The organism is Streptomyces sp. NPDC045026 (genome assembly GCF_056432625.1).
In genome coordinates this window covers 1-56,947 of the sequence record NZ_JBWKIS010000031.1, presented here as the reverse complement: position 1 = coordinate 56,947, position 56,947 = coordinate 1, and the positions used below count along the sequence as shown (strand labels likewise).

46 protein-coding genes and 3 pseudogenes (1 of these 49 cut by a window edge) are annotated in these 56,947 nt (G+C 71.3%); 13 read left to right on the top strand and 36 right to left on the bottom strand.

Annotation, left to right across the window (positions count from 1 at the left end; genetic code table 11):
• The 4 genes in view from AC07EJ_RS39175 to AC07EJ_RS39160 are tightly spaced (each overlapping or abutting the next) and all read left to right on the top strand, a layout consistent with a single transcriptional unit that may run on beyond the window.
• On the top strand, window positions 1-522 hold the 3' portion of the coding sequence (locus AC07EJ_RS39175; RefSeq protein WP_389485645.1) for an ABC transporter permease. The gene continues 555 nt to the left of window position 1, outside the view; only the last 522 of its 1,077 coding nucleotides appear in the window; its start codon lies beyond the left edge, outside the window; it ends in the stop codon at window positions 520-522.
• Window positions 519-1,466 (top strand): ABC transporter permease, encoded by a 948-nt coding sequence (locus AC07EJ_RS39170; RefSeq protein WP_389485642.1) that lies wholly within the window; start codon window positions 519-521, stop codon window positions 1,464-1,466. Before AC07EJ_RS39175 ends, AC07EJ_RS39170 begins: the two co-directional genes overlap by 4 nt.
• On the top strand, window positions 1,463-2,464 hold the full coding sequence (locus tag AC07EJ_RS39165; RefSeq protein ID WP_393587017.1) for an ABC transporter ATP-binding protein: 1,002 nt from the start codon (window positions 1,463-1,465) through the stop codon (window positions 2,462-2,464). The genes AC07EJ_RS39170 and AC07EJ_RS39165 overlap by 4 nt, the downstream gene beginning before the upstream one ends.
• Window positions 2,461-3,477, top strand: coding sequence for an oligopeptide/dipeptide ABC transporter ATP-binding protein (locus tag AC07EJ_RS39160; RefSeq protein WP_389485637.1), 1,017 nt, complete (start codon window positions 2,461-2,463; stop codon window positions 3,475-3,477). Before AC07EJ_RS39165 ends, AC07EJ_RS39160 begins: the two co-directional genes overlap by 4 nt.
• A 48-nt stretch (window positions 3,478-3,525) precedes the next feature.
• On the opposite strand, the gene AC07EJ_RS39155 is transcribed toward AC07EJ_RS39160, so the two are convergent.
• The 9 genes from AC07EJ_RS39155 to rimP form a co-directional block, all read right to left on the bottom strand.
• A complete protein-coding gene (locus AC07EJ_RS39155; protein WP_389485635.1) occupies window positions 3,526-4,479 on the bottom strand; it encodes a bifunctional riboflavin kinase/FAD synthetase in 954 nt (317 codons plus the stop codon).
• A 123-nt stretch (window positions 4,480-4,602) separates the two neighbouring features.
• Window positions 4,603-8,064 carry a serine protease gene (locus AC07EJ_RS39150; RefSeq protein WP_389485632.1) on the bottom strand — a complete coding sequence of 1,154 codons (3,462 nt, stop codon included), beginning with the start codon at window positions 8,062-8,064 and terminating at the stop codon, window positions 4,603-4,605.
• Window positions 8,065-8,291: 227 nt separating this feature from the next.
• On the bottom strand, window positions 8,292-9,200 hold the full coding sequence (truB, locus tag AC07EJ_RS39145) for a tRNA pseudouridine(55) synthase TruB (RefSeq protein ID WP_389485629.1): 909 nt from the start codon (window positions 9,198-9,200) through the stop codon (window positions 8,292-8,294).
• Window positions 9,197-9,667 (bottom strand): 30S ribosome-binding factor RbfA, encoded by a 471-nt coding sequence (gene rbfA, locus AC07EJ_RS39140; protein WP_389485626.1) that lies wholly within the window; start codon window positions 9,665-9,667, stop codon window positions 9,197-9,199. The genes truB and rbfA overlap by 4 nt, the downstream gene beginning before the upstream one ends.
• A 33-nt stretch (window positions 9,668-9,700) precedes the next feature.
• Window positions 9,701-9,994 (bottom strand): DUF503 domain-containing protein, encoded by a 294-nt coding sequence (locus AC07EJ_RS39135; RefSeq protein ID WP_362908661.1) that lies wholly within the window; start codon window positions 9,992-9,994, stop codon window positions 9,701-9,703.
• A 141-nt stretch (window positions 9,995-10,135) separates the two neighbouring features.
• Window positions 10,136-13,267 (bottom strand): translation initiation factor IF-2, encoded by a 3,132-nt coding sequence (infB, locus tag AC07EJ_RS39130; RefSeq protein ID WP_389485623.1) that lies wholly within the window; start codon window positions 13,265-13,267, stop codon window positions 10,136-10,138.
• Between the two features lie 146 nt (window positions 13,268-13,413).
• The gene (locus tag AC07EJ_RS39125; protein ID WP_389485620.1) at window positions 13,414-13,692 is read right to left on the bottom strand and encodes a YlxR family protein; all 279 of its coding nucleotides are present in this window, start codon (window positions 13,690-13,692) and stop codon (window positions 13,414-13,416) included.
• A 79-nt stretch (window positions 13,693-13,771) separates the two neighbouring features.
• On the bottom strand, window positions 13,772-14,761 hold the full coding sequence (nusA, locus tag AC07EJ_RS39120; RefSeq protein WP_389485618.1) for a transcription termination factor NusA: 990 nt from the start codon (window positions 14,759-14,761) through the stop codon (window positions 13,772-13,774).
• A gap of 2 nt (window positions 14,762-14,763) precedes the next feature.
• The gene (rimP, locus tag AC07EJ_RS39115) at window positions 14,764-15,276 is read right to left on the bottom strand and encodes a ribosome maturation factor RimP (RefSeq protein ID WP_389485615.1); all 513 of its coding nucleotides are present in this window, start codon (window positions 15,274-15,276) and stop codon (window positions 14,764-14,766) included.
• Between the two features lie 228 nt (window positions 15,277-15,504).
• Between rimP and AC07EJ_RS39110 the strand changes: the two genes are divergently transcribed.
• From AC07EJ_RS39110 to AC07EJ_RS39100, 3 genes are all read left to right on the top strand, one after another.
• Window positions 15,505-15,966: a hypothetical protein gene (locus AC07EJ_RS39110; protein WP_393587008.1), complete on the top strand. Its 462-nt coding sequence runs from the start codon at window positions 15,505-15,507 to the stop codon at window positions 15,964-15,966.
• Between the two features lies 1 nt (window position 15,967).
• Window positions 15,968-16,450 carry a ferritin-like domain-containing protein gene (locus tag AC07EJ_RS39105; RefSeq protein WP_389485611.1) on the top strand — a complete coding sequence of 161 codons (483 nt, stop codon included), beginning with the start codon at window positions 15,968-15,970 and terminating at the stop codon, window positions 16,448-16,450.
• A gap of 65 nt (window positions 16,451-16,515) precedes the next feature.
• Window positions 16,516-17,409, top strand: coding sequence for an aminoglycoside phosphotransferase family protein (locus AC07EJ_RS39100; RefSeq protein WP_389485608.1), 894 nt, complete (start codon window positions 16,516-16,518; stop codon window positions 17,407-17,409).
• 135 nt (window positions 17,410-17,544) lie between these two features.
• Here AC07EJ_RS39100 and AC07EJ_RS39095 read toward each other — a convergent pair whose 3' ends face one another.
• The 17 genes from AC07EJ_RS39095 to AC07EJ_RS39015 form a co-directional block, all read right to left on the bottom strand.
• Entirely contained in the window at window positions 17,545-19,239 is a 1,695-nt protein-coding gene (locus tag AC07EJ_RS39095) for a proline--tRNA ligase (RefSeq protein WP_478886009.1), read from the bottom strand.
• A gap of 79 nt (window positions 19,240-19,318) precedes the next feature.
• Window positions 19,319-19,861, bottom strand: coding sequence for a GNAT family N-acetyltransferase (locus AC07EJ_RS39090; protein WP_389485603.1), 543 nt, complete (start codon window positions 19,859-19,861; stop codon window positions 19,319-19,321).
• 40 nt (window positions 19,862-19,901) lie between these two features.
• A complete protein-coding gene (locus AC07EJ_RS39085) occupies window positions 19,902-20,666 on the bottom strand; it encodes an ABC transporter ATP-binding protein (protein ID WP_389485600.1) in 765 nt (254 codons plus the stop codon).
• The gene (locus AC07EJ_RS39080; protein WP_389485597.1) at window positions 20,663-21,463 is read right to left on the bottom strand and encodes an ATP-binding cassette domain-containing protein; all 801 of its coding nucleotides are present in this window, start codon (window positions 21,461-21,463) and stop codon (window positions 20,663-20,665) included. Before AC07EJ_RS39080 ends, AC07EJ_RS39085 begins: the two co-directional genes overlap by 4 nt.
• Window positions 21,460-22,278, bottom strand: a complete 819-nt coding sequence (locus AC07EJ_RS39075) for an ABC transporter permease (RefSeq protein ID WP_389485595.1) — start codon at window positions 22,276-22,278, stop codon at window positions 21,460-21,462. Before AC07EJ_RS39075 ends, AC07EJ_RS39080 begins: the two co-directional genes overlap by 4 nt.
• Window positions 22,275-23,240, bottom strand: coding sequence for an ABC transporter permease (locus tag AC07EJ_RS39070; protein WP_393587001.1), 966 nt, complete (start codon window positions 23,238-23,240; stop codon window positions 22,275-22,277). Before AC07EJ_RS39070 ends, AC07EJ_RS39075 begins: the two co-directional genes overlap by 4 nt.
• Window positions 23,240-24,760 carry an ABC transporter substrate-binding protein gene (locus tag AC07EJ_RS39065; RefSeq protein WP_389485592.1) on the bottom strand — a complete coding sequence of 507 codons (1,521 nt, stop codon included), beginning with the start codon at window positions 24,758-24,760 and terminating at the stop codon, window positions 23,240-23,242. Before AC07EJ_RS39065 ends, AC07EJ_RS39070 begins: the two co-directional genes overlap by 1 nt.
• A gap of 43 nt (window positions 24,761-24,803) precedes the next feature.
• Complete coding sequence (locus AC07EJ_RS39060) at window positions 24,804-25,526, bottom strand: DUF1684 domain-containing protein (protein WP_389485590.1); 723 nt, start codon at window positions 25,524-25,526, stop codon at window positions 24,804-24,806.
• Between the two features lie 159 nt (window positions 25,527-25,685).
• Window positions 25,686-26,534 carry a GNAT family N-acetyltransferase gene (locus AC07EJ_RS39055; protein ID WP_478886008.1) on the bottom strand — a complete coding sequence of 283 codons (849 nt, stop codon included), beginning with the start codon at window positions 26,532-26,534 and terminating at the stop codon, window positions 25,686-25,688.
• 306 nt (window positions 26,535-26,840) lie between these two features.
• Window positions 26,841-27,998 carry a flavodoxin-dependent (E)-4-hydroxy-3-methylbut-2-enyl-diphosphate synthase gene (ispG, locus tag AC07EJ_RS39050; protein WP_478886007.1) on the bottom strand — a complete coding sequence of 386 codons (1,158 nt, stop codon included), beginning with the start codon at window positions 27,996-27,998 and terminating at the stop codon, window positions 26,841-26,843.
• Window positions 27,999-28,241: 243 nt separating this feature from the next.
• Complete coding sequence (locus tag AC07EJ_RS39045) at window positions 28,242-29,534, bottom strand: M50 family metallopeptidase (protein WP_389485731.1); 1,293 nt, start codon at window positions 29,532-29,534, stop codon at window positions 28,242-28,244.
• An 8-nt stretch (window positions 29,535-29,542) separates the two neighbouring features.
• Window positions 29,543-30,817 carry a 1-deoxy-D-xylulose-5-phosphate reductoisomerase gene (gene dxr / locus AC07EJ_RS39040; protein ID WP_389485586.1) on the bottom strand — a complete coding sequence of 425 codons (1,275 nt, stop codon included), beginning with the start codon at window positions 30,815-30,817 and terminating at the stop codon, window positions 29,543-29,545.
• An 87-nt stretch (window positions 30,818-30,904) separates the two neighbouring features.
• Window positions 30,905-33,631, bottom strand: a complete 2,727-nt coding sequence (gene secA / locus AC07EJ_RS39035) for a preprotein translocase subunit SecA (RefSeq protein WP_478886023.1) — start codon at window positions 33,629-33,631, stop codon at window positions 30,905-30,907.
• A gap of 183 nt (window positions 33,632-33,814) precedes the next feature.
• Window positions 33,815-35,755 (bottom strand): acyl-CoA dehydrogenase family protein, encoded by a 1,941-nt coding sequence (locus AC07EJ_RS39030; protein WP_389485584.1) that lies wholly within the window; start codon window positions 35,753-35,755, stop codon window positions 33,815-33,817.
• A 345-nt stretch (window positions 35,756-36,100) separates the two neighbouring features.
• A complete protein-coding gene (locus AC07EJ_RS39025) occupies window positions 36,101-37,546 on the bottom strand; it encodes an aldehyde dehydrogenase family protein (RefSeq protein WP_389485582.1) in 1,446 nt (481 codons plus the stop codon).
• 171 nt (window positions 37,547-37,717) lie between these two features.
• Window positions 37,718-39,415, bottom strand: coding sequence for a PucR family transcriptional regulator (locus AC07EJ_RS39020; protein ID WP_389485580.1), 1,698 nt, complete (start codon window positions 39,413-39,415; stop codon window positions 37,718-37,720).
• 140 nt (window positions 39,416-39,555) lie between these two features.
• A complete protein-coding gene (locus AC07EJ_RS39015) occupies window positions 39,556-41,949 on the bottom strand; it encodes a type IV secretory system conjugative DNA transfer family protein (protein ID WP_393586993.1) in 2,394 nt (797 codons plus the stop codon).
• A gap of 229 nt (window positions 41,950-42,178) precedes the next feature.
• On the opposite strand from AC07EJ_RS39015, the gene gabT reads away from it, so the two are divergent.
• Both gabT and AC07EJ_RS39005 read left to right on the top strand, forming a co-directional pair.
• A complete protein-coding gene (gene gabT / locus AC07EJ_RS39010; RefSeq protein ID WP_326773881.1) occupies window positions 42,179-43,513 on the top strand; it encodes a 4-aminobutyrate--2-oxoglutarate transaminase in 1,335 nt (444 codons plus the stop codon).
• 271 nt (window positions 43,514-43,784) lie between these two features.
• Window positions 43,785-44,465 (top strand): phosphatase PAP2 family protein, encoded by a 681-nt coding sequence (locus AC07EJ_RS39005; RefSeq protein ID WP_389485574.1) that lies wholly within the window; start codon window positions 43,785-43,787, stop codon window positions 44,463-44,465.
• Window positions 44,466-44,483: 18 nt separating this feature from the next.
• Here AC07EJ_RS39005 and AC07EJ_RS39000 read toward each other — a convergent pair whose 3' ends face one another.
• From AC07EJ_RS39000 to AC07EJ_RS38970, 7 genes are all read right to left on the bottom strand, one after another.
• On the bottom strand, window positions 44,484-44,951 hold the full coding sequence (locus AC07EJ_RS39000; RefSeq protein ID WP_389485571.1) for a hypothetical protein: 468 nt from the start codon (window positions 44,949-44,951) through the stop codon (window positions 44,484-44,486).
• Between the two features lie 116 nt (window positions 44,952-45,067).
• A complete protein-coding gene (locus tag AC07EJ_RS38995; protein ID WP_389485569.1) occupies window positions 45,068-46,495 on the bottom strand; it encodes an NAD(P)/FAD-dependent oxidoreductase in 1,428 nt (475 codons plus the stop codon).
• 13 nt (window positions 46,496-46,508) lie between these two features.
• A complete protein-coding gene (locus AC07EJ_RS38990) occupies window positions 46,509-47,306 on the bottom strand; it encodes an ABC transporter permease (RefSeq protein WP_389485566.1) in 798 nt (265 codons plus the stop codon).
• Entirely contained in the window at window positions 47,306-48,229 is a 924-nt protein-coding gene (locus AC07EJ_RS38985; protein WP_389485563.1) for an ABC transporter permease, read from the bottom strand. Before AC07EJ_RS38985 ends, AC07EJ_RS38990 begins: the two co-directional genes overlap by 1 nt.
• On the bottom strand, window positions 48,226-49,383 hold the full coding sequence (locus AC07EJ_RS38980) for an ABC transporter ATP-binding protein (protein ID WP_389485560.1): 1,158 nt from the start codon (window positions 49,381-49,383) through the stop codon (window positions 48,226-48,228). The genes AC07EJ_RS38985 and AC07EJ_RS38980 overlap by 4 nt, the downstream gene beginning before the upstream one ends.
• A gap of 49 nt (window positions 49,384-49,432) precedes the next feature.
• The gene (locus AC07EJ_RS38975) at window positions 49,433-50,686 is read right to left on the bottom strand and encodes a polyamine ABC transporter substrate-binding protein (RefSeq protein ID WP_478886006.1); all 1,254 of its coding nucleotides are present in this window, start codon (window positions 50,684-50,686) and stop codon (window positions 49,433-49,435) included.
• 88 nt (window positions 50,687-50,774) lie between these two features.
• Window positions 50,775-52,301, bottom strand: a complete 1,527-nt coding sequence (locus AC07EJ_RS38970) for a gamma-aminobutyraldehyde dehydrogenase (protein ID WP_389485555.1) — start codon at window positions 52,299-52,301, stop codon at window positions 50,775-50,777.
• A gap of 206 nt (window positions 52,302-52,507) precedes the next feature.
• On the opposite strand from AC07EJ_RS38970, the gene AC07EJ_RS38965 reads away from it, so the two are divergent.
• Window positions 52,508-53,095 carry an NADAR family protein gene (locus AC07EJ_RS38965; RefSeq protein WP_389485553.1) on the top strand — a complete coding sequence of 196 codons (588 nt, stop codon included), beginning with the start codon at window positions 52,508-52,510 and terminating at the stop codon, window positions 53,093-53,095.
• Between the two features lie 93 nt (window positions 53,096-53,188).
• Here the strand turns inward: AC07EJ_RS38965 and AC07EJ_RS38960 are convergent, their stop codons facing one another.
• Entirely contained in the window at window positions 53,189-53,989 is an 801-nt protein-coding gene (locus tag AC07EJ_RS38960; protein ID WP_478886005.1) for a DUF4190 domain-containing protein, read from the bottom strand.
• 401 nt (window positions 53,990-54,390) lie between these two features.
• Here AC07EJ_RS38960 and AC07EJ_RS38955 point away from each other — a divergent pair.
• From AC07EJ_RS38955 to AC07EJ_RS38945, 3 genes and pseudogenes are all read left to right on the top strand, one after another.
• Window positions 54,391-55,499, top strand: a pseudogene (locus AC07EJ_RS38955) (adenosine deaminase); the annotation flags it as partial.
• Between the two features lie 21 nt (window positions 55,500-55,520).
• Window positions 55,521-56,210: a glycerophosphodiester phosphodiesterase gene (locus AC07EJ_RS38950; protein ID WP_478886004.1), complete on the top strand. Its 690-nt coding sequence runs from the start codon at window positions 55,521-55,523 to the stop codon at window positions 56,208-56,210.
• 27 nt (window positions 56,211-56,237) lie between these two features.
• Window positions 56,238-56,357: pseudogene (locus AC07EJ_RS38945) on the top strand (IS5/IS1182 family transposase); the annotation flags it as partial.
• A gap of 36 nt (window positions 56,358-56,393) precedes the next feature.
• Here the strand turns inward: AC07EJ_RS38945 and AC07EJ_RS38940 are convergent.
• Both AC07EJ_RS38940 and AC07EJ_RS38935 read right to left on the bottom strand, forming a co-directional pair.
• Window positions 56,394-56,744, bottom strand: coding sequence for an antibiotic biosynthesis monooxygenase family protein (locus AC07EJ_RS38940; protein WP_389485546.1), 351 nt, complete (start codon window positions 56,742-56,744; stop codon window positions 56,394-56,396).
• A gap of 124 nt (window positions 56,745-56,868) precedes the next feature.
• Window positions 56,869-56,947 (bottom strand): annotated as a pseudogene (locus AC07EJ_RS38935) (DUF1772 domain-containing protein); the annotation flags it as partial.

Here is a 56,947-nt window from a genome sequence, read left to right as displayed (position 1 = left end):
CTGCTCCTCATCATCGTCTTCTCGGTGGGGCTCGGCCCGATCCCGGGCCTGTTCCCGACGGGCGGTCTGGAGTCGGGCGGCGAGAGCGGGTTCGCGTACGTCCTGGACGTCGCGCACCATCTGGTACTGCCGGTGGTCACGCTGGTGGCGGTCGGCTATGCGCAGACGCTTCTCGTGATGCGCTCCTCGCTGCTCGACGAGATGGGCAGCGACTACCTGACGACAGCGCGCGCGAAGGGCCTGCGCGACGACGTCGTACGCCGCAAGCACGCCGTCCCGAACGCGATGCTGCCCACGTTCACGCTGATGTTCGTGAACCTCGGGCACGTCGTGGCCGGGCAGATCCTCGTCGAGACGGTCTTCTCCTGGCCCGGTCTCGGCGGCTTGTTCTACTCGGCGCTCAGCGTGCCCGACCTGCCGCTCGTCCAAGGGCTGTTCTTCGTCTTCGCCACCGCGGTGATCCTGGCGAACACCCTCGCCGACGTGCTGTATCCGCTGCTCGATCCCCGGGTGGGCCGATGACTGCCGACATGAACACCGACCTCGACACCGCGCAGCTCCCGCCGCCGGCCGAGAAGAGCGCGCGGGCCCTGGCACGCGCCCGCAAGCGCCGTTCCGCCGCCCGTTTCTGGCGTGAGTACCGCGCCCACCGAAGCGGGCTGTGGGGTCTCGCCGGGCTGATCCTCATCGCGCTCATCGCGATCTGCGCGCCGCTGCTCGTCGGCGCGGACTCGCAGAGCGTCACCGACGCTCCCGGCGGCGCACTCGAGGCGCCCAGCGGTGAATTCCCGCTCGGCACCGACCAGTTCGGCCGCAGCGTGCTCGCCCTCCTGGTGTGGGGCGCGCGCGTGTCCCTCACCGTGGGTCTGCTGGCCGCGTTCCTGTGCGTGGCGATCGGCACGGTCGTCGGCATCGTCGCCGGTCACTTCCGTGGCTGGTACTCGACGGTCCTGATGCGGGTCACCGACTGGTTCCTCGTGATGCCGACGCTGGTCCTCGCGATCGCGCTCGCCACCGTGATGTCCCGCTCCATCTGGACGGTCATCCTGGCGATCGGCGTGACGACGTGGCCGACGACGGCCCGGCTGGTCCGCGCCCAGACGCTCGCCGTGGAGTCACGGCCGTACATCGAGCGGTCCCGCGCGCTCGGCGGCGGACACCGGCACATCATGCTGCGCCACGTCCTGCCGAACGTGATGCCGCTCGTCCTAGCGCAGACCACCCTCGTGATCTCCAGCGCGATCCTCACCGAGGCCACGCTCGCCTTCCTCGGCCTCGGCGACCCGACGATCACGTCGTGGGGCGGCATGCTCCAGGACGCGCGCGAGGCGGGCGCGGTCAGCGCGGGCGACTGGTGGTACCTCGCGCCTCCGGGACTCGCCATCGCCCTGGTCGCGCTCGCGTTCACACTGTGCGGCCGCGCCATCGAAGCCGTCCTCAATCCGAAGCTGGGGGTGGCCAGGTGAGCCTTCTCGACGTCAGAAACCTCGAAGTGACGTACGCGGGCGGGGCGCGGGCCGTCCGCGGTGTGAACCTCAGTCTCGACGCGGGCCAGAAGCTCGGCATCGCCGGCGAGTCCGGCTGCGGCAAGTCGACGCTCGCCCTCGCGCTGCTGCGTCTCCTGCCGGCCGGCACGAAGGTCTCCGGCGAGATCCTGCTGAACGGCGAGGACGTCCTCACGATGAAGTGGGGCCAGGTCAGGGCCGTGCGCTGGGCCGGTGCCTCGATCGTGTTCCAGGGCGCGATGCACTCGCTCAACGCCGTGCACCGCATCGGCGACCAGATCGCCGAGCCGATCCTGCTGCACAAGAAGGCGACGCCGGCGGGCGCGAGGAAGAAGGTCGCGGAGCTCCTGGAGCACGTCGGTCTGCCCGCCGCGCGCGCGGACGCGTATCCGCACGAGCTGTCCGGCGGCCAGCGCCAGCGCGTGATGATCGCGATGGCGCTCGCCTGCGACCCGGGCCTGATCATCGCCGACGAGCCGACGACGGCCCTCGACGTGATGATCCAGGCGCAGATCCTGCGTCTGATCGAGCAGCTCGTCTCCGACCAGGACCTCGGCCTCATCATGATCAGCCACGACCTCGCGGTCCTCTCGGACACCTGCGACCGGCTCGCGGTGATGTACGCGGGCCGCGTCGTCGAGGAGGGCCCCGCCTCCGAGGTCTACGAGAACGCGCAACACCCGTACGGGAAGGCCCTGTCGGCGGCGTTCCCGCGGATCGGCGACACCGCGTCCCGGTTCGCGCCGCGCGGCCTGCCCGGCGACCCGCCCGACCCGTCGGCACTGCCCACGGGCTGCACGTTCCACCCGCGCTGCGCGGTGGCGCTCGACAGCTGCATCACCGAGGACCAGGAGCTGCGGGACGCGGGCGCGGCCCGGCGGGCGGCCTGTGTGCACGTGGGCGGCGCCACCGATCCGGACGACGCCGCCGGCGCCGAGGCAAGGAGCACCACAGCATGACCAGTACGTCCCCCCTGCTCACGGCCGGCGCGCTGCACGTCACCTTCCCCGGCCGCCGTGGCGCGGACCCCGCACGGGCCGTGGACGGCGTCGACCTCGACATCGCGCCCGGCGAGATCGTGGCGCTGGTGGGCGAGTCAGGCTGCGGCAAGACGACGCTCGCCCGCTCCCTGCTCGGCCTGGTGCCGCCGACGTCCGGCCGGGTCACGTTCGACGGGAAGCCCCTCGACTACTCCTCGCGCGCCCTCAAGGCGTACCGCAAGCGCGTGCAGCTGGTCCTCCAGGACCCCAGCGGCTCACTGAACCCGCGGCACACGGTGTACGACGCCGTGGCCGAGGGCCTGCGCATCCACGGGTACGCGGGCGACGAGCGCGAGGCGGTGGCGAACGCCCTGTCGCGCGCGGGACTGCGCCCTCCGGAGCGCTTCTTCCTGCGCTACCCGCACGAGCTGTCCGGCGGCCAGCGGCAGCGTGTCGTCATCGCGGGCGCGCTCGTCCTCGACCCCGAACTGATCGTCGCGGACGAGCCCGTGGCGTCCCTCGACGCGTCGGTACGCGGCGAGATCCTCGCCCTGCTGCTCAGGCTGCGCGACGAACTGGGCCTGTCCGCCCTCGTGGTGACGCACGACCTGGGTCTCGCCTGGAACATCGCCGACCGGGTCGCGGTGATGTACCTGGGCCGGATCGTGGAGACGGGAACGGTGGAGGAGGTCCTGACGGCGCCTCAACACCCGTACACGCAGGCCCTGTTGTCGGTTCTGCCCGAGGCGCCGGGTGATCCGGTCGTGCTCACGGGCGAGCCACCGGACCCGTCGCGCATCCCGTCGGGCTGCCGCTTCCACGCCCGCTGCCAGATCCTGGCGTCGGGCGAGGCGGAGCGGTCGGGCGTCGCGGACCGCTGCCGCGGGGAGGACCTGCCGGTGCTGTCGGGCGCGAGCACGACGCAGGTGGCATGTCATTGGGCATCGGCCGCATCCAGCCAGTCCGGCCAAACCAGCCCGTCCGGCGCTTGAGGACCAGGGGTCCGGGGGCAGCGCCCCCGCGACCTCGGCCGATCCCGCCTATTCCCCCTCGTACGCCTCGACCAGTTCCCGAGACCTCTTGACGTCATCCGCGATGGCGACAAGCAGCGCGTCGATCGAGTCGAACTTGGCCATCCCGCGCACATAGGCGAGGAAGTCCACGGCCACGTGCAGGCCGTACAGGTCGAGGCCCACCCGGTCGATGGCGTACGCCTCGACGGTGCGCTCGGTGCCGTCGAACTGCGGGTTGGTGCCCACGGAGATCGCGGCGGGCATCGCCTCGTCCCCGACGTGCAGCCAGCCCGCGTAGACGCCGTCCGCCGGGATCGCGGTGTGCGGGAGCGTCTCGACGTTGGCGGTCGGGAAGCCGAGCTCGCGGCCACGCTGGGCGCCGCGCACGACCACGCCCTCGACGCGGTGCGGGCGGCCGAGGATCTCGCGCGCGCCCTCCATGTCGCCCTCGGCCACGAGCCGCCGGGTCAGCGTGGACGAGAAGGGCTCGCCGCCGCCCGCCGAGCCGCTCACGTAGAGATCGACGACCTCGACCTCGAAGTCGTACGTCGTCCCCTGCTCGGCGAGGAACGCGACATTGCCTGCGGCGCGGTGGCCGAAGCGGAAGTTCGGCCCCTCGACGACGAGGCGCGCGTGCAGCTTGTCGACCAGGACCTTCGCGACGAACTCGGCCGGCGACAGCTTCGAGAACTCGGTGGTGAACGGCAGGATCAGCAGGGCGTCGACGCCGAGCTCGGCCATCAGCTCCGCGCGCCGGTGGTGCGGGGCGAGCAGCGGAGGGTGGCTGCCGGGGCGTACGACCTCGCTGGGGTGCGGGTCGAAGGTGACCACGACGGCGGGCACACCGAGTTCACGGGCCCGTTCGACGGCCCGGCCGATGATCAGCTGATGGCCGCGGTGCACGCCGTCGTAGGAGCCGATGGTGACGACGCTGCGCCCCCAGTCCTGGGGGATGTCCTCCAAGCCACGCCAGCGCTGCACGGTGATTGCTCCTCGCGAACCTGTGTACGACCGTTACGTCTCTTTGCCGAATACGCAGGTCTAAGAGTGCCATGCCGAGTGCCCGCTCCCCGCATCGGGAGGCGCCGCACCGGCCGAGGCAGGTCAGGCGGGCACGCGTACCCCGGCCAGGCCCTCGATCACGCGGCGGGCGCTCGGCCCGACGAGCGCGGCCCACTCGCGCGGCGCCTGCGCCAGCCACTGGACGAGCAGGGCGGCGAACCCGGGTACCGAGTCGGCGAACTCGACGAGCCCGCGGTCGAAGCGTGCGGCTCCCTCCGGGGTGCGGACGAGCCGTTGACCGGCGCGCCGCACCGTGTCGCGGGTGCGGGGCACTCCGGCTCCCTCCGTGCTGTGGACGGCGGTCCGCAGCACGGCGTCGAGCACGTCCGGGTCGTCCTCGTGGGCGAGCAGCACGTCGAGGAGCTCGCTGCGCAGGGCGCGTGAGGCGCCCGTGCCGGGTGCGGCGAGGACGGGCGCGAGCGCGGCCCGTCCGGGCGCCGGACAGGTCCGCAGCAGCCCCGTGACGAGAGGGAAGAGGACAGCTCGCCCGGCCGGCCCGTGCTCCAGGCACCGGTCGACGTACGCGGCGATGTCCTGAACGGCGTCGGGCCGGTCCGCCGAGAGGTCCTCGACGAGGGCGGCCGCCCGCCGCGCGAGCGCGGGCGCCGTCACGTCGGCGAGCGCCCCCAGCACGTCGGCCGCGCCGCCCGGCTCCCGCGCCCGGTCCCTGAAGGCACGGACGACGGGCTCCGGGTGCGTGGCCAGAGCGGCGGCGAGCGCGCTCACGGGCAGCTGCGGATCGCTGTCCGCGAACCGCTCCAGGGCCCGCGCCAGATAAGTGCCGCGGGTCTGCGGGTCGCGTACGAGCAGGGCGAGCGCTGCGCCGTGCGCGGGGCCGTGCGCGGCGCCGTCGGTCGTACGGGCGAGCAGGGCGAGCGCGGCGTAGCGCAGCAGACGGCGATCGGCGTCGGTGGTGACGTGCGGGGCGACCCGCAGGGCGTAGGTGACGGCGGACGCACGGCGGGCGGGGCGTTCGTCGTGCGCCCAGCGGTCGACGGCGCGGCACAGCGCGGACGGCTCCTCGTCGGCGAGCGCGGCGAGGAGTTCTTCGCCGTACGGGTGCGCGCAGTCGACGAGGGCCTCGGTGAGGTCGTCGAGGGCGCGGTGCCGGTGCGTGTGCAGGAGCGCCTGGGCCGCGGTGGCGACGGTCGCGTCGGGCAGGGCGGGAAGTGGCCGCGCGTCGTCGAACCAGTGGGTGAGAAGGACCTGGACGCCGGCCGGGTCCGCGGCGAGCAGGTCGGCGACGGTGTCCAGGTGGCGGGCCTGGCTCCCGGGCGGCGGATCGTGCACGACGAGGCGGCGCAGGAGGCCGAGGCGGTCGGCGTCCGTGACGGGGATGCGGCGCCAGAACGAGGGGTCGAGGCGTCCACGGTCGGCGAGCGGTTCGAGCACCCCGAGATAGGGAGTGGCGTCGGGCACGCGCAGGAGCGCCTCCTCGACGAGGTGGGCCGCCCACCAGGAGGCGTCGGCGTCGCCGGGCGTGAGGGACCTGAGCACCAACTCGGCCAGATACCCGCCGAATTGGGCCGGACCCTGCTGCCGCTCGACGAGCAGGAGGGCCTGGACGACGGGGCCCGCGCGGTGCCGGGGCACGGGCACCGTGGGCGCGGCCCGGCCGGCGGCTCTGCCGGCGTCCCGGTACACGAGCGCCCGCAGGGCCTCGTCCAGGTCCAGATGCATGCCCTGGATCCAGTCGGCGACCTCCTCGTGCGCGAACCGGTAGCCGCGTCCCGCAGGGACGAGTACGCCTTCGGCGAGGACGGCCGGGGCCCACGCCGTGACACCCCCTCCACGGCCCTCCGGCAGCGCGCCCCAGGGGAACACCTCCTCGAACGCCTCCCTGTCCAGCTCGCCCTGCCCCGGGCCCAGGCAGCGCCGCGCCGCCTCGTGGACCTGCCCGGACACTCGGGCGGCGAGCCTGCGCACGGCCGTGCCGCGCAGCCCGTTCACGGCGGCGAGGCGCACCGCCACGCGCAGGCACATGAGGTCGAGATACGCGGCGAAGACGGCGTCCCGGTCGGCGCTGCCCGGCACGGGCCCGGGCAGCGCGGCGCGCACCTCGGCGAGGAGCCGCAGCGCGAGCGGATGCCGCGCGTCACGGCCGGCGAGTGCTTCCCCGGGCAACCCGTACCGCTCCCGCGCGAGGCGGGCCTGGTCGCCGGTCAGCTCCCCCAGCGGGACACAGGCGGGCAGCCGCCCGGTCCGCCCGTACAGCACACGGGCCGGGAACAGCTCGCCCGCGCGCTCCCAGAACTCCCCCCGGCACGCCACGACGAGCCGCACGCCGGTGTCCCGCAGCCAGCGCGCTGTGCCCTCGGTCCACTCCGCAAGGCGGTGCGCCAGGACGGGCGGCATCTCCTCGGGCCCGTCGAGCAGCAGCACGAGGGGCCGGCCGGCAGCGCGGGCGGGCGCCGCGATCCGCTCCGGCGACACATCGCCGACACCGGCGCCGCCGGACTCCCCGCTCTGTCCGGGGACGGCCCCGGGCAGTGACGCCGCGACGATGCGCCCGGCCCTGACCAGCGCCCGCCGGGCGGCGTCCGCCACGCTCAGGTCGTCCCCGTGGAGATCCGCGCCGCGCAGCCAGAGAGTGGGCGCGGGACGGGCACCGCGCCCGCGCCGCGCGGCATACACGGCGAGCTCCGTCGTACGGCCGCTGCCCGGCGCTCCGACGAGGGCGAGGATCGCCGCGCCGGCCGCCTCGAACGCGGCGAACTCCCTTGCCACTTCGGGCCGTTCGACCGGCTCCGGGTCGAGGACCGCACCCGGTCCGTCGGACCCGACCGACGTGGCCGTCAGCTGGAGCACGCCCGCCAGGTTGAGTTCGTCCCCGTACACCGGCACGGTGGCGGCGTTGCGCGCGAGGAGTGCGGCGAGCGGCCCGTCCGGGTCGGTGGCAGCAGCCTCCCGCAGCGGCACGGCGAACCCGGCGGTGCGATGTCCGGCCGCGAGCGCGGTCCCGAGAACGGCGAGGACGGCGCCCGAAGCGGCGTCCACGACGGGTCCCCCGGCCGCCCCTCCCCCGAGCCGCAGCGCGTCGCGGCCGTCCGTGCCGATGGCCAGCTCCATGGCCCCGGGGACGACATGGAAGCGGTCGGTCGCGGTGTAGGTGACATCGACATGTCCGAGGACGCGCGCCTCGCGCCAGCCCCCGGCGGCGATCCGTACATAGGCCCCGGCCGCGGCCGGGGCCCGGACGGCAACCGGCAGCGGGCGCAGGCCGAGACCTTCCGTCCCGTCGGTGCGGATGAGCGCGAGGCCGGATTCGGGCAGCGGGACGACGTCGGCGGCGCCCACGACACAGGTGATCCCGCCGGGCGCGCGCAGCACCACGCGGCCGAGTCCGTCCACGACTTCATGGCTGGTGACGACGGTCCCGTGGTCATCGGCGACGAAGCCGGCGCCGCGCGGGCGCCCTGCCAGATCGAAGACACGGACGAGGGGCGGACCGGTCCCGGGACCCGTCGCGTCCCCGTCTCCGGCCCGGGGGTCCCGTCCCGCCATCGTCGAACCTCCCGCCACGCCCCGTAGGACCGACGGTAGGCGCGCGGTGATCAGCGGAACAGGCGCCGCGGCGAACGCGCCCCCTTCCACTCCCTCGGTTCACTCCGAGCGCCCGCCCGAAGGGGTGAACAGATCGGGGGTGATGGATAGACCCTTGGAGAGGGGGATCGTGGAGCGGCACGCGGCTGACTGCGCGCCGCTCCACGGCGGGGGGGCCGGCGAAGAGATCAGCCGAAGACGGCGAGGCTCTTCGCCTTGCCCTTCGACTCCTCCACGAGCGCGAGGAACACGCCCTTGGGGTCGAACACGGCGACGGGCCCGGCGCCCGCGTACTCGCCGGGCACCTCCAGCCGGACCCCGTTGAGCAGCAGCTGGGCGCGCTTGGCGTCCACGTCCCAGCGGGGGAACGCGGCGGTCGCGGCGTCCGCGACGGGCATCACGGTCAGCTCCTCCTGGAGCTGGTCGAGGGTGCGCGCGGAGTCCAGCTTGTAGGGGCCGACCCGCGTGCGCCGCAGCGCGGTGAGGTGACCGCCGACGCCCAGGTCCGCGCCCAGGTCCCTGGCGAGGGCCCGGATGTACGTCCCGGACGAGCAGACCACCGAGACGACCAGGTCGAGGACCGGGGTGCCGTCCTCGGCTACCGCGTCCCTTATGTCGTAGACGGTGAAGGACGAGACGGTGACCGGCCGCGCCGGGATCTCGAACTCCTCGCCCTCACGGGCCCGCTTGTAGGAACGCACGCCGTTGATCTTGATGGCGCTGACCTTGGACGGGACCTGCATGATGGCGCCGGTCAGCTTGGCGACCCCGTCGTCGATCGCGTCGCGGCGCACGCCGGACGCGTCGGTGGACGACGAGAGGTCGCCCTCGGCGTCGTCCGTCAGCGTGTTCTGGCCGAGCCGGATCGTGCCGAGGTACTCCTTCTCCGTCAGCGCGAGATGGCCGAGCAGCTTGGTCGCCCGCTCCACGCCGAGGACCAGGACACCGGTCGCCATGGGGTCGAGCGTGCCCGCGTGGCCGACGCGGCGGGTCTTCGCGATCCCGCGCATCTTGGCCACCACGTCGTGCGAAGTGAAGCCCGACGGCTTGTCGACAATGACAAGACCGTCGGGCGTCGGGGTGTTCTTCTGCGTCATTCCGAGGCTTCGCCGTCCTCGTCCGTGCCGTCGGCGGCGTCGTCGTCCTCGGGCTTGCGGTACGGGTCCGCGCCCCCGGCGAAATCGGCACCGGCGGACACCTCCCTGACCTTCGCGTCCGAGATCCGGGCCTTGTCGAGGAGGTCCTCGATGGCCCGGGCGTTGTCGGGCAGGGCGTCCGCCACGAAGGCCAGGGTCGGCGTGAACTTCACACCGGCCGCCTGGCCCACCGCCGAACGGAGTACACCCTTGGCGCTCTCGAGGCCGGCCGCTGCTGCGGCACGCTCCTCGTCGTCGCCGTAGACCGTGTAGAAGACGGTCGCCTCCCGCAGGTCACCCGTCACCCGGGTGTCCGTGATGGTCACATGCGTACCGAGCCGCGGGTCCTTGATCCCGCGCTGGAGCTTCTGGGCCACCACCTCTCGGATGAGGTCCGCCAGCCTTTTCGCCCGCGCGTTGTCGGCCACTGCGCCGTCTCCTTCTTCGCCTTGCTCTTAAAGTCAGTCTTCGTCGCCGTGGAGCCTGCGTCGAACGGAGAGCAGCTCCACCTCGGGACGGGCGGCGATCAGACGCTCGCACCGGTCCAGTACGTCGGTGAGGTGCCCCGTGTCCCCGGAGACCAACGCGAGGCCGATCTCGGCCCTGCGGTGAAGTTCCTGGTTCCCGGTCTCCGCCGCACTCACCGCGTACTTGCGCTGGAGTTCGGCGACGATCGGGCGGATCACGGAGCGTTTCTCCTTCAGCGAGTGCACGTCGCCGAGGAGCAGATCAAAGGACAGAGTCCCCACATACATGTGTGTCCGGATGTCCCGCCGGTTCGGGTTCGTGGCCCCGCCAACCACTTGGCAGGGACACTCGAACCGTACACGCAACGGCCGGGGCCGATCGACGGGATTTCGTCCCGCCGACCGGCCCCGACCTTCACCGTGCGCGGATCAGGCGCGCGGCTTCTCGCGCATCTCGTACGTCGCGATGACGTCGTCGATCTTGATGTCGTTGAAGTTTCCGAGGTTGATACCGCCCTCGAAGCCTTCGCGGATCTCAGTGACGTCGTCCTTGAAGCGACGCAGACCGGAGATGTTGAGGTTCTCCGCGATGACCTTGCCATCGCGCAGCAGGCGCGCCTTGGTGTTGCGCTTGACCTCGCCGGACCGGACGAGCACACCGGCGATGTTGCCCAGCTTGGACGAGCGGAAGATCTCGCGGATCTCCGCCGTGCCGAGCTCGACCTCTTCGTACTCCGGCTTGAGCATGCCCTTGAGGGCCGCCTCGATCTCCTCGATGGCCTGGTAGATCACCGAGTAGTAGCGGACGTCGACGCCCTCGCGGTCCGCCATCTGGGCCGCGCGGCCCGCAGCGCGGACGTTGAAGCCGATGACGATCGCGTCGGAGCCGGTCGCCAGGTCGATGTCCGACTCGGTGACGGCACCCACGCCGCGGTGCAGGACGCGGATGTCGACCTCTTCGCCGACGTCGAGCTGGAGCAGCGAGGACTCGAGAGCCTCCACCGAACCGGACGCGTCGCCCTTGATGATGAGGTTGAGTTCCTGCACCAGACCGGCCTTGAGGGCCTCGTCCAGGTTCTCCAGGGAGAACCGGACGCCACGTCGCGCGAAGTTGGCGTTGCGCTCGCGAGCGGCACGCTTCTCGGCGATCTGACGGGCCGTACGGTCCTCGTCGACGACCAGGAAGTTGTCGCCGGCACCCGGGACGTTGGTGAGACCCAGGACCAGGACGGGGGTCGACGGACCCGCTTCCTCGACGTTGTTGCCGTTGTCGTCGAGCATCGCCCGGACACGGCCGTACGCGTCGCCGACCACCATCGTGTCGCCGATGCGCAGCGTGCCGCGCTGGACCAGGACCGTCGAGACGGCACCGCGGCCACGGTCGAGGTGGGACTCGATCGCAATACCCTGCGCGTCCTGCTCCGGGTTGGCCCGCAGGTCGAGCGAGGCGTCCGCGGTCAGGACCACGGCCTCCAGCAGGGAGTCGATGTTCAGACCCTGCTTGGCGGAGATGTCGACGAACATCGTGTCGCCGCCGTACTCCTCGGCCACCAGACCGAACTCGGTGAGCTGACCGCGCACCTTGGTCGGGTCGGCACCCTCGACGTCGATCTTGTTGACCGCGACGACGATCGGGACGCCGGCGGCCTTGGCGTGGTTGAGCGCCTCGATCGTCTGCGGCATGACGCCGTCGTTGGCCGCGACCACGAGGATCGCGATGTCGGTCGACTTGGCACCACGGGCACGCATGGCGGTGAACGCCTCGTGACCGGGGGTGTCGATGAAGGTGATGCGACGCTCTTCGTCGTTGACCTCGGTGGAGACCTGGTACGCACCGATGTGCTGCGTGATACCGCCGGCCTCGCCCGCGACGACGTTCGTCTTGCGGATGGTGTCGAGCAGTCGGGTCTTACCGTGGTCGACGTGACCCATGACGGTCACGACCGGCGGACGCGCGACGAGGAACTCCTCGCCACCCTCGTCCTCGCCGAACTCGATGTCGAAGGACTCGAGCAGCTCGCGGTCCTCCTCCTCGGGGCTGACGATCTCGAGGATGTAGTTCATCTCATCCGCGAGGAGCTTCAGCGTCTCGTCGGAGACGGACTGCGTGGCAGTGACCATCTCGCCGAGGTTCATCATCACGGCGACGAGCGACGCCGGGTTGGCGTTGATCTTCTCCGCGAAGTCGGTGAGGGAGGCACCGCGCGACAGACGGACGGACTGTCCGTTGCCGCGAGGCAGCATGACGCCGCCGACCGACGGGGCCTGCATGGCCTCGTACTCCTGGCGCCTCTGCCGCTTCGACTTGCGGCCACGACGGGCGGGCCCGCCGGGACGGCCGAACGCACCCTGTGTGCCACCACGGGCACCGGGACCGCCGGGACGGCCACCACCGGGACGGCCGGCGAAGCCGCCGCCACCACCGGGACGACCGGCGAAGCCGCCACCGCCACCACCGGGACCTGCCGGACGACCGGCGAAACCGCCGCCGCCACCACCGGGACGACCGGCGAAGCCGCCGCCACCGGGACGACCGCCGCCGCCACCCGGGCGACCGCCGCCGCCGGGACCACGGCCACCGCCGGGGCCACCACCGGGACGCGGAGTGCCCGCGGCGGGACGCTGCGGCATCATGCCCGGGTTCGGACGGTTACCACCGGGGGCACCGCCCGGACGCGGGGCGCCGCCCTGCGGACGAGGCATGCCACCGGGGGTCGGACGGGCGCCGCCCTGACCACCCTGCGGACGCGGGGCGCCACCGGGGCCACCCTGCGGACGCGGGCCGCCGGGGCCACCCTGGCCGCCACCGGGACGCGGGGCGCCGCCGGGACGGGGCGCCTGCGGGCGCGCCATTCCGGTGGAGCCGCCGGACGTGAAGGGGTTGTTACCGGGACGCGGGCCGGCGGGACGACCGCCGGGACGCTGACCCTGGCCCTGACCCTGGCCGCCGGGGCGCGGAGCACCCTGACGGTCGCCACGGTCACCGCGGTCACCGCGGTCACCACGACCCTGACCCTGACCCTGAGCACCCTGGCCCGGACCGGCCGGACGGGCGCCACCGGGCTTGGGGGCACCGGGACGGGCACCCGGACGCGGACCGGCTGCCGGAGAGGCCGCGGGGGCCTGGGCAGCGGGAGCGACCGGAGCCGCGGGCGGCGCCGTGAACTCGGGCGCGGCCGGGGCCGGAGCCGCCGGACGCGGAGCCGGCTTGGGGCCGGGCGTCGGACGCTGACCGGCGGCCGGGGTCACCGGGGCGGCGGCAGCGGGCTTCTCCTCGGCGGCAGGCTTGGGAGCCGGCGGGCGCGGAGCAGCAGGCTTGGCGGCCTGCGCCGGAGACGGGGCCGGACGGGCCGGCGAGGGCTTCGCGGGCGAAGCCTTGCGCGCGGCGGGCTTGCCGCCGCTGCCCTGCTGGAGGGCGTCAGTCAGCTTGCGTACAACAGGCGCCTCGATCGTCGAGGACGCCGAACGGACAAATTCACCGAGTTCTTGGAGCTTGGCCATGACGACCTTGCTCTCCACCCCGAACTCCTTGGCGAGTTCGTATACCCGGACCTTAGCCACTTCGCTCCTTTTAGGTCCGGGTTACGCCGGACCGTCGCTACTTCATGGGCGTACTCATCGCGTGCTCATCGAGTGCTCATCGCAATCTCGACCTACTTCCAACTCGCGGGGGTACCAGGACCGCACGGGGTCCCGTACGGCACGTTCTACGGTGTTACCTGCTCGACGCGGTGGCGCAGGGCCTCCGTGTCGAACGGTCCAGGGGCTTTGAACGCCCGCTGGAACGCCCGGCGGCGGACCGCCAGGTCGAGACAGACCAGGGCGGGGTGCACATACGCACCCCGGCCGGGCAGCGTACCGCGCCGATCGGGGACACATTCACCCTCGATCACCACGATGCGCAGCAGATCGCTCTTGGCCGCTCGCTCCCGGCATCCCACACACGTGCGCTCTGGGCATGCACGGTCGTGCGTCCGGCCAGACACGCTTAAGTCTACCTCCCCGCACCGACCTCACCCCTTTGGGGCAAAAATCGAACGGTTGTTGTCGTGATCTTTGTGGTGGCTACTCCGCCGACTGCTGCTCGGTGTCCGGACGGATGTCGATCCGCCAGCCGGTGAGCCGCGCGGCGAGGCGGGCGTTCTGACCCTCCTTGCCGATGGCGAGCGACAGCTGGTAGTCCGGCACGATCACCCGCGCGGAGCGGGCGGACATGTCCACGACCTCGACCTTGGACACGCGCGCCGGGGACAGGGCGTTGGCCACCATGTCCGCCGGGTCGTCGGACCAGTCGACGATGTCGATCTTCTCGCCGTTGAGCTCGGCCATGACATTGCGCACACGGCCGCCCATCGGGCCGATGCAGGCGCCCTTGGCGTTCAGGCCCGAGCGGGTCGAGCGGACCGCGATCTTCGTGCGGTGCCCGGCCTCGCGCGCGATGGCGCAGATCTCCACGGAACCGTCGGCGATCTCGGGGACCTCGAGCGCGAACAGCTTCTTCACCAGGTTCGGGTGCGTGCGCGACAGGGTCACGGAAGGACCGCGCACACCCTTCGCCACGCGCACCACGTACGAGCGAAGGCGCATGCCGTGCTGGTACTCCTCGCCCGGGACCTGCTCCTGCACCGGCAGGATGGCCTCGAGCTTGCCGATGTCGACGAGCACGTTCTTCGGGTCGCGGCCCTGCTGGACCACGCCCGTCACGATGTCGCCCTCGCGGCCGGCGTACTCGCCGAGCGTCGCGTCGTCCTCGGCGTCGCGCAGGCGCTGCAGGATGACCTGCTTCGCGGTCGTCGCGGCGATGCGGCCGAAGTCGGACGGGGTGTCGTCGAACTCCCGGGCCTCCTGGCCCTCTTCGAGGTCCGCCGGGTCCTCCTTCGCCCACACCGTCACATGTCCGCTCTCACGGTCGAGGTGCACGCGCGCGTGGCGACGGCTTCCCTCGGTGCGGTGGTAGGCGATGAGGAGGGCCGACTCGATCGCCTCGACAAGGAGACCGAAGGAGATCTCCTTCTCCCGCACCAGACCCCGCAGGGCACTCATGTCGATGTCCACGGCTACGCCTCCTCTGCATTCTCTTCGTTCTTGTTCTTACGGTTGAACTCGACCTGCACGCGCGCCTTGGCGATGTCGTCGAAGGTGAGCCTGCGGGCGGTGGGCTTGCGCCCCTTCACGCCGGGCACCTCGAGGTCCAGGCCTTCGTCGTCGACCTTCAGGATCCGCGCGACGAGCTCGGTGTCGGCACCGTCGGCCAGCTGGAACTTCACCAGGCGGTCGACCGCGCGCACGTAGTGCCGGTGCTCGGTCAGCGGCCGCTCGGCGCCGGGGGTGCCGACCTCGAGGTCGTACTCGCCCTCGCCCATGGCGTCCGTCTCGTCGAGCTTCGCCGAGAGCGCGCGGCTCACATCGGCGATCTGGTCCAGATCTGCTCCGGCATCGGAGTCGACGACGACTCGCAGCACTCGCTTACGTCCGACCGATGCCACTTCGATCTCTTCGAGATCGAGGCCCTGGGAGCTCACGAGCGGTTCCAGTAGTGACCGCAGCCTCTCGCTCTGGGTGGTGCTCATCCGGGTGACTCCTCGGCCGCGTGTGCTGTTGTGGTCTCGTCGTGTGTCAGGTCAAAGGGTATCCGGTCCAGGGGGGTGTTGCCGTCCACCCGGCGGGGGCCGAAGGTACGGTGATCATTGGGCCTGCCGCCCGCCACTCCTGCTGAATCCTTCCTGCCATCCTTCCTGCCGAGGACGTCTGCCGTGCCGTTGACCACTGGGGCCCCCGCGGGGCCGCGTAGAAGGAGCGTGCTGGCCTCGGTGGCCGGGGCCGCGCTCCTGACCGGCTGTTCCGATGGCGAGGACTCCGCGTCCGACGGTGCCAGGGGCGCGCGCAGCGTGTCCGCCGCTCAGCGGATCAAGGCGCGCGCGGCCCGGGACAGCGGCGACCTGCTCGACCGGTACGAGGCCGCGCTCGCGGCCCATCCGGCCCTGGCCGCGCGGCTCGGCCCGCTGCGGGACGAGGTGGCCCGGCACGCGAAGAGTTTCGGTGCGCCGGCCCGCCCGGCAGCACCGGCCTCGGCCTCCCCGTCGCCGTCCGCCGCACCGGCCTCCGAGAAGGACATGGTGCGGGCACTGGCGGCGAACGAACGGGAACTCGCCGACCGTCGTGCGGCCGCCCTGGTCGACGCCCCCGCCGAACTGGCGCGGCTGCTCGCCTCGGTGGCCGCCGCGGGCGCCGGCCACGCGTATCTGCTGACGAAGGACTGACATGGCCGACAAGCGCGACAAGGACGACAGCGACAAGCAGCTCCTCACCGCGGTCCAGGCGGCACTGGCCGCCGAGCACGCGGCTGTTTACGGGTACGGCGTCGTCGGCGGCCGGATCGGCGAGAGCCGCAGGCCCGAGGCGCGCACCGCGTACGACGCGCACCGCGCGCGCCGTGACGACCTGCGGCGCACGGTCCGTGACCTCGGCGGCGAGCCCGAGCCGTCCGCCGGCGCCTACGCGCTGCCCTTCCCCGTGCCGGACTCGGCGGCGGCGGCGCGGCTCGCGGCGGACATCGAGGACCGCGTCGCCGGGGTCTACTCGGACCTGGTGCGGGCTTCCGAGGGCGCGCGGCGCCGCGGGGCGGCGGACGCGCTGCGGGAGGCGGCGGTGCGGGCGGTGCGGTGGCGGGGCGGCAGCGTAGCCTTCCCTGGTCTCGCCGAGCGGTCCGCGGCGCCCGAAGCGTCCGCGACACCGCAGGCGTAGCCGGCACGGTCACACGTACGGTCCGCGGTCACGGGGACGGTCACGGGAAAGGGAGTTACTCGCGCATGTCTTTCGAACCGCCGAAGCGGCTGGTCAACGCGCTCGGTGAGGTGCGGGACGACGGGGCGTCCGCGTGGCTGGCGAGGCTGCCGGGGATTCTTCAAGAGGCCGTGGAGCGGCTTGAGTTGACGGTCGAGCGGGTGCATGTGCCGGGCGGGCGCAGCAGTCTCGTCGTCCTGGTGCGGCGGGCCGACGGATCACCCGCCGTCCTCAAACTGGCGCCGGAGCGCTTCCGCCCGGAGGCCGAGCACGCGGCGCTCACGCACTGGAACGGCTTCGGAGCGGTGCAGCTTCTCGGCGACGGCGGCGACCTGCTCCTGGAGCGCCTGCACCCCGAGGTGTCGGTGCGTTCGCTGCCCGAGGCGAAGGCCCTCCTCGAGGCGGCCGGCACGCTGCGCAGGCTGTGGGTGGAACCGCCGTCCTGGCGTTCCTGCGAGACGGTCGCCCACCGGACGGGCCGTCAGGCCGAGGCGATGCGGGCCACCGCCGCCGCGGAGCCGGACGTCGCGCCCCTGGTCGACGCGGCGCTCACCGCTCGGGACGAGCTGCTCGTGGCGCCGCCGGAGGTGCGGCTGCTGCACGGGACGTTCCGGCAGAGCAAGGTGCTGGCCGGGGAGCGGACGCCGTGGCTCGCGGTGGGACCCGACCCGGTGGTCGGTGAGTGCGCCTTCGATCTCGCTCGGCTCGTGAGGGACCGGGTGGAGGACCTGATCGCGTCGCCGTCCGGTGCGGCGACGACGCGGCGGCGCGTGAAGCGGCTCGCGGAGTCCCTCGACGTGGACCAGGAGCGGCTGCGCGGCTGGACGCTGTTCCGCGCGGTGGAGTCCGGTGTACGGGCACTGCGCGTGGGGCGTTCGCGGGATGCGGAGCTGCTGCTGGAGTTCGCGGGGTGGCTCTGACGGGCTTCGCGTGCGGGCCATACGTGGCTGTTCGCGCCCACCCGGCGGAGCCGCACATGTCACAGCCCCGCGCCCCTTACGGGGCGCGACTGAGGGCCGGAACTCAGCAGAGTCCCGGCCCTCAGTGCGTACCGATCAGGCAGTCAGACGAGCGATGGCCTCCTCGACCGTCAGCTCCTCGCGCTCACCGGTCTTGCGGTCCTTCAGCTCCACGACGCCCTCGGCCGAACGGCGGCCCGCGACGAGGATCTGCGGGACACCGATCAGCTCGGCGTCGGTGAACTTCACGCCCGGCGAGACACCGGCGCGGTCGTCGACCAGCACGCGGACACCGGCGGCGCCCAGCTTCTGGGAGACGTCGAGCGCCAGCTCCGTCTGGAGGGCCTTGCCGGCGGCGACGACGTGGACGTCGGCCGGGGCGATCTCCTTGGGCCAGCACAGGCCCTTGTCGTCCGCGGTCTGCTCGGCGAGGGCGGCCACGGCGCGGGAGACGCCGATGCCGTACGAGCCCATGGTCACGCGGACCGGCTTGCCCTGGTTGCCGAGGACGTCGAGCTGGAAGGCGTCGGCGTACTTGCGGCCGAGCTGGAAGATGTGGCCGATCTCGATGGCGCGGTCCAGGCGCAGGCCGGTGCCGCACTTGGGGCAGGGGTCGCCCGCCTCGACCACGACGACGTCGAGGTAGTCGTCGACCTCGAAGTCGCGGCCCGCGACGACGTTCCTGGCGTGCTTGCCGGGCTTGTTGGCGCCGGTGATCCAGGCCGTGCCGGCGGCGATGCGCGGGTCGGCGATGTAGCGGACCTTCTCCAGGCCCTGCGGGCCCACGTAACCGCGTACGAGGTCGTCGCGGCCCTCGAAGTCCTCGGCCGTGACGAGCTCGACGACGGCCGGGGAGAGGTGCTCGCCGAGCTTGCCGAGGTCCACCTCGCGGTCGCCGGGCACGCCCACGGCGACGATCTCGCCGTCGACCTTCACCAGGAGGTTCTTCAGGGTCTGCGAGGCCTGGACGCCCAGGTGGGCGGCGAGGGTCTCGATGGTCGGGGTGTCGGGGGTGTCGAGTTCCTCGACGGCCGGGTACTCCGTGCTCTGTGCCGCGGGTGCGGCGAAGGTGACGGCCTCGGTGTTGGCGGCGTAGTCGCAGGCCGGGCAGTCGACGAAGGTGTCCTCGCCGGCCGGGGCCGGGGCGAGGAACTCCTCGGAGGCCGAGCCGCCCATCGCGCCGGAGACGGCGGAGACGATGCGGTGGTCGAGGCCGAGGCGCTCGAAGATCTTGATGTACGCCTCGCGGTGCAGGGCGTACGACTCGGCCAGGCCCTCGTCGGTGGTGTCGAAGGAGTACGAGTCCTTCATGAGGAACTCGCGGCCGCGCAGGATGCCGGCGCGCGGGCGGGCCTCGTCGCGGTACTTCGCCTGGATCTGGTAGAGGATCACGGGCAGGTCCTTGTAGGACGAGCACTGGTCCTTGACCAGCTGCGTGAAGATCTCCTCGTGGGTCGGGCCGAGGAGGTACTCCGCGCCCTTGCGGTCCTTCAGGCGGAACAGCTCGGGGCCGTACTCCTCCCAGCGTCCCGTCGCCTCATAGGGCTCCTTGGGCAGCAGGGCCGGGAGCAGGACCTCCTGGCCGCCCATGTCGTCCATCTCCTCGCGGACCACGCGGGCGACGTTCTCCAGGACCTTCTTGCCCAGCGGCAGCCAGGACCAGATGCCGGCGGCCGTGCGGCGCACGTACCCGGCCCGGACGAGCAGTTTGTGGTTGAGCGTCTCGGCGTCGGCCGGGTCGTCACGCAGTGTCTTGACCATCAACCGGGACATGCGCTGGACCTGGGCCATGATTTTGACTCCTGCTGCGAAAGGTAGGGATGTGCAGGAGGTTAGCCGGGTCCGTCCCGCGCCCGGAAATCGGCTGCCTTCAGCGACGCAGCGGGAGCGGTGCGCCCATGACCGCGTAGGGCCTGGGAGCGCTGGGGAAGAGGACCTGCCGGGCGAGGTCCTCGTAGCCGAGCGAGTGGTACAGGCCGCGGGCCGGGCTGTCGAAGTCGATGGCCGAGAGGATCGACCTGGGCTCGGCGGCGCTGTCCGTGATGGTCGTGATGAGGGAGCGGCCGATCCCGCGGTTCTGGTAGCGGGGGTGGACGTGCAGCTCGGTGATCACGAAGGAGTCGTCGAGCCACGCGTCCAGCGTCCGCGTGCGCAGATAGGGCTCCACCACGGTGGACCACCAGTGGGCGCGGTCGTTCGGCATGCCGTAGACGAAGCCGACGAGCCGGCCGCCCTCGGTGTGGGCGCCGAGGGCGCGCGCTCCGGGGTAAGTGAGGTGCCGCAGCACGATCTGGCGGCGCACGGCGATCTCGTCGTCGCTCAGGCCGAAGGCGTACGCCTGCACGGCCAGTGCCTCGTCCACGTGTTCCGCGAGGTCGAGAGGCCCGATGGTGACGACATCGTCCTGGGTCATGACGGGGAGACTACAGGGCCGTCCGGCGGCCCTCAGCTGATCAAACGGGCAGCCGGGGAACGCTGTCGAGCAGCCGCCGCGTGTAGGGGTGTTCGGGCGATCCGAGCACGTCACGGGTCTGGCCCTGCTCGACGACGCGTCCGCGTTCGAGTACGGCGGTCCGTTCGCACAGGGCGGCCACCACGGACAGGTCGTGGGAGACCATGACGATGGTCAGGCCCCGCTCCTGCTTGAGTTCGCCGAGCAGGTCGACGACCTTGACGCGGGTGGTGACGTCGAGCGCACTGACCGGTTCGTCGGCGAGCAGGACGCGTGGGTCGCACACGGTGGCCCTGGCGATGGCGATGCGCTGGCGCTGCCCGCCGGAGAACTCGTGCGGGTAGCGCGACGCCGCGTCCGCCGGGAGTCCGACCTGTTCGAGGGCCTCGGCGACCTTCGCGTGCGCGGCGGCGCCGGTGGCCACGCCGAGGGAGCGCAGCGGTTCGGCGACGATGTGGCTGACGCGCCGGCGCGGGTCGAGGGAGGCGTACGGGTCCTGGAAGACGCACTGCACGGAGCGCCGGAAGCGCCTCATCTGCTCGCGGTCGCCGAGTCGCAGGGGGTCCCCGTCGAAGCGGACGGTTCCGGTGGTGGGGCGGGCAAGGCCGAGGAGGAGCCGGAGCAGGGTCGTCTTGCCGGCCCCGGACTCGCCGACGAGCGCGAGGCTGTGGCCCGCGTCGACGGTGAGGGAGACGTCCTCGACGACGGGCGCCGCGGCCCCCCGGTAGGTGTGTCCGACCGAGTCGAGTTCGAGTACGGCGGTCATCGGGGCTCTCCCAGGTCCAGGGCGGATTCGAGCTTCCGCGCGCTGTCGACGAGCGCCTTCGTGTACGCCTGCCGGGGCGCGCGCACCAGGTCGCGCACGGTCCCGTCCTCGACCGCGCGCCCGTCCTTCATCACGAGGACGCGGTCGGTGACGCGTGAGACGACGGCCAGGTCGTGGCTGACGAAGAGGACGGCCATCCCGCGCTCGCCGACGAGGGTGTCGAGGAGTACGAGCATCTCGGACTGCACGGTGACGTCGAGCGCGGTGGTCGGCTCGTCGGCGATGAGCAGGTCGGGCTCGCAGGCGAGCGCCATGGCTAGGGCCACGCGCTGGCGCTGGCCGCCGGAGATCTCGTGCGGGAACGCGCGGGCGATGCGCCCGGGTTCGGGCAGCCTGACCTGTTCGAGGGCTTCGGCGACGGCCTTGCGGAGCGCGTCGCCCTTGAGGCCGCGGCGGCGGCGCAGCGGTTCGGCGAGCTGCCGGCCCACGCGCATCAGCGGGTCGAGCGCGGTCAGCGGCTCCTGGAAGACGATCGCGGCGGCGCTGCCGCGGACGTCCACGAGCCGCTTCTCGCTCGCGCCGACGATCTGGGTGCCGTCGAGTTCGACGCTGCCCGTGGCGGTCATCCCGTCGGGGAGGAGGCCGAGCACGGCGAGGGTGGTGAGTGACTTGCCGGACCCGGACTCGCCGATGAGGCCGAGCCGTTCGCCCCGGTCGACGGAGAAGCTGAGGTCGCGGACGAGGGCGCGGCCGTCGCTCGTGCGGATGGTGAGGTCGCGTACGTCGAGCAGGCTCATGCCGCTGTCCTCCTGCGCCGGGCCGGGTCGAAGGTGTCGCGCAGGCCGTCGGCGACGAGGTTGACGCCGATGACGAGCAGGACGAGGAGGATGCCGGGCGCGAGGGCGCCGGCCGGCGCGGTCGTGAACGTCGCCTGGGCCTCCTGGAGCATGCGCCCCCATGAGGCGTTGGGCGGCGGGGCGCCGAGGCCGAGGTAGGACAGGCTCGCCTCGGCGAGGACGGCGAGGCCGAACTGGAGGGCCAGGTTGACCGCGAGCGTGGGCCAGATGTTGGGCAGCACGTGCGCGCCGACGATCCGCGGCCAGGAGGTGCCTGAGGTGCGGGACGCGGTGATGTAGTCCTGCGCGAGGACGCGTTTGGCCAGGATCCGGGTCAGCCGCGCGACGATCGCGCTCTGGGCGAGGCCGATCGCGAGGACCGCCGAGGTGAGGGTCGCCGAGCGGGCCGAGACGATGAGCATGGCGAGCAGCAGCGTCGGGAACGCGATGAGGATGTCGAGCAGGGCAGAGACGGTGTCGTCGAACCAGCCCTGGGCGAACGCCGCTACGAGGCCGAGCGTGATGCCGACGACGGCCGCGATCAGGACGGAGCCGAGCCCGGCCGCGATCGCGATCCTGGATCCGGTCATGAGCTGCGTCAGCAGGTCACGGCCGAGTTTGTCGGTGCCGATCAGGTGTCCGTCGCCGGGTCCGGCGAGCCGTCCGCCGGAGGTGTCGGAGGGGTCGAACGGGAGCCAGAAGAGGGAGACGAGTGCGATGAGGGCGATGAGTCCGGCGAGGACGCATCCCGTCCACAGGGTCGCGGAACGCTTCATCGGGCACCTCCCGAGAGCCGGTGGCGCAGCCGTGGGTCGATGATCCGCTGCACGAGGTCGGCGGCGAAGCCGATGAGCAGCACGGCGAGCGTGGAGACGAACAGGACGCCCTGGATGACGGGGTAGTCGTGCTGGGCGATGCCGGTGGCGAGCAGGGAGCCGAGCCCCGGCAGCGCGTACACGGACTCGACGACGACGGCGCCGAGCAGGGTCGACGCGAGTTCGATGCCGAGGATCGAGATGACCGGCACGGAGGCGTTGCGCAGTCCGTGGCGCCACATGGCCTGCCCGAAGGACGAGCCGAGGGCGCGCGAGGTGCGCAGGTAGTCGCTGTCGAGGACGTCGAGCGTCGCCGATCTGACGTAGCGGATCAGGGACGCCGACATGACGAGGGCGATGGTGACGACGGGGAGCACGAGGGAGCGGATCGCCTGTGCCGGGTCGGACCAGCCGTCCGGCGGGAAGCCACCGGACGGCAGCCAGCCCGCGTTCAGCGCGAACACGGCGATGAGGATCATGCCGAGCCAGAACACCGGGACGGCGATGCCCAGTTGGGACACCGCGCTGAGCAGGCCGCCGTACCAGGTCCGGCGCTTGTACGCGGCGACGAAGCCGGCCGGAATCGCGATCAGTACGGCGAGCACGAACGCGGACAGGGTCAGCGGCACGGTGACGCTCAGGCGCTGGGTGACCTCGGGGCCGACGGGCAGCGAGCTGACGAAGGACGTGCCGAGGTCGCCGGTCGCCAGCTGGCCTATCCAGTGCGTGAACTGCTCGGGCAGCGGTTTGTCGGAGCCGATGGAGTGCCGCGCCGCCGCAATCTGCTCCGGCGAGGCGCCCACGGAGGTGAGCGCGTTCGCCGGGTCGCCGGGCAGCATCCTCAGGAGTACGAACAGGACGACGCTCGCGAGGAACAGGGAGACGACGAGGAAGGCCAGCCGGCGCAGGAGATAGCCGGTCATCAGCCCTTCTTTATGTCGTATGCGAAGAACTGCGAGTTCAGGCCGTTGACCGGGTAGCCGGACAGCTTGCTGTTGGCGACGACGATCTGCGGGTACAGGTACAGCCAGTCGCTGGCGGCGTCCTCGGCGGTCTTGCGGTTGACCTTCTTGAGGAGGTCGGTCTGCGCCTGCGTCGACGACGCCTTCTCGGCGTCCTCGACCCACTTGGCGACCTGCTTGTTGTCGTAGCCCCAGTAGAAGTCGGGGTTGCCGTACCAGACGAGGTCGCGGTCGTTCACGTGCTCCTGGAGCGTGGCCGAGAAGTCGTGGTTCTTGTAGACCTTCGTGTACCACTCGTCGGGCGTGATCGTGTTGATCTTGACGGTGATGCCGACCTTGGCGAGCTGCGACTTGATGAAGGTGGCGGCCGTCGGGTGCGGGTCGTAGTTCGGGGTGTCCAGCGTGAAGCTGAAGCCCTTCGCGTAACCGGCCTCCTTGAGCAGCTTCCTGGCCTCGGCGGGGTCGTACGCGTTGACCTTGGTCAGGTCCTCGTACCAGGGGTCGGTGGGCGGCACCATCGACCCGATCTCCTTGCCGTAGCCGCCCCAGACGGACTCGAGGAGCTTCTTGTCGTCGATCGCGGACGAGACGGCCTGGCGGACCTTGACGTCCGTGAAGGGCTTGGCCTTGTCGTTGAAGGCGAGCAGGAGCTTGGTCGTCGAATTGCCGTCGTTGACCTTGTAGTTCTGGTTGGACTTGAACTGGTCGAGGGCGTCGGGAGACTGCTCACCGGTCACGACGTCGACGGCGTTCGTCAGGAGCGCGTTGTTCAGCGCGGTCGCGTCCTTGTAGTAGTGGAGGACGACCTGCTTGTTCGTGGCGGCGGTGCCCCAGTAGCCGGGGAAGCGGTCGAGGCTGAGCGCCGAACCGCGCGTCCACTTGCCCAGCTTGTACGGGCCCGTGCCGTCCTCGGTCGTCTTCAGGTTCTTCGCCTGGTCGTTGATGATCCAGACGTAGGACAGGTTGTAGACGAAGGAGATCGACTTCTGCTTCAGCGTGACCTTCACGGTCTTCGCGTCGGGGGTGTCGACCGACTTGATGACCTCAAGATTGCTCTTGCGCGCGGACTGCGAGTCCGGCGCGATCACCTTCTCCAGGCTGTACTTGACGTCCTTGCTGGTCAGCGCCTTGCCACTGTGGAACTTCACGCCGTCGCGCAGGGTGAAGGTGTAGCTGAGCCCGTCGCCGGAGACCTTGTAGTCCTTGGCGAGGAGGTTCTCGACCTTGCCGTCGTCGGTGAGCTTGAACAGGCCCTCGTAGACGTTGCCGTTGAGCGCCTCGGTGACGCCCTGGCCGCCGCCCCCGGTGTTGTCCAGGTTCTGCGGCTCGTACAGGGAGCCGATGTTGACCGTGGCGTTCTTGTCGTACGCGCCACTGCCGCCGCTGCCGTTGTTGCCGCCGGAGCCACCGCACGCGGCGAGGGTCACGGCGAGGGCGACGGTGAGCACACCGGCGGACAGGGGCTTCTTGGGGAGGTTCATGGGGGCTGCCTTCGTGCGGGGGGGGCGGCGGGGGGCGCGGGGATCAGTGCTGGTCGGCGAAGTCGGCGCGGAAGACGGGGAGCTTCTCGCCCGCTTCCACGGGCAGATGGAAGCGGTTCTGCCGCGGCGGCATCGGGCAGTTGTACTGATCGGAGAACCCGCAGGGCGGGACGAACGCGCGGTTGAAGTCGAGCCGCACCCGCCCCTCGCCCGTGTGCTCGACGAAGAGGAACCGGCCCGCGCCGTAGGTGGCCGTCCCGTTGGTCGGGTCACCGAAGACGAGCAGCAGCGTGCCGTCGTCGTCGAAGGCGCTGAGCGTGTAGTCGGTGCCGTCGACGGTGAGCGCGATGTCTCCGGGGACGGCGAGATCGCGGGTGCCGCCGTTGTCCCGGATGTGCTCGAAGGCGACGCGGCGGGCGTCCTCGACGGGGGTGTACGTGGCGTCCAGGACCCAGGCCGGGTCGAACGGGAAGGCGTCGGTGCGCTCGAAGTTCCGGATCGCGGGGGACTCGGCGTCCCAGAACCGCAGCGCGTACTCGGGCTCGCCGGTCACCAGGTCGGTGCGCTCGACGGTCGTGACGCTCACGCTGTCGCGCTGTCCGGCGCGGGCGGCCGTGAGGTCGGGGCGCTCGCCCGCGGGCAGCCAGCGGGTCTCGACGAGGGCGAGGTTCCCGGTGGGGCCGGTGACGGAGCGGTGCCGCTCGGCACGCCACTCCTCCCAGGCCTGGGAGGGGTCAGTGGCACGGTCGGGCATGGCGGCACTCATTCGCGTAGAAATCCATCAGCGTCCACACCGGTGCGCACGGAGGTCGTTCACACTGTGTGAAGCTTGAACCAAAGGTGCTTCTTTATCTGCCATAAGGGGCGCTAATGTCAAACGGCGCCAAATATGTGAGACACGTGCCACCCGGAACGCGCGAGCGCGTCAGAACAGGACGCTCATGAACGCGCCGACTTCCTCGAATCCGACCCGGCGGTACGCGGCCCGCGCGGGGGTGTTGAAGTCATTCACGTACAGGCTGACCAGCGGCGCTATATCCGCGAGCGCATAGCGCATGACCGCCGCCATGCCGGGGGCCGCGAGGCCGCGGCCGCGGTGTTCGGGGGCGATCCACACGCCCTGGATCTGGCAGGCCCGCATCGTCGCGGCACCGATCTCGGCCTTGAAGATCACCTTGCCGTGCTCGTCGAACCTGGCGAACGAGCGCCCGGAGCCGACCAGCTCGGCCACCCGCGCCTGGTACAGCAGGCCACCGTCACTGGCCAGCGGCGAGACCCCGACCTCCTCGGTGAACATCGCCACGCAGGCCGGCATGATCGCCTCCATCTCGTCCTTGCGGACGCGGCGGACGTACGGATCCGGGGCGATGTCCTCGGGGAGCCGCTCGGCAAGCATGAGGGGCTGCTGGGCGCGTACGTCCCTGGCGGGGCCCCAGTTCGGTTCGAGCAGCCGCCACAGCAGGGCGGTGGACTCGGCGGGGCCGACGATGGAGGAACAGCGGCGCCCGGCCCTGCGGGCCCGGTCGGCGAACCCGCGCACGGCCCTCGGAGTGGCACAGATCGGCACCAGGTTCGCGCCCGCGTAGCAGAGGGACTCGAGCATCCCGCCCTCGTACCAGCCCCACATCTCGCCGCCCAGCCGCCACGGGTCGAGGCCCGCGACCTGGACGCGGGACGCCACGAAGGCATTGGCAACCGGCTCGCGGTCGAGCACGGCGAGCGCGGCGTCGAGGTCACTCGGTTCGAGGACCCGGGTAGTGGTCTGAGTCAACACGTGCGGGGGCCTCACCATACGGTCTGCTGGTCTCCGCACCTTACCTGCCTCAATTGTGCGGCGCCTCTGCCTCTGGGGAGGCCGGTGTTCGGGGGCCTGCCTGCGGTGGCCCCGCGCCTTTTCGTCTGCCGGGGTTGTCGTTGTCGGGCGGGTGCCGGCGGTGTGTGGTTGCTCGCGTCGGTTCCCCGCGCCCCTGAGACGCCCGGCTTCGCCAGGGCATCTCATCGATGAGGCAGCGCCGCACCCGCACAACGACAAGGCCCGTCCTCCCCGAAGGGACGACGGGCCTCGGCGTCAGAACGTGGGTCAGCCGGCGACGGCCACCGTGGGCTCGCCGGAGGCGACGCCGTCCTGTTCCATCTGCTCGGCGATCTTCAGCGCCTCTTCGATGAGGGTCTCGACGATCTTCGACTCGGGGACGGTCTTGATGACCTCGCCCTTCACGAAGATCTGACCCTTGCCGTTGCCCGACGCGACGCCGAGATCCGCCTCGCGGGCCTCGCCCGGTCCGTTCACGACGCAGCCCATGACGGCGACGCGCAGCGGGACCTCCATGCCGTCCAGGCCCGCGGTGACTTCTTCGGCGAGCTTGTAGACGTCGACCTGGGCGCGGCCGCAGGACGGGCAGGAGACGATCTCCAGGCGGCGCGGCTTGAGGTTGAGCGACTCCAGGATCTGGTTGCCCACCTTGATCTCCTCGACCGGCGGGGCCGAGAGGGAGACGCGGATGGTGTCGCCGATGCCCTCACTCAGCAGCGCCCCGAAGGCGACGGCGGACTTGATGGTGCCCTGGAAGGCCGGGCCCGCCTCGGTGACGCCGAGGTGCAGCGGGTAGTCACTGGCCGCGGCGAGCTGGCGGTAGGCGTTCACCATCACGACCGGGTCGTTGTGCTTGACCGAGATCTTGATGTCGCGGAAGCCGTGCTCCTCGAAGAGCGACGCCTCCCACAGCGCCGACTCGACGAGCGCCTCGGGCGTCGCCTTGCCGTACTTCTTCAGCAAACGGGCGTCGAGCGAACCCGCGTTCACGCCGATGCGGATCGGAGTGCCGTGGTCCTTGGCCGCCTGCGCGATCTCCTTGACCTTGTCGTCGAACTGCTTGATGTTGCCCGGGTTCACCCGGACCGCCGCGCAGCCCGCCTCGATGGCCGCGAAGACGTACTTCGGCTGGAAGTGGATGTCCGCGATGACGGGGATCTGCGACTTCCGCGCGATGGTCGCGAGCGCGTCCGCGTCGTCCTGCGTGGGGCACGCCACCCGCACGATCTGGCAGCCGGACGCCGTGAGCTCGGCGATCTGCTGCAGCGTGGCCCCGATGTCGGACGTACGGGTCGTCGTCATGGACTGCACCGACACCGGTGCGTCTCCGCCGACCGCCACGGTGCCGACCTGGATCTGCCGGCTCCTGCGGCGCTCGGCGAGCTTGGTCGGAACGGACGGCATGCCGAGAGAAATCGCAGTCATCTGCTGTGCAACCCCAAGGTGTGGAATCGAGACCCGAGAAGAAGACACGGATCGGGGTCCCGTGGTGAGCGGGCTCCAGGCTTCGAGATTACGGCACCGGCCCGGCGCCGGGCACATCACGTCCGGAAGTCCACTCAAAGGTAGGCGGCCAGGCACAGAACATGCCTGGCCGCCCTCCCGTCTCCCGCCACCGCCCTACTCGACGCGTTGCACGCGGCCCCTTTTTCTCTGAACCATGGGTAACTACGTGATTTTGACCGGGTTGACGACGTCCGCGATCAGTACGAGGACGGTGAAGCAGACGAAGATTCCGGCCACGACGTAGGCGACGGGCATCAGCTTCGCCACGTCGAACGGGCCGGGGTCGGGCCGCTTGAAGACCTTCGCCACGTTCCGTCGCAGCGACTCCCACAGGGCGCCGGCGATGTGCCCGCCGTCCAGCGGGAGCAGCGGCAGCATGTTGAAGAGGAACAGCGACAGGTTGAACCCCGCGACGAGCATCAGGGCCATGCCCAGCTGCTGCGTCGCCGGGATGTCCAGGTTGAAGATCTCCCCGCCGACGCGGGCCGCGCCGACGACGCCCATCGGCGAGTCCGGCTCACGCGGGCCGTCGCCGAAGGCCGCGTCCCACAGGGCCGGGATCTTGCCGGGCAGGGCGGCGAGCGAACTGACGGCGTCGCCGACCCGGTCGCCCATCCACGTCACGGAGTCGCCGAAGTCCTGGCGCACGACACCGGTCGAGGCGCTGAAGCCGAGGAATCCGGCGTTGATGTACTCGCCCTGGACGATCTGGCCGCTGCCGTCCTTCTTCGCCACCTGGTTGGTGGCGATCTTGGCGTGCAGGACCTTCTCCTGGCCGTCGCGCAGGACCACGATGTCGACGGTCTTGCCGGGGTTGGCGCGGATCTCGTCGGAGAGGGTGTTCCACTGGTCGGTCTTCACGCCGTTGAACGAGACGATCTTGTCCTTGGCCCGCAGTCCGGCCGCCGCGGCCGGGGAGGCCGGGTCGGACTTCTTGCAGGTGTCGCGGTTCTCACTCTGCTTGACCACGCACTGCTGGACCGAGCTGACCGTGGTGGTCTGCTGGGTGATGCCGAATCCCATCAGGACCGTGAAGAACAGGCCGACCGCGAGGATCAGGTTCATGAAGGGGCCCGCGAACATCACGATGACCCTCTTCCACGGCTTGCGCGTGTAGAAGAGGCGGGTCTCGTCGCCCGGCTGGAGCTCCTCGAAGGCCGCCGCCCGCGCGTCCTCGACCATGCTGCGGAACGGTGAGGTGGAGCGGGACTGGATCTTCCCGTCCGGGCCGGGCGGGAACATGCCGATCATGCGGATGTAGCCGCCCAGCGGGATCGCCTTGACGCCGTACTCCGTGTCGCCCTTCTTGCGTGACCAGACCGTCGGGCCGAAGCCGACCATGTACTGCGGCACGCGGATCTTGAAGAGCTTCGCGGTCGACAGATGCCCCAGCTCGTGCCAGGCGATCGAGACGAGCAGCCCGATCGCGAAGACGACTATGCCGAGGATCATCATCAGGGTCGTCATGCACGAGCCTCCGCGGTCGATGTCGCCTGTGCGGTCAGTTCACGGGCCCGGGCGCGTGCCCAGGTCTCCGCTTCGAGGACGTCCGCGACGGTCAGGGAAGTTCCCGATGTCGCGGCCGAAGGCGCGCCGTGTTCCTCGACGACCTTCGTGACGGTGTCCATGATGCCGTTGAACGGCAGCGCGCCGTTCAGGAACGCGTCCACGCACTCCTCGTTTGCGGCATTGAACACTGCCGGGGCCGTGCCCGCGAGCTCGCCGACGTGCCGGGCGAGCCCGACCGAGGGGAAGGCCTCGGTGTCGAGGGGGAAGAACTCCCAGTTCGACGCCTTCGTCCAGTCGAACGCGGGTGCCGCGTCGGGGATCCGCTCGGGCCAGCCGAGGCCGATGGCGATGGGTCCTCGCATGTCAGGCGGGGTGGCCTGGGCGAGGGTGGAGCCGTCCGTGAACTCGACCATGGAATGTACGTAGGACTGCGGGTGCACGACCACCTCGATCCTCTCGAACGGAATGTCGTAGAGGAGGTGCGCCTCGATCACCTCCAGGCCCTTGTTGACGAGGGTCGCGGAGTTGACGGTGATGACCGGGCCCATCGCCCAGGTCGGGTGCGCGAGCGCGTCCTCGGGTGTGACGTGCGCGAGGTCCGCCTTCGTCCGTCCCCGGAAGGGGCCGCCGGACGCGGTGACGACGAGCTTGCGGACGTCCGCGCGCTTGCCGGCCGCGAGGGCCTGGAAGAGCGCGGCGTGTTCGGAGTCGACCGGGATGATCTGGCCCGGCTTCGCGAGCGCCTTGACCAGGGGGCCGCCGACGATGAGCGACTCCTTGTTGGCGAGGGCCAGGGTGCGGCCGGCCTCCAGGGCGGCAAGGGTCGGAGCGAGGCCGATGGATCCGGTGATGCCGTTGAGCACCGTGTGGCAGGGCGAGGCGGCGAGCTGGGTGGCCGCGTCGGGTCCTGCCAGGATCTCGGGGAGCGGCTCGCCGTCGGCGTACTGCGCGCTCAGGGCCTCGCGCAGGGCGGGCACGACGTCCTCGCGGGCGACCGCGACGGTCCGTACGCGCAGCTGCCTGGCCTGTTCGGCGAGCAGGCCGACCCGGCCGCCCGCGGCGGACAGCGCGGTGACCGTGAAGCGGTCGGGGTTGCGCAGCACCAGGTCGATGGCCTGGGTGCCGATCGAGCCCGTGGAGCCGAGGATGACGACGTCCCGCGGGCCGTCCGTGCCGGCAGGGTCGTAGACGAGGTGCGGGTCCGCGAGGGGGGATGCGCTGTCGCTCATGCCCCCATTGTGGCGTGGTCTCCGGGCGCCTCGGACAGCGCGTCCCCCGGCGGTTCGTCATCGCCTGCGCCGGCGGCGGCCCTTCGCTCAGGCGGACGGCCGCGGGGAGGGTCCGGGCGGCTCCGCGTCGCGCGGTGCGTCCTCGTCGGGGACGGTGTTGAAGTCGCCTTCCTGTTTGCCCCCGGCGGTGTCGAGGGTGGGCGCGCTGAAGTGGAGACGGTCGGGGCGCCGGCCCGCGTCGAGGGCGTCGGAGGGCGGCGCGTCGGCGGTGGTGTCGAGGTTGAAGACGTAGCCGACGGACTCCTCCTTGATGGCGTCCATCATGGCCGTGAACAGGTCGAACCCCTCGCGTTCGTACTCGAAGATCGGCTCGCGGCCGAGGGTGTAGCGCAGGCCGATGCCGTCGCGGAGGTAGTCCATCTCGTAGAGGTGTTCGCGCCATTTGCGGTCCAGGACGGCGAGGACGACGAGGCGTTCCAGGTCGCGCAGGGCGTCGGCGCCGAGCTCGCTCTCGCGCTCCTCGTACCGGGCGTGGATGTCCTCGGTGACGGCGGCGAGGAGGACGTCCGCGGTCAGCTCGGCGCGCCCGCCGACCGCGTCGTCGAGCTCGTCGGCGGTGATGCCGCACGGGTAGAGCTCGTGGAAGGCGGCCCAGAGGACGTCGAGGTCCCACTCCTCCGGGTAGCCCTCGGCGGTCTCGTGGGTGATGTACGCCCCGACGGTGTCGTCCATGAAGCGGAGGACCTGGGCGCGCAGGTCCTCGCCCTCCAGGACGCGGCGGCGTTCGCGGTAGATGAGGGTGCGCTGCCGGTTGAGTACCTCGTCGAACTTGAGGACGTCCTTGCGGGACTCGAAGTGCTGCTGCTCGACCTGGGACTGGGCGGAGGCGATGGCGCGGGTGACCATCTTGTTCTCGATGGGCACGGACGCGGGGACGTTCGCCATGGCCATGACCCGGTCGACGACCTGGGCGCGGAACAGGCGCATCAGGTCGTCCTCCAGGGACAGGTAGAAGCGGGACGCCCCGGGGTCGCCCTGGCGCCCCGAGCGGCCGCGCAGCTGGTTGTCGATGCGCCGGGACTCGTGCCGCTCGGTGCCGAGGACGTAGAGCCCGCCGAGCTCCTTCACCTCGTCGTGCTCGGCGGCGGCGGACGCGGTGACGCGCTCCTCGACTGCGCGGCGCCGACCGGCGTCGTCGTCCTCGGCGGGGCTGTGTTCTTCGGGGTCTTCGAGTTCTTCGAGTTCTTCGAGTGCGGCGGCGGTCATCGCCTCGGGGTTGCCGCCGAGCATGATGTCGGTGCCGCGGCCGGCCATGTTCGTCGCGACGGTGACGGCGCCCTTGCGGCCGGCCTGGGCGACGATCTGGGCCTCGCTGCGGTGGTTCTTGGCGTTGAGGACCTCGTGCCGGATGCCGTGCCTCCTGAGCCGTTCGGACAGGAGCTCGGACTTCTCGACGGAGGTGGTGCCGACGAGGACGGGCTGGCCGGCGGCGTGCTTGTCGGCGATGTCCTCGACGATCGCGTCGAGCTTGGCGCTCTCGGTGCGGTAGATCAGGTCGGGGTCGTCGCGGCGGACCATCGGCCGGTTGGTGGGGATGGGCACGACGTGCAGCTTGTAGATCTGGTGGAACTCGGCGGCCTCGGTCATGGCGGTGCCGGTCATGCCGCCGAGCTTGGAGTAGAGGCGGAAGAAGTTCTGCAGGGTGATCGTGGCGAGCGTCTGGTTCTCGTCCTTGATGGTCACCCCTTCCTTGGCCTCGATGGCCTGGTGCAGGCCCTCGTTGTAGCGGCGGCCGGCGAGGATGCGGCCGGTGTGCTCGTCGACGATGAGGACCTCGCCGTCGATGACGACGTAGTCCTTGTCGTTCTTGAAGTGCTCCTTGGCCTTGAGCGCGTTGTTCAGGTGCCCGACGAGCGGGGTGTGGGCCGCCTCGTAGAAGTTCTCGATGCCGAGCTGGTCCTCCAGGTACGTGACCCCGCGGTCCAGGATCGCCACGGTCCGCTTCTTCGGGTCGTACTCGTAGTCGTACGAGTCCCGTAGCGCGGCGAGCCGGTCCTTGTCGGCCTGGCTGGTGAAGTTCTCGTCCTGGACCCGGACGCCCGTCATGTTCCGGACCAGTCCCGCGAAGACGCCGTACCAGTGGGTGGGCTGGTCGGCCGGGCCGGAGATGATCAGCGGCGTACGGGCCTCGTCGATGAGGATCGAGTCCGCCTCGTCGACGATCGCGAAGTGGTGGCCGCGCTGCACCAGTTCGTCCTTCGACCACGCCATGTTGTCGCGCAGGTAGTCGAAGCCGAACTCGGTGTTGGTGCCGTACGTGATGTCGCAGGCGTACGCGACGCGCCGGTCGGCCGGGTCCAGGTCGGTCCTGACGACGCCGACGGTGAGGCCCATGAACCGGTAGGCCCGGCCCATCCAGGCGGCGTCGCGCTCGGCGAGGTAGTCGTTGACGGTGACGAGGTGGACGCCTTTCCCGGCCAGGGCGTTGAGGTAGACGGGCAGGGTCGCGGCCAGGGTCTTGCCCTCGCCGGTCTGCATCTCGGCGATGTTGCCGAGGTGGAGCGCGGCGCCGCCCATCAGCTGTACGTCGAAGTGGCGCATGCCGAGCGTGCGGCGCGCGGCCTCGCGGATGGCGGCGAAGGCCTCGGGCATGAGGTCGTCCAGGCTCTCGCCGTCGGCGTGGCGCTGCCTGAACTCGGCGGTGAGGGCCTGGAGTTCGGCGTCGGTGAGCGCGCGGAAGTCGTCCTCGACCGAGTTGACCTGGTCGGCGACGCGCTGGAGCTTGCGCAGGATTCTGCCTTCGCCCGCGCGCATGATCCTGGAGGTGATGCGGTCGATTCCGGTACCCGGCACGGGAACTCCTCCCCTGCACCCAATGTCCGCCTCGTCGCCGTCTGGGGCAAGGAGGGCGACTCGGTTCACCTGCCGGTCATGGTCCGTCCCCGGGGCCTGCAGGCCTCGCTGCGGGCGAGATGCCCGCGGGCCCCGGGGCGCGGTTCAGCGGATGGGGCGGCGGACGTTCTCCCGCTTCGAGGGGCCGGGGGTCGCGTCCGCGATCCACGCGCCGTCGCCGCTCGGGTCGATGATGCCCTCCTCCAGCCAGGTGTAGGCCCCGCCGAGAACGCCCTTGGTGACCTTGCGGTCCAGTTCGTCGGTGTTGTGCCACAGGCGGCCGAAGAGTTCGTCGACGCGGACGCGGGACTGGCTGCAGAACACGTCGGCGAGCTGGTAGGCCTCGCGGCCGTGTTCGCCGCTGCCGCGCAGGTGCTCGGCCCGTACGCAGGTCGCGCTGATCGCGAAGAGTTCGGCGCCGATGTCGACGATCCGGCCGAGGAAGCCCTGCTTGGTCTCCATCTTTCCCTGCCAGCGGGACATGGCGTAGAAGGTGGAGCGGGCCAGCTTGCGCGCCGAACGCTCGGCGTAGCGCAGATGACCGGAGAGGTCGGCGTGGCCGGCGGGGTGGAACTCGCTGTAGGAGTTGGGGAGTTGGCCGGGTCCGGCGACGAGCTTCGGCAGCCAGCGCGCGTAGAAGCCGCCGGCCTTCGCGCCCGCCTTCGCCTTGTCGGACAGGGACTTGTCGGGGTCGATCAGGTCACCGGCGACGGACAGGTGCGCGTCCACGGCCTCGCGGGCGATGAGCAGGTGCATGATCTCGGTCGAGCCCTCGAAGATGCGGTTGATGCGCAGGTCGCGCAGGAGCTGCTCGGCGGGGACGGCGCGTTCGCCGCGCGCCGCGAGGGACTCGGCGGTCTCGAAGCCGCGGCCGCCGCGGATCTGGACCAGCTCGTCCGCCATCAGACAGCCCATCTCGGAGCCGAAGAGCTTGGCGAGGGCTGCCTCGATGCGGATGTCGTTGCGGTCCTCGTCGGCCATCTGCGAGGACAGGTCGACGACGGCTTCGAGCGCGAAGGTCGTCGCGGCGATGAACGAGATCTTCTGGCCGACCGCCTCGTGGAACGCGACCGGCTTGCCCCACTGCTCGCGCGCGCCCGACCACTCGCGGGCGATCTTCAGGCACCACTTGCCCGCGCCCACGCACATCGCGGGCAGCGAGAGCCGGCCCGTGTTGAGGGTGGTGAGGGCGATCTTGAGGCCGGCGCCCTCGGCGCCGATGCGGTTCGCGGCCGGGACCCTGACCTGGTGGAAGCGAGTCACCCCGTTCTCCAGGCCGCGCAGGCCCATGAAGGCGTTGCGGTTCTCGACCGTGATCCCTTCGGAGTCGGCCTCCACGACGAAGGCCGTGATGCCGCCCTTGCGCCCCTCCGCCTTCGGCACCCGCGCCATGACGACGAGCAGATCGGCGACGACGCCGTTCGTCGTCCACAGCTTCACGCCGTCGAGGACGTACGAGTCCCCGTCGGGCACGGCCGTCGTGGCGAGGCGCGCCGGGTCCGAGCCGACGTCGGGCTCGGTCAGCAGGAACGCGGTGATGTCGGTGCTGGCGCAGCGCGGCAGGAACTTGTCCTTCTGCTCCTGCGTCCCGAAGATCTTCAGCGGCTGCGGCACACCGATGGACTGGTGGGCCGACAGGAGGGCGCCGATCGCGGGGTTCGCGGAGCCGACCAGGGAGAGCGCCTTGTTGTAGTAGACCTGCGTGAGGCCGAGGCCGCCGTACTTGATGTCGATCTTCATGCCGAGGGCGCCGAGCTCCTTGAGCCCGTTGATCACCTCGTCGGGGATCTGCGCCTCGCGCTCGATGCGGGCCGAGTCGATCCGGGTCTCGCAGAAGGCGCGCAACTTGGCGAGAAACTCCTCGCCGCGCCGGACGTCCTCGTCCGCCGGCTGTGGATGGGGGTGGATCAGGTCCAGCCTGAAGCGCCCGAGGAAGAGCTCCTTGGCGAAGCTCGGCTTGCGCCAGCCCTGTTCGCGCGCGGCCTCGGCGACCTGCCGGGCCTCGCGTTCCGATACGGATGGCTGCTGGGATGTTGGGGCCGCCATGAGGGCTCACCTCGTCGCGAGTAGGGGCCGTCCGGCATCGACTACCGACGGGTGCTACTCGGTCGTATGTACCCGAAATCCGGCAACGCGACCACCCCTCGCGTACCGATCGGGTCATCCGTACCGGCATTCGAGGGACAAGGGTCCGCCGGGCCTGCCGTCAAATGGCGGGCCCGGGAATGCGGACGGCCGGAGCCCCCGCACAGTGGGCTCCGGCCGTCCATGGCCGGCGTACGGGTCAGGCGTACGCCGGAGTCTCGCTGGTCCTAGATCATTTCGACGAGGGCCGAGGGTCTTTCGTTTGGATCAGGCCCGCGAGCCCGGCATGATCCAAACGACGAGGGCCTAGAGGGCCAGGCCCGTCAGGACGAGCACACGCTCGTACGTGTAGTCGTCCATCGCGTGGCGCACGCCCTCGCGGCCCACGCCGGACTGCTTGACGCCGCCGTACGGCATCTGGTCCGCGCGGTAGGACGGGACGTCGCCGATGACCACGCCGCCGACCTCGAGGGCGCGGTGGGCGCGGAACGCCGTCTGCAGGTCGTGCGTGAAGACGCCCGCCTGAAGGCCGTACTTGGAGTCGTTGACCGCGGCGAAGGCCTCGGCCTCGCCGTCGACCTTCTTGACCGTGAGAACCGGTCCGAAGACCTCCTCGCAGGAGATCGTCACGCCGGCCGGCACGTCGGCGAGGACGGTCGGGGCGTACGTGGCGCCCTCCCGCTTGCCGCCCGCGAGCAGCGAGGCACCCGCGGCGACGGCCTCGTCGACCCAGGACTCCACGCGCTTGGCGGCGTCCTCGTTGACCAGCGGGCCGACGTCGGTGGCGTCGTCCGCGGGGTCACCGGTGACCTGCGCCTCGACGGCCGCGACGATCTTCGGCAGGAGCCGCTCGTACAGGGAGGCGTCGGCGATGACGCGCTGCACGGAGATGCAGGACTGGCCGCCCTGGTAGTTGGAGAAGGTGGCGATGCGGGTCGCCGCCCAGTCCAGGTCCTCGTCGGAGGCCCAGTCGCCGAGGACGACGGCCGCGCCGTTGCCGCCGAGCTCCAGCGTGCAGTGCTTGCGCGGCACGCTGTCCATGATCGCGTAGCCGACCTTGTCCGAGCCGGTGAACGAGATGACCGGCAGGCGCTCGTCCTGGACCAGGGCGGGCATGCGGTCGTTCGGGACCGTCAGGACGGACCAGGAGCCGGCCGGGAGGTCCGTCTCGGCCAGCAGCTCGCCGAGGATCAGCGAGGAGATCGGCGTGGCCGGAGCCGGCTTGAGGATGATCGGGGCGCCGACGGCGATGGCCGGGGCGACCTTGTGGGCGCTGAGGTTCAGCGGGAAGTTGAACGGCGCGATGCCGAGGACGACGCCCTGCGGGATGCGGCGGGTGAGCGCGAGCCGGCCGGTGCCGCCCGCGTCGGTGTCGAGGCGCTGGGCCTCGCCGCCGTTGAAGCGGCGGGCCTCCTCGGCGGCGAAGCGGAAGACGGAGACGGCACGGCCGACCTCGCCGCGCGCCCACTTGATGGGCTTGCCGTTCTCGGCGGAGATCAGCTGGGCGATCTCCTCGGTGCGCTCGGTCAGCCGGTCGGCCACGTGGTTGAGGGCCTTGGCCCGTACGTGGGCGGGGGTGGCGGCGAACTCGTCGCGGACGGCGTACGCGGCGGCGACGGCCTCCTCGACCTGCGCGTCCGTGGGCACGCTGACCTTGCCGACCAGCCGACCGTCGTAGGAGTTGGTGACGTCGAAGGTGGCGTCACCGGTGGCCTCGCGGCCCGCGAGCCAGAAGGCGTGAGTGGCGGTCATAGTCGGTCCCGGCCCTTCCGCAGTGGGTGTGTACTGGGGTCTTTCCGGACCAACGGTAGGGGGGACGGGGCGGAGCCGTGTTTGTCCGACGTGTCGGAGTCCGGGCGGGCCGCACGCCGCTTTGGCAGAAGCGGGGCGCGGATCCGCTCCGCAACGGCGGGCCGGGCGGCCCTACTCGCCGCTCGCGCTCGTCGCCTTGAGGGCCAGCCACAGCTCCATGCGCACGTCCGGGTCGTCGAGCGAGCGGCCGAGGATCTCCTCGACGCGCCGCATCCGGTAGCGCAGGGTGTGCCGGTGCACGCCGAGGTCGGCGGCGGCCGCGTCCCACTGGCCGTGCCGCGAGAGCCAGGCACGCAGCGATGCCACGAGGTCGCCGCGGCCGGTCGCGTCGTGGTCCTTCAGGGCGCGCAGGAGGCCGTCGGCGAAGGCACGTACGGCGTCGTCGGCGAGCAGCGGCACGACGGAGCCCGCGGCGACCTCCTCGTGCTCGACGAGGGCGCGCCCGCGCCGCCGGGCGACCGAGAGGGCCTGCTCGGCCTGCTTGTACGCGGTCGCGGCGGCGATCGGCCCGGCCGGTGCGGACAGGCCCACCACGAGTTCGTCCTCCTCACCCGCCCCGCCCTGCTCGCGCTGGGTCAGCCGGGCGGTCTCCAGGGCCTCGGCGTACTGGGTGCAGGAGCCCGCCGCCGCGCCGCCGTCGGCAGCGAGCAGGACGAGCCGGTCGCCGTCGGGCACCACGAGGACGGCCTCCCCGGAGCGCGCCGCGGCGGCCTCCACGACGTCGGCGAGCCCGGTGAGCGGGTCCCCGGAGGCGGTGACGGCCGCCGGGCCGGTGCCCGGCGCGGGCCGCTCCGGCTTGTCGAGGGCCACGCGCGCGTGGCCCTCGGCGTGCGCGCGGCCCGCCGACGCGGACGCGACCTCGGCGACGATCACCCGGAAGGGCGCGTCGAGCAGCCCTCCGTACAGGTCCCCGGCGACGGTCCTGGCGTGCTCGGGCTCCCCCGCGAGGAGCATCCGCAGGACCGCGGCGCCGATGCGCTGCTCGGCGGCGTGCAGCGAACGGGAGCGCTCGGTGGTGAGGGTGAGCAGGGCGATGGCGGAGTGCAGCGCGTAGCGCTCGGCGGTGCCGAGGGCCGCGGCGGTGCCGACGGCGAGCGCGGCCCGGGGCCTGCGTCCGGTGCCGAGCGAGTGCAGTTCGACGCGGTCCTCGTCCCCGCCGCCGTTCTCTTCGCTGCCGCCGACGACGGCGCTGGCCGGGGCGGGCCGCTCGCGCAGCCGCTCGACGTCGGCGACGAGCCGGGCCGCCCGGCGCCCGGCCCACTCCGGCGCGGCCGCGACCACGGCGCCCGACGCGTCGTACAGCGCGGCCCAGCCGTCGACCTGGCCGGCGAGCACGCCGAGCAGCCCCTCGGGCCCGCCGCTCAGCGCCTGCTTGGTCAGCTCGCGCTGGGCGGCGAACCCCGCGGTGACGGCGCGGTACTGGTCCGCGGCGATGGCGGCGGAGACGGCCTTGCTGATGGCGATGAAGGGGGTGCGGCGCGGCACTTCGAGGAGCGGGAACTCCTCGTCCCGGGCCGCGTCGACGAGGGCCTGCGGGACGGCGTCGTAGTTGACGCCGACGGCGAAGCCGAGCCCGACGACCCCGGCACCCGCGAGCCGCTTCACATAGCGGCGCATCGCCTCCGGGTCCTCCGCGTCCAGCTTGAGCGCGGTGAACAGGAGCAGCTCGCCGCCCTCCATGTACGGCACGGGGTCGGCGAGCTCACTGACGTGGGCCCAGCGCACGGCGGTGTCCAGCCGTTCCTCCCCGGCGCGCACGGTCAGCTTGAGCGCGGAGTGGTGGACGAGGGAGGCGAGCGTGGGCGGCATGAGGCCTTCAGGTGGGCGACAGGTGATGTTCGGGTGGGGGGTGGGTCCTGTGGATCTTTTGGCCGGTACGTATGAACGACCAGTGTCGATTCTGCCTCACCGTACGTACGTCTGCGGCCTCCCCCACCCGGCGGGCCACCTCAGTCGCGCAGGTCCACCAGGCGCGGCGGCGCGTGCTCGCCGCGGACCGTGGTGAGCGAGAGCACGGCGTGCCCCGGCGGGACGGCGTGGGCGAGGTCGGAGGCGGACCAGCGCTCACGTTCGACCCTGCGCACCGTGACCGCGTCGGTCGTCACCGCTTTACCGGTGACCATCTTGCGCAGTTTGTGCAGGGCGCGGGTCAGCGGCTGGTTCGCGAAGACCGCGTGCTGGGCGACCTCCTCGGTCTCGACCCACTCCGTGCCCCAGGCCTCGGCGAAGCGCCGCCCGTCCCATGTCGTGACGCCGGAGAACGCCATGCGGCAGCCGACCGCAGCGTACAAGGGCCCCTGCAAGGACTCGGCGACCTCGCCGATCGTCCGCAGGCCGAGCACCACTCCGGCGTTCGCCGACCGGAGCCGCTGAATGGCCCGCACCGTCTCCGCAGTCAGGGTCCGCGACGCGTCGTCGAGGATCAGGCAGGCGAAGTGGCGGCGCTGCGGCCGGCTGCGCACGGCGGAGGTGAACTGGGCGAGCAGCAGCCGGGCGAGCAGCCGCGACGCCTCCTCGTGGCCCTGCTCGGGCAGGTCGACACGGACCCGCAGCGGGTGGTGGGTGACGGCCCGGACCGAGAACGGGCGTCCCGCGTCGCCGGCGTCGAAGAAGTCGGCGAACACCGGCCGGTCCAGCAGGCCGAGCCGGTCCGCGAGGCTCGGCCCCGGGTCGTTCATGGTGCCCGACTGGCGCAGGCGGGCCTCCAGTTCGCGGCGCATCGCGGAGCGTCGCGCGTCGTCCTCCGCGTCGCCCGTGAGCCGTGTCCTGAGGTCGGCGAGCGCACCCGGCTCCCCTTCCAGCAGCTCCCGCAGCACCTGTACCGCGGGGAACCTGCCGTGCACGGCGTGATACGGCCCGAGCAGTTGGGCGAGCGCGGTGGCGGCGCGGAGCGTGTCGACGGTCTCCAGGTCCCCGACCAGCCCTTCGGCGAGGAAGGCGGCGGCCTCGTCCGGGTCCGTGGAGCCGGCGAACAGGTCGAGGCCGTACGTCGAGCCGGGGTCGCCGGGCTTGACGACGATGTCGTACGCGTCATCGGGTCCGAGCGGGGTACCGGCCGCGCAGACGGCGATGACGGCGCACTGGCCGGTGAGTGCCTGCAGGGCCAGCGATTCGACCACGGGCCGCACGACACCGACGGTCTTGCCCGCGCCGGACGGGCCGACGGCGAGCATCGAGGTGCCGAGCACGCCCGGGTCGAGGGCGGCTCCGGCGCCGCGCAGGACGTACGGATTGCGCTCGTCGCGCGCGTACCGGCCGATCCGCACCTGGCCGACCAGGAGGTCGTGCACGGCGGCGCGGGCCGGCAGGTCCCGCTGGCCGGAGGGGTGCGTCCAGGCGGCCCCGCCCTGCCTGACCACGGTGTCGGTGAAAGTGACGGAGCCGTCCGGCCGCACCGTGGTATCCCGCCACGCATGGGCGACACGGACGCAGTCGACGTCGTTCATCCGGCCGCCCGCGACCTCCGCCGTGAGCACGTCGGCGGCCCGGTCCTGCCCGGCCGCCCGCAGCTCGGCCCACTGGGCGCGGGCGGGGGGCGGGGTGCCGGGCCGCGGCGGGGCCTTGCGCGACCCCTTCCGGGGCCGCCCCGACCAGGCGTCGAGCCAGCCTCCGATACGGGCGAACGGCCACAGCACGGCCAGGGTGATCAGGGCGTACAGCGTGTAGGCGAGGACCGGGACCTTGAAGAATCCGCTGCCGCCCGTGACGAGGACGACGAGGGAGAGGACCGGGTCGGCGACCGGCAAGGGACGCCAGTCGAGCCCCAGGGCGGCCGGCCACACGAAGATCAGCACGCCCACCGCGGCGACCGACGCGATGACAGCGCGGGCGGGCTGGGGGCGGTCGGTCACGAAGTGCCGGATGCCCGCCGCCCAGGCGCCGAAGCGTCCGACCAGGAAGACGATGACCGCGAAGGCCACGCCTTGGTACACGACCAGCGCGTCGACTGCCTCCTGCTCCTTGGGGGTCGTGGTGCCGGTCCACCACCACCTGTCCGGCGTCAGCACCTTCAGCGGCACCCACTGGTACGGGAGGGTGCCTTCCCGCCACAGGCCCCACAGGAAGACACCGACCACGAACGAGCCCGCCATCCAGGCCAGCAGCCGGCGCCCGACGGCGGCGGTGTCCTGCTCGGGCGGCCGCGGGACGTGCCCGTAGCGCCACACTCCCGGATCGGCCTTGGGGCGGCGCACCGAAAGCCATTCGGTCACGGAACCGCCGCCGGGCGCCTGCCGGGGCATCGGCGGCGCGGCCGGGCGGGGCGGCTGCGCGGGGCGGGGCACCGACCCGCGCAGCCGCCTGCCAATCGGGTCGTGTGTGCCCTGCGTGCCGTCGGTGTCCATTGCCCTTGCCCCCTGACCTGCCGGTCTGTGTGTCCGCCGGTCAATCTAGTGCCCCTACAAGGGGAGTTCACCGGTTACGCGCCCGGACCTGGGGCGATCCCCGTGCGGCGGCCCTATGTCCACGACGGACAACGCCACCCGCGAACAACGCCCCGATGGAGCATGCCCCACCCCGCCCCTGGCCCCTAACCTGCGAAGAAAGCACCCGAAACACCCCCAGGAGCCCCGCATGAGCGCAGTCCCGCAGGAGCGCCGCGTCGTCACCGCCATCCCCGGTCCGAAGTCGCAGGAGCTGCAGGCCCGACGTACCGCCGTGGTCGCGGCCGGCGTGGGCTCCACGCTGCCGGTCTTCACCGCCCGCGCGGGCGGCGGCATCATCGAGGACGTCGACGGCAACCGCCTGATCGACTTCGGTTCCGGCATCGCCGTGACCTCGGTCGGCGCCTCCGCCGAGGCCGTCGTGCGCCGCGCCTCCGCCCAGCTGCAGGACTTCACCCACACCTGTTTCATGGTCACGCCGTACGAGGGCTATGTGGCCGTCGCCGAGGCGCTGGCCGAGCTCACGCCGGGTGACCACGCCAAGAAGTCCGCCCTGTTCAACTCGGGCGCCGAGGCCGTCGAGAACGCCGTCAAGATCGCCCGTGCGTACACCAAGCGCCAGGCCGTCGTCGTCTTCGACCACGGCTACCACGGCCGTACGAACCTGACGATGGCGCTGACCAGCAAGAACATGCCGTACAAGAACGGCTTCGGCCCGTTCGCGCCCGAGGTCTACCGCGTGCCGGTGGCCTACGGCTACCGCTGGCTGACCGGCGCGGAGAACGCGGGCGCCGAGGCATCCGCCCAGGCGATCGACCAGATCACCAAGCAGATCGGTGCCGACAACGTCGCCGCCATCATCATCGAGCCGGTCCTCGGCGAGGGCGGCTTCATCGAGCCGGCGAAGGGCTTCCTGCCCGCGATCCGCCAGTTCGCCGCGGACAACGGCATCGTCTTCGTCGCGGACGAGATCCAGTCCGGCTTCTGCCGCACCGGCCAGTGGTTCGCGTGCGAGGACGAGGGCATCGTCCCCGACCTGATCACGACCGCCAAGGGCATCGCGGGCGGTCTGCCGCTCGCCGCCGTGACGGGCCGCGCCGAGATCATGGACGCCGCGCACGCGGGCGGCCTCGGCGGCACCTACGGCGGCAACCCGGTGGCCTGCGCCGGTGCGCTCGGCGCCATCGAGACCATGAAGGAGCTCGACCTCAACGCCAAGGCGAAGAACATCGAGGCCATCATGAAGGCCCGCCTCGCCACCATGGCCGAGAAGTTCGACATCATCGGCGACATCCGTGGCCGTGGCGCGATGATCGCCATCGAGCTCGTCAAGGACAAGGCCACCAAGGAGCCGCACCCGGCGGCCGCCGCCGCGCTCGCCAAGGCCTGCCACGCCGAGGGTCTGCTGGTCCTCACCTGTGGCACCTACGGCAACGTGCTGCGCTTCCTCCCCCCGCTGGTCATCGGTGACGACCTGCTCAACGAGGGCCTGGACATCATCGAGACCGCGTTCGCGGGCGTCTGAGCCGCTTCGGTGACTTCAGGTAACGGTCAGGGCGTGTGAAGAACGTGTGCGGGGGCGATGACGGGTTGCTGTTCCCGCTGTCGGACGCCCACGCCCTGCCGTACGGTTTCTGCAGATGAGAGAAACACCCCGCCCACAGGGGACTGTGGGCGAAACCGGGACGGAGCCTCCCCAGCCCCGCCCTGGTCGTGCCCTCGCGCACACACCCGGAGCTTCTGGCTCCGGAACTCCTCACCGATCGGATGGCCGCCCGCCCCAAACCCCCCGGGGCGTGCGGCAAACCGGTCAGGTCGGCCGCCTCGGAACTACCCCCCCTGTTCCGGGGCGGCCGACCATTTTCCGTTGGGCCGCCGTTCTGAGCGCCCTGCTCTTCCTCTTCCTCACCTGGCAGATCGCCGCCGGCGGTGCGCTGCGCCGCGCGGACGAACGCCTCGGCGACGCGATCGGATCCAGCGGCCTGTCGAAGAGGGCCGCCGAACTCCTCGCCGACCTCGGCAACATCACCGTCGCGCTCCCGGTCCTCGCCGCCGTCCTCGGCTACGCCGCCTGGCGCGCCCGTCGCGACGGCGTGCCCCGCTGGTGGAAGCCCCCCGTCACCGCCGCGCTGACGATGGCCGCCGTCCCGCTCCTGGTCGTCCCGATCAAGGAGACGGTGTCCCGGACGGGCCCGGCCGTGATGGGCCCCGGCACCGGCTTCTACCCGTCGGGGCACGCGACGACGGCTGCGGTCGCGTACGGCGCCTGCCTCCTCATCCTGCTGCCGTACGTGCGCGGCGCCTACGCGCGCCGCGAACTCGTCATCGGCTACACCGTCCTGAACGCGGCCGTCGGCCTGGGCCTGGTCCGGCGCGGCTACCACTGGCCACTGGACGTCGTCGGCGGCTGGTGCCTCTCGGCGGTCCTCCTGTACGTGATGTGCGCGGTGTGGGCGGGCCGGGCGCCGCGCGGCTGACCCGGCCGGCCCATCGGGCTACTCCGGTACGTCGTCCCGGGCGAGCTGCGCCGCCGCCTCGTGCATCGCCAGTTCCAGGACCGTCGGGTCGGTGAGGGTGCCCGAGCCGTCGGGCGGGATCAGCCAGCGGACCCCGCCGGCGGCGCGGCCCGGATGGGGATGGGGGACGACGATCCAGGTGCCGCTGCCGGCGCCGCGCACGCCCGTGCCGAGCCAGCGGGTGGCCGTGCCGGAGGGCACGAAGAAGCCCATGCGGGCGTCACCGAAGTCGGCGAGCACGGGGCCCGGCCGGTCGATGACACGGGTGAGCACGTCGAGCGTCGGATACCCCAGTTCGCCGGGCAGTATCAGTACGTCCCAGAGCCTGCCCGCGGGAAGGAGCGCGACCCCGAGGGGGTTGCGCTCCCATTCCCAGCGGCAGGCGTCCGGATCCGGTGCCACGGACGCCAGCCACTCGACCGCCGACTTCGCCCCCGAGCCAGTCATGGCGGGACCTCCTCTTCCTGGTACGCAGTTGCCGAAAGCTGTGCGTGTCACCAGGGAGAGGAGGCCGGGCCGCGAGCATTACGCGGGTTCTGCCCACGAGTTGTCGCGGATTCGGGTCAGCTGTCGAAGCCGAGGCCCGCCTTGTCCATGGCCTTCAGCCACAGGTTGCGCCGGCCGCCGTTGTCGTCGGCGCGCGCCAGGGACCACTTGGTGAGCGCGATCCCGGTGTAGGCGAACGGCTCGGGCGGGAAGGGCAGCGGCTTCGTGCGGACCATCTCCAGTTCCGTACGCTCCGTGCGCTCGCCGGAGAGCAGGTCGAGCATCACGTCCGCGCCGAAGCGGGTCGCGCCCACGCCGAGGCCGGTGTACCCGGCGGCGTAGGCGACGCGGCCCTTGTGGGCCGTGCCGAAGAACGCCGAGAAGCGGGAGCAGGTGTCGATGGCCCCGCCCCAGGCGTGGCTGAAGCGCACCCCTTCCAGCTGCGGGAAGCAGTGGAAGAACTGGCCGGCGAGCTTCGCGTACGTCTCGGGCCGGTGGTCGTACTCGGCGCGCACCCGCCCGCCGTACGGATAGATCGCGTCGTAGCCGCCCCACAGGATCCGGTTGTCCGCGGAGAGGCGGAAGTAGTGGAACTGGTTGGCCGAGTCGCCGAGGCCCTGGCGGTTCTTCCAGCCGATGGAGGCCAGCTGGTCGTGGTTGAGGGGCTCGGTCATCAGCGCGTAGTCGTAGACCGGGACGGTGTACGAGCGCACGCGCTTGACCAGGGACGGGAAGACGTTCGTGCCGAGCGCGACGTGCTGGGCGAAGACGCGCCCGTAGGGGGTGCGGACCGCGGTCCCGGCGCCGGACGAGGAGAGTTCGAGCGCCGGGGTGTGCTCGTAGAAGCGCACGCCGAGGTCGAGGCAGGCCTGCTTGAGGCCCCAGGCGAGCTTGGCGGGGTGCAGCATCGCGACGCCGCGCCGGTCGTACAGGGCACCGAGGAAGGTCGGCGAGTCGACCTGTTCGCGGGTCGCGTCGGCGTCGAGCAGCTCGGTGCCGTCGGCGAGGCCGACCTCGGTCAACTCCTGGTGGAATTCCTGGAGTTCGGTGACCTGGTGCGGCTCGGTGGCCACGTCCAGTTCGCCGGTGCGCTCGAAGTCGCAGTCGATGGAGTAGCGGGCGACCGCGTCCTCGATCGCGTCGAGGTTGTGGTTGCCGAGCTCCTCCAGCTTCGCGATCTCGCCGGGCCAGCGGGCCAGCCCGTTCGCGACGCCGTGGGTGAGGGAGGCGGCGCAGAAGCCTCCGTTGCGGCCGGACGCCGCCCAGCCCACCTCCTGCCCTTCGAGCAGGACCACGTCGCGCCCGGGGTCGCGCTCCTTGGCGAGGAGCGCGGTCCACAGGCCGCTGTAGCCGCCGCCGACGACGAGCAGGTCGCAGCGTTCGTCGCCGGTGAGCGCCGGCTGGGCCTGCGGCCTGCCGGGGTCGTCCAGCCAGTAGGCCAGCGGCTTGGCGTCCGCCAGTGACTTGATCCAGTCGGTACCACGGTTCATGGCACGTGCGGCCATGATTTCAACTCCCTCAAACTGCCTTGTTCTTACGCTTGCCGATCAGCATCGCGGCAAGGACCAGCAGCACGGCGACGATGAACATCGCCGTACCGATGACATTGATCTGAACGGGCGTACCGCGCTGCGCGGATCCCCAGACGAACATGGGGAAAGTCACGGTCGAGCCCGCGTTGAAGTTGGTGATGATGAAGTCGTCGAAGGAGAGCGCGAAGGCGAGCAGCGCGCCCGCGGCGATGCCCGGCGCGGCGATCGGCAGCGTGACCCGTACGAAGGTCTGGAAGGGACCGGCGTAGAGGTCCTGGGCGGCCTGTTCGAGGCGCGGGTCCATCGACATGACGCGCGCCTTGACCGCCGTCACGACGAAGCTGAGGCAGAACATGATGTGGGCGATGAGGATCGTCCAGAAGCCGAGCTGTGCGCCCATGTTGAGGAAGAGCGTGAGCAGCGAGGCGGCCATGACGACCTCGGGCATCGCCATCGGCAGGAAGATCAGCGAGTTCACGGCGCCGCGGGCGCGGAATCGGTAGCGCACCAGGGCGAAGGCGATCATCGTGCCGAGGACCGTGGCGCCGATCGTCGCCCACAGAGCGATCTGGAGGCTCAGCGACAGCGAGCCGCACATGTCGGCGACGCCGCAGGGGTTCGTCCACGCGTCGAGCGAGAACTGCTGCCACTCGTAGTTGAAGCGCCCCTTCGGCTTGTTGAAGGAGAACACCGTCACGATGACGTTGGGCAGGAGCAGATAGCCGAGGGTGATCAGACCCGCGATGACGACGAGATTGCGGCGCAGCCAGCGTACGAAGGGCATCAGACCAAGTCCTCCGTTCCGGACCGGCGGATATAGACGGTGACCATGATCAGGATCGCGGCCATCAGGATGAAGGAGAGTGCCGCCGCCGTCGGGTAGTCCAGGATGCGCAGGAACTGCGTCTGGATGACGTTGCCGACCATGCGGGTGTCGGTGGAGCCGAGCAGGTCGGCGTTCACGTAGTCACCGGCGGCGGGGATGAAGGTGAGCAGCGTGCCGGAGACGACGCCCGGCATGGAGAGCGGGAACGTCACCTTGCGGAAGGTGGTGGCGGGCGTGGCGTACAGGTCGCCCGCCGCCTCGTGCAGCCGGCCGTCGATGCGCTCCAGCGAGGTGTAGAGCGGCAGGATCATGAACGGCAGGAAGTTGTACGTGAGTCCGCAGATCACGGCGAGCGGGGTCGCGAGGACGCGGTCGCCGTCCGTCATGCCGAGCCAGCTCGTGACGTCCAGGATGTGCAGGGCGTTCAGCGTGCTGACGACCGGGCCGCTGTCGGACAGGATCGTCTTCCAGGCCAGCGTGCGGATCAGGAAGCTGGTGAAGAACGGCGCGATGACGAGGATGAGGACGACGTTGCGCCAGCGTCCCGCGCGGAAGGCGATGAGGTAGGCGAGCGGGTAGCCGAGCGCCAGGCACAGGATCGTGGCGGCGCCCGCGTAGAGCACCGAGCGCAGGAACTGCGGCCAGTAGTCGGCGAGCGCGTCCCAGTAGGTCGCGAAGTGCCAGGTGACCTTGAAGCCGTCCTCCAGGGAACCCGTCTGGACCGACGTCGACGCCTGGTAGACCATCGGCAGGGCGAAGAAGACGACCAGCCACAGGAGGCCGGGCAGCAGCAGCCAGTACGGGACGAGGCGGCCGCGCTTGCGCGGCCGGCGCGCGGTCTTGCCGGCCGGCGCCGCGGGCGTTTCGGTGACGGTGGTCATGCTGCGGCGTCCTCCTCGACCTTCGCGGCGCCCGCCTCGATGTCCTGGGCGGCGTCGAGGCCGAAGGTGTGCGCGGGGTTCCAGTGCAGGACGACCTCGGCACCGGGGGTGAGCCGGGTGTCGCGTTCGATGTTCTGCGCGTAGACCTCGAAGGCGTCGCAGAGCGGGCTGTCGACGACGTACTGCGTGGAGACGCCGATGAAGCTGCTGTCGGCGACGCGGCCGGTGATGCGGTTGCGGCCGTCGGGTATGGAGCCCGCGTCGTCGGCGTGCGTGAGGGAGATCTTCTCGGGGCGTACGCCGACGAGGACCTTCCCGCCGGTGGTAGTGGCGGCCGTACAGCGGGAGGCGGGCAGCACGAGCTTGCCGTCGCCGGCCTTCAGGGTGAGGTCCTCGCCGCTGCGGCCGGCGACCTCGGCCTCGATGAAGTTCGACGTGCCGAGGAAGTTGGCGACGAACGTGGACCCCGGGTTCTCGTACAGGTCGGCCGGGGCGCCCAGCTGTTCGACGCGGCCCGCGTTCATCACGGCGACCGTGTCGGCCATGGTCATGGCCTCCTCCTGGTCGTGCGTGACGTGGACGAACGTGATGCCCACCTCGGTCTGGATGCGCTTGAGTTCGAGCTGCATCTGGCGGCGCAGCTTGAGGTCGAGGGCGCCGAGCGGCTCGTCGAGGAGCAGCACCTTGGGGTGGTTGATCAGGGCGCGCGCCACGGCGACGCGCTGCTGCTGGCCACCGGAGAGCTGGTTCGGCCTCTTGCGGGCCTGCTCGCCGAGCTGGACCAGGTCGAGCATCTCCCCGACCTGCTTCTTCACGGACTTGATGCCGCGGCGGCGGAGGCCAAAGGCGACGTTCTCGAAGATGTCGAGGTGCGGGAAGAGCGCGTACGACTGGAAGACGGTGTTCACCGGGCGCTTGTAGGGGGGCAGCGCGGTGACGTCCTGGTCGCCGAGGTGAACCGTTCCTGTGGTCGGCTCCTCAAGTCCCGCGATCATGCGCAGCGTTGTGGTCTTGCCGCAGCCGGAGGCACCGAGCAGGGCGAAGAAGGAGCCCTGCGGCACGGTGAGGTCGAGCGGCTGGACGGCGGTGAAGCCGTTGTCGTACGTCTTGCTGATGCCGGTGAGACGGACGTCGCCGCCGTGGTCGGTCGTCATGGTGAGTCCAAGGAGTCCGGGGGAAGGGTGTGTGGGAGCGCGGGCCGGTTCAGGCGCCGGTGAGCCGGGCGAACTTCTCCTCGAACGACGTCTCTTCCTTGGCGGTCAGCGCGCGGAAGCCGTGCGCCTTGGCCGCCATGGCCTTGTCGGGGACGATCAGCGGGTCGTTCCCGGCCTTCTTGTCGATCCTGGTGAGTTCGGGCTTGACGATGCCGGTGTCGAGGGGCGTGACGTAGTTGATCGCGGCGGCGATCTCCGCGCCGACGGCCGGCTCGTAGAAGAAGTCGATGAGCCGCTCGGCGTTCGTCTTGTGGCGCGCCTTGTTGGGGATCAGCATGTTGTCGGTCGACGTGAGGTAGCCGGCGTCCGGGATGGCGAACCTGACGTCCGGGTTGTCCGCCTGGAGCTGCACCACGTCGCCCGCCCACGCCAGACAGGCCGCGAGGTCGCCCTGGCTGAGGTCGGATATGTAGTCGTTGCCGGTGAACCTGCGGACCTGCTTGTTGTCGACGGCCCTCTGCACGCGCGCGGTGGCCGCGTCGAAGTCGTCGGTCGTGAAGTCGCGCGGGTCCTTGCCCATGTCGATCAGCGTCATGCCGATCGTGTCGCGCATCTCGGAGAGCAGGCCCACCCTGCCCTTGAGCTTCGGGTCGTCCAGGAGCTGCGAGACGGAGGTGATCTCCTTGCCGCCGGTGGCCTTCACGTTGTACGCGATGACCGTGGCGATGCCCTGCCAGGGGTAGGAGTAGGCACGGCCGGGGTCCCAGTCGGGGTTGCGGAACTGGGAAGCCAGATTGCTGTACGCGTGCGGCAGGTGGGCCGGGTCGAGCTTCTGCACCCAGCCGTAGCGGATCAGCCGGGAGGCCAGCCAGTCGGTGAGGACGATGATGTCCCGGCCGGTGTCCTGGCCCGCCGCGAGCTGCGGCTTGATCTTGCCGAAGAACTCGACGTTGTCGTTGATGTCCTCGGTGTACTTGACCGTGATCCCGGTGCGCTTGGCGAAGGCGTCCAGGCTGGGGTGGTGCTTCTTGTCCTTGCTGAGGTCGATGTACTCGGTCCAGTTGGAGAAGTTGACCACCTTCTCCTCGGCCGAGTGGTCCTCGGACGAGACGCCGCCCTGGCTCTTGCTCGCAGCGGGAATGCCACAGGCGCTCAGCGACCCGAGCCCGCCGACGGCGAGCGCGCCGCCCGCGGACGCGCGCAGCAGGGAACGGCGGCTCAGGGCCGCCCTGCCGTTGCGGAAGCTGCGCCGCATGGCGGCGAGTTGTGCCGCGGACAGGCTTTCTGGCTCGTACTGCTCCATGCGCGTGGGTGCCCTTTCGGGAGAGGTGGCCGCCCCTTGCGGGCGGCCGGTGCGGCTGCCCGCGGCGGCAGCCGCAGATTGGCTAGGGTCAGTCCCCGAAGATCGTGCGGTGCCAGGCCTTGCGGGCGACCGCGGTGTTGTCGAACATGACGTGCTTGATCTGCGTGTACTCCTCGAAGGAGTAGGCAGACATGTCCTTGCCGAAGCCGGACGCCTTGTAGCCGCCGTGCGGCATCTCGCTGAGGATCGGGATGTGGTCGTTGACCCAGACACAGCCCGCCTTGATGTCGCGGGTGGCGCGGCCCGCCCGGAACACATCCCTGGTCCAGGCCGAGGCGGCCAGGCCGTAGGGGGTGTCGTTGGCGAGGCGGATGCCCTCGTCGTCGCTGTCGAAGGGCAGGACCACGAGCACGGGGCCGAAGATCTCGGACTGGACGATCTCGCTGTCCTGGGCGGCGTCCGCGATGAGCGTCGGCCGGTAGTACGCACCCTGCTTCAGGTCACCCTGCGGGATGACACCGCCGGCGACCACGCGCGCGTAGGAGCGTGCCCGGTCGACGAATCCGGCGACTCGGTCGCGCTGCGCGTGCGAGATCAGCGGGCCGAGGTCGGTGTCGGGGGCGAACGGGTCGCCGACCCGGACGCTCTCCATGAGGTCCGCGACGCCCTGCACGAAGGCGTCGTAGAGGGGGCGCTGCACGTACGCGCGCGTGGCGGCGGTGCAGTCCTGGCCCGTGTTGATGAGGGCGCCCGCGACCGCGCCGTGCACGGCGGCCTCCAGGTCGGCGTCGTCGAAGACGACGAACGGCGCCTTTCCGCCGAGTTCGAGATGCAGCCGCTTCACGGTGGAGGTGGCGATCTCGGCGACGCGCTTGCCGACGCCCGTCGACCCGGTGAAGGAGGTCATGGCGACGTCGGGGTGCCCGACGAGGTGCTCACCGGCGTCCCGGCCCGCGCCCGTGACGATGTTGACGACGCCGTCGGGGATGCCCGCCTCGGTCGCGGCCTGCGCGAACAGGAGGGAGGTGAGCGGGGTCAGCTCGGCGGGCTTGAGCACGATGGTGTTGCCCGCCGCGATCGCCGGGAGGACCTTCCAGGCGGCCATCTGGAGCGGGTAGTTCCAGGGGGCGATGGACCCGACGACGCCGATGGGCTCGCGCCGCACGTACGAGGTGTGGTCCCCGCTGTACTCGCCGGCGGACTGGCCCTGGAGGTGCCGGGCGGCGCCCGCGAAGAACGCGGTGTTGTCGACGGTCCCGGGGACGTCGAACTCGCGGCTCAGCTTGAGGGGCTTGCCGCACTGCAGGGACTCGGCCTGCGCGAGGTCCTCGGCGCGCTCGGCCAGGACGCCCGCGAAGCGGTGCATCGCGTCGGACCGCTCGCCCGGCGTCGCGCCGGCCCAGCCGGGGAAGGCCTCGCGGGCCGCGGCCACGGCGGCGTCCACGTCCGCGGTGCCGGCCAGCTCGTACATGTAGACGTCCTGGCCGGTGGCCGGGTCGACGACTGCGTGGGTGCGGCCCGATGTGCCCTTGGTGAGGCGGCCCGCGATGTACTGGGCGCCTTCGGCGAACCGGTCCTGGGCCTGGAAGCGGGTGCTGTTGCCAGGGTTGTGCATTATCGCTCTCCTCCGCCGGAGCCCCGTCCCGCGGGGCCGGCGTAGCTCCAGCTCGATTTGAGTGCCGATCCTGACAGAGGCGATGTACTGCAACAAGTGATTCCGTTGTTGCCTTTTGGTTACGCGACGGAATCTGTCGACCAGGTGTCGAGTCCCCCTGAAAAACCCAGGACGGAGTGTCCGTGGTGCGTGCCAGACTCGCGTGCATGGGGAAGATCGACAAACTTGAGGGGAACGCGTCCATCCACGATCGGGACTCGCTGGTCAGGGCGGTGGAAGCAGGTGTACGGGTCAAGTACCTGCACTTCTGGGGGCACACACCGCGGGCGGACGGCACGGTCGGGGCGAGCTGTCTCAGTCAGTGGTGGGTCGCGCCGTTCACGGTGGACGGGGTCGAGTACGCGACGGCGGAGCACTGGATGATGGCCGCGAAGGCCCGGCTGTTCGGGGACGCGGAGGCCGAGCGCAGAGCCGTCGGCGCGGCGCATCCCTCGCAGGCCAAGAAGGCGGGGCGCCTCGTGCGGGGCTTCGACGAGGAGGTCTGGGCGCGCGAGCGGTTCGGGATCGTCGTCGAGGGCAGCGTGCACAAGTTCGCGGCGCACGCGGATCTGCGGGCGTTCCTGCTCGGGACGGGCGAGCACGTCCTGGTCGAGGCCAGCCCGCTCGACCGCGTGTGGGGCATCGGACTCGCGGCCGACGCGGACGCTGCCGCCGATCCGAGACGGTGGCGTGGCCTCAATCTGCTGGGGTTCGCGCTGATGGCGGCGCGCGAGCGGCTGAAGGACCGGGCCTGACGGCCCGGCCCTGCGTCGCCGGTTTCCTACTGGGTTTCCACCACGCTCCTACCGGGTCCCCGCCGAACTCCTACCGGGTTTCCCCGAGCTCTTCTACCGGGCGGCGGAGTACCCGCTGTCGCTGCTGCTGTCGCTCGACGAGTCACTGTCGGCGATGACGAAGAACATCAGGGCCAGCGCGAGTACCAGTCCGCCGATTCCGCAGATCAGTCCGGCCAGCGCCTGGCCCCGGTTCGTGGCCTCGCCCCGGCCCGCCCTCGCGCGGCCGACGGCGCCGAAGATGATGGCGAGGATCCCGACCACGATCGCGATCGGCCACAGGACGAAGCCCACGGCCGAGATGATCCCGAGCGTCAGGGCAGCGACGCCCATGCCGTTGGCGGGCTGCGGCTGCATTCCGGGCCAGCCGTAGCCGGGACCGCCGTAGCCCACCGGGGCCGGACCGGTCGCGGCGTGCCGGCCGTAGCCGTAGCCGTACGGGGCGGACGGGTAGCCGTAGTGCATCTGCCCCGGCCCGTCGGGCGAGACGGGCGGCGGGGGCACGGGCTCACCGGGCGGCGCGAAGGGGTTGGCCCCCGCCGCCCAGGGAGCACCGGCCTGCATCGCCGGGTAGCCGGGAGGCATCGCGTAGGGGGCACCCGGCGGCTGCGCGTGCGGGTACGGCTGCCCGTGCGGGTACGGCTGCGGTGCCCAGGCGCCGGGAGCCGGCGCGGCGCCCGCGGAGGGCGCGGCGAACGGGTTGTACGGCTCGCCGGGCGCGGACGGCGCGGCGAACGGGTCCACCTGCGTCTCGGCGTGGGACGGGGACGGCGGGGCGAACGGGTTCGCGGGCGCCTCCCCCTGCGACGGCTGCGCGAAAGGATTGGCTTGCGCCTCCCCCTGCGACGGCGGCACGAACGGGTTCACCGGCGTCGGAGCAGCCGGCCCGGCCTCTTCCTGTGCAGCCTCGCCTTGTGCGGCCTCCCCCTGTGCCACCTCCCCCGGCACGGCGTCCCGCGGCCCCGCGCTCTGCAACCACGGGGGTTTCGGCACCGCGTCACGCGGGCCCGGGTCCGTCGGGGCCGCCCATGGATCCGGTTCCCCCTTCCCGAGGGACACCCTGCCCGCAGGCGGATCCCCGGCACCCGCGCCCCGGTCCCCCGACGTCGGCTCCGGAGAAGCCGCCAGACCGTTGGCACCCTCAGCGCCCTCGGCCGCCTCAGCGCTCTCTGTGCCCTCTATGCCCTCGGACATCACTCGCTCGTCCCCCTTCTTCTCCCACCCGGACGTCCCGTCATGCTACGGCCGCCGCCAGGTCACGGCCGGGGCACGCCTACGATGACTGCGACCCATCGATCAGCCGATCAACCAAGTTCCTGGGGAGGAATCCGTGACCGATCTGCATGCCTTTATCGCCGGACTGCCAAAGGCAGAGCTGCATGTGCACCATGTCGGCTCGGCGTCCCCCCGGATCGTCTCCACACTCGCGGCCCGCCACCCGGACTCCAAGGTCCCGACGGACCCCGAGGCGTTGGCCGACTACTTCACGTTCACGGACTTCGCGCACTTCATCGACGTATACCTCTCGGTCGTCGACCTCGTGCGCACGCCCGAGGACGTCCGTCTGCTCACGTTCGAGATCGCGCGGGACATGGCCCGGCAGAACGTGCGCTACGCCGAGCTGACCATCACCCCGTACTCCTCCGTCCGCCGCGGCATCGACGAGTACGGCTTCATGGCGGCGATCGAGGACGCGCGCAAGGCCGCCGAGGCCGAGTTCGGCACGGTGCTGCGCTGGTGCTTCGACATTCCCGGCGAGGCGGGTCTCGAGTCCGCCGAGGAGACCGTGCGGCTGGCGACCACCGACTCGATCCGCCCGGAGGGCCTCGTCTCCTTCGGGCTCGGCGGGCCCGAAGTCGGCGTGCCGCGACCGCAGTTCAAGCCCTACTTCGACCGGGCGATCGCCGCGGGCCTGCACTCCGTGCCGCACGCCGGCGAGACGACGGGCCCGGGGACCGTCTGGGACGCCCTGCTCCACCTCGGCGCCGAACGCATCGGCCACGGCACGACGTCCGCCCAGGACCCGAAGCTCCTCGCCCACCTCGCCGAGCACCGCATCCCGCTCGAGGTCTGCCCGACGTCGAACATCGCGACGCGCGCCGTGAAGACCCTTGAGGAGCACCCCATCAAGCAGTTCGCCGACGCCGGGATCGTCATCACGGTCAACTCCGACGACCCGCCGATGTTCGGCACGGACCTCAACAACGAGTACGTCGTCGCCGCCCGCCTCCTCGGCCTGGACGAGCGGGGCGTGGCGGCGCTCGCCAAGAACGCGGTGGACGCGTCGTTCCTCGACGAGCCGGGCAAGGCCCGTATCGCCGCGGAGATCGACACGTACACGGACACGTGGCTCGCCGGGGCATGACCGGCTGACCACAATGGGGCCATGCGTACCGTGACTGCCGTGGCCCACCGGGGCGACCCCTACCGCGTCCGTGAGAACACCCTCGCCTCCCTGCGCTCCGCGCTGGAGCGGGGGGCGGACGCGGTGGAGATCGATGTCCGTCTGACCCGCGACGGCGTGCCCGTGCTGCTGCACGACTCCACGCTCAAGCGGCTGTGGGACCACGACCGCCCGCTCTCCGCGCTCTCGTACGACGAGGTGCGCGGCGTCACCGCGGGCGGCGTGCCCACCCTCCAACAGGCCCTTGAGGTACTGGCCGAGCGGCGGGTGATGGTGGATCTGCCGGGCGGGGACGCGCGCACCGTCCGTACGGTCGTCGGCGTCATCCGTGACTGCGGCGCCGACGAGAGCGCCTACTACTGCGCGGGCGCGGAGACGATGCTGGCGGTGCGGCGCGCGGACCCGGCCGCCGAGATCGCGCTGACCTGGACGACACTGGCGCCGCCGCGGCCAGGGCTGCTCGAAGCGGTCAGGCCGACCTGGCTCAACTACCGTTTCCCGCTGGCCAGTCGGGAGCTGACCGCCCAGGTGCACCGCCAGGGCCTGCTGGTCTCCGCATGGACCCCGGACACGAAGTCGGCGATGCGCCGCCTCCTCGACGTCGGCGTCGACTCGATCACGACGAACCGCATCGACGTCCTGTGCGGGCTGCGCGGCGTGCACGGCGACTGATCCGACTCCTAGGGCGTTGGCGTTCGCCCGGTGGGGCGGCCTCGCAACAGGCCGGGCGCGGTCGCCGGGGACAAGGCGTACTCGTCCCGCGGCAACCGCGCCCACCCGCGCAGGCGCGGCATCAGGGCCGCCATCGTCGCCCGCCGAGGGCATCGCCCCCGTCACACGTCTACAGCTGCCGCCTCATACGTCGATCTGCTCGAAGATGTGCGGATACGACACGATGTCGTCGGGGAACTCGGCCGCCATGCGCTGGAACTCCGGGCTGCCGAACGCCGTGGCGAGCGCCTCGGTCGACTCCCAGACCGCGACGTTCATCAGGAGCTGACTGTCCGCCGTTCCCTTGTGCATCTGCAGGGAGACGAATCCCGGCTGAGCCTTCATGAACTCGGCCTGCCTCCGGAAGAGGGCCAGGAACGCTTCAGTCCTCTCCTTCGGGACGAAGAAGGTGTTGGCCAAGGCGATGGGCCCTGTCTTCTCCTTGAACTGCGCGAACATCGGCGTGTGCGGGTCGAGACTCTGCAGCTTTGCCATTTTCGGTACTTCCTCTCGCTATCGGTCGGTGGGGGTCGCTGGGGCCCACGTCCTGGGGATACCAGCGGAGTTCGAGCGTGTTGGTGTCATTGCGGCTGACGGCCGGGCGGGCCGGCTCGCGGGGTCAGGCGAGGGCGGCGACGAGCAGGGTGAAGGCGGCGATGATGACGGCGACGCGGACGTAGTGGAAGCGGTCCCAGCGG

Excerpts from the sequence above, each read along its gene's own strand:
- AC07EJ_RS39170 (WP_389485642.1), top strand. The coding sequence starts at position 519 with ATGACTGCCGACATGAACACCGACCTCGACACCGCGCAGCTCCCGCCG.
- AC07EJ_RS39160 (WP_389485637.1), top strand. The coding sequence starts at position 2,461 with ATGACCAGTACGTCCCCCCTGCTCACGGCCGGCGCGCTGCACGTCACC.
- AC07EJ_RS39150 (WP_389485632.1), bottom strand. The coding sequence starts at position 8,064 with ATGGCGGGACGGGACCCCCGGGCCGGAGACGGGGACGCGACGGGTCCC.
- truB (WP_389485629.1), bottom strand. The coding sequence starts at position 9,200 with ATGACGCAGAAGAACACCCCGACGCCCGACGGTCTTGTCATTGTCGAC.
- AC07EJ_RS39135 (WP_362908661.1), bottom strand. The coding sequence starts at position 9,994 with ATGTATGTGGGGACTCTGTCCTTTGATCTGCTCCTCGGCGACGTGCAC.
- rimP (WP_389485615.1), bottom strand. The coding sequence starts at position 15,276 with ATGAGCACCACCCAGAGCGAGAGGCTGCGGTCACTACTGGAACCGCTC.
- AC07EJ_RS39105 (WP_389485611.1), top strand. The coding sequence starts at position 15,968 with ATGGCCGACAAGCGCGACAAGGACGACAGCGACAAGCAGCTCCTCACC.
- AC07EJ_RS39100 (WP_389485608.1), top strand. The coding sequence starts at position 16,516 with ATGTCTTTCGAACCGCCGAAGCGGCTGGTCAACGCGCTCGGTGAGGTG.
- AC07EJ_RS39095 (WP_478886009.1), bottom strand. The coding sequence starts at position 19,239 with ATGGCCCAGGTCCAGCGCATGTCCCGGTTGATGGTCAAGACACTGCGT.
- AC07EJ_RS39090 (WP_389485603.1), bottom strand. The coding sequence starts at position 19,861 with ATGACCCAGGACGATGTCGTCACCATCGGGCCTCTCGACCTCGCGGAA.
- AC07EJ_RS39085 (WP_389485600.1), bottom strand. The coding sequence starts at position 20,666 with ATGACCGCCGTACTCGAACTCGACTCGGTCGGACACACCTACCGGGGG.
- AC07EJ_RS39080 (WP_389485597.1), bottom strand. The coding sequence starts at position 21,463 with ATGAGCCTGCTCGACGTACGCGACCTCACCATCCGCACGAGCGACGGC.
- AC07EJ_RS39075 (WP_389485595.1), bottom strand. The coding sequence starts at position 22,278 with ATGAAGCGTTCCGCGACCCTGTGGACGGGATGCGTCCTCGCCGGACTC.
- AC07EJ_RS39070 (WP_393587001.1), bottom strand. The coding sequence starts at position 23,240 with ATGACCGGCTATCTCCTGCGCCGGCTGGCCTTCCTCGTCGTCTCCCTG.
- AC07EJ_RS39065 (WP_389485592.1), bottom strand. The coding sequence starts at position 24,760 with ATGAACCTCCCCAAGAAGCCCCTGTCCGCCGGTGTGCTCACCGTCGCC.
- AC07EJ_RS39060 (WP_389485590.1), bottom strand. The coding sequence starts at position 25,526 with ATGAGTGCCGCCATGCCCGACCGTGCCACTGACCCCTCCCAGGCCTGG.
- ispG (WP_478886007.1), bottom strand. The coding sequence starts at position 27,998 with ATGACTGCGATTTCTCTCGGCATGCCGTCCGTTCCGACCAAGCTCGCC.
- AC07EJ_RS39045 (WP_389485731.1), bottom strand. The coding sequence starts at position 29,534 with ATGATGATCCTCGGCATAGTCGTCTTCGCGATCGGGCTGCTCGTCTCG.
- dxr (WP_389485586.1), bottom strand. The coding sequence starts at position 30,817 with ATGAGCGACAGCGCATCCCCCCTCGCGGACCCGCACCTCGTCTACGAC.
- secA (WP_478886023.1), bottom strand. The coding sequence starts at position 33,631 with ATGCGCGCGGGCGAAGGCAGAATCCTGCGCAAGCTCCAGCGCGTCGCC.
- AC07EJ_RS39030 (WP_389485584.1), bottom strand. The coding sequence starts at position 35,755 with ATGGCGGCCCCAACATCCCAGCAGCCATCCGTATCGGAACGCGAGGCC.
- AC07EJ_RS39025 (WP_389485582.1), bottom strand. The coding sequence starts at position 37,546 with ATGACCGCCACTCACGCCTTCTGGCTCGCGGGCCGCGAGGCCACCGGT.
- AC07EJ_RS39020 (WP_389485580.1), bottom strand. The coding sequence starts at position 39,415 with ATGCCGCCCACGCTCGCCTCCCTCGTCCACCACTCCGCGCTCAAGCTG.
- AC07EJ_RS39015 (WP_393586993.1), bottom strand. The coding sequence starts at position 41,949 with ATGGACACCGACGGCACGCAGGGCACACACGACCCGATTGGCAGGCGG.
- gabT (WP_326773881.1), top strand. The coding sequence starts at position 42,179 with ATGAGCGCAGTCCCGCAGGAGCGCCGCGTCGTCACCGCCATCCCCGGT.
- AC07EJ_RS39000 (WP_389485571.1), bottom strand. The coding sequence starts at position 44,951 with ATGACTGGCTCGGGGGCGAAGTCGGCGGTCGAGTGGCTGGCGTCCGTG.
- AC07EJ_RS38995 (WP_389485569.1), bottom strand. The coding sequence starts at position 46,495 with ATGGCCGCACGTGCCATGAACCGTGGTACCGACTGGATCAAGTCACTG.
- AC07EJ_RS38990 (WP_389485566.1), bottom strand. The coding sequence starts at position 47,306 with ATGCCCTTCGTACGCTGGCTGCGCCGCAATCTCGTCGTCATCGCGGGT.
- AC07EJ_RS38985 (WP_389485563.1), bottom strand. The coding sequence starts at position 48,229 with ATGACCACCGTCACCGAAACGCCCGCGGCGCCGGCCGGCAAGACCGCG.
- AC07EJ_RS38980 (WP_389485560.1), bottom strand. The coding sequence starts at position 49,383 with ATGACGACCGACCACGGCGGCGACGTCCGTCTCACCGGCATCAGCAAG.
- AC07EJ_RS38975 (WP_478886006.1), bottom strand. The coding sequence starts at position 50,686 with ATGGAGCAGTACGAGCCAGAAAGCCTGTCCGCGGCACAACTCGCCGCC.
- AC07EJ_RS38970 (WP_389485555.1), bottom strand. The coding sequence starts at position 52,301 with ATGCACAACCCTGGCAACAGCACCCGCTTCCAGGCCCAGGACCGGTTC.
- AC07EJ_RS38965 (WP_389485553.1), top strand. The coding sequence starts at position 52,508 with ATGGGGAAGATCGACAAACTTGAGGGGAACGCGTCCATCCACGATCGG.
- AC07EJ_RS38950 (WP_478886004.1), top strand. The coding sequence starts at position 55,521 with ATGCGTACCGTGACTGCCGTGGCCCACCGGGGCGACCCCTACCGCGTC.
- AC07EJ_RS38940 (WP_389485546.1), bottom strand. The coding sequence starts at position 56,744 with ATGGCAAAGCTGCAGAGTCTCGACCCGCACACGCCGATGTTCGCGCAG.